Source organism: Shewanella subflava (assembly GCF_025971955.1).
In the GTDB taxonomy this organism is placed as follows: domain Bacteria; phylum Pseudomonadota; class Gammaproteobacteria; order Enterobacterales; family Shewanellaceae; genus Shewanella; species Shewanella subflava.
On the sequence record NZ_JAPDMX010000033.1, the window covers coordinates 1 to 57,671 of the forward strand.

At 41.2% G+C, this 57,671-nt stretch carries 45 protein-coding genes and 1 tRNA gene (1 of these 46 running past the window's edge); 23 read left to right on the top strand and 23 right to left on the bottom strand.

Annotation, left to right across the window (positions count from 1 at the left end; all coding sequences use genetic code 11):
- Window positions 1-336 precede the first annotated feature (336 nt).
- The 5 genes from OHT75_RS15800 to OHT75_RS15820 all read right to left on the bottom strand — a co-directional run bounded on the left by OHT75_RS15800 (window position 337) and on the right by OHT75_RS15820 (window position 4,682).
- Window positions 337-1,314 (bottom strand): hypothetical protein, encoded by a 978-nt coding sequence (locus OHT75_RS15800; protein ID WP_264728339.1) that lies wholly within the window; start codon window positions 1,312-1,314, stop codon window positions 337-339.
- A gap of 289 nt (window positions 1,315-1,603) precedes the next feature.
- Window positions 1,604-2,923, bottom strand: a complete 1,320-nt coding sequence (locus OHT75_RS15805) for a tyrosine-type recombinase/integrase (RefSeq protein ID WP_264728341.1) — start codon at window positions 2,921-2,923, stop codon at window positions 1,604-1,606.
- 252 nt (window positions 2,924-3,175) lie between these two features.
- The gene (locus OHT75_RS15810; RefSeq protein WP_167677299.1) at window positions 3,176-3,568 is read right to left on the bottom strand and encodes a type II toxin-antitoxin system death-on-curing family toxin; all 393 of its coding nucleotides are present in this window, start codon (window positions 3,566-3,568) and stop codon (window positions 3,176-3,178) included.
- Window positions 3,568-3,738 (bottom strand): acetyltransferase, encoded by a 171-nt coding sequence (locus OHT75_RS15815; protein ID WP_264728347.1) that lies wholly within the window; start codon window positions 3,736-3,738, stop codon window positions 3,568-3,570. The genes OHT75_RS15810 and OHT75_RS15815 overlap by 1 nt, the downstream gene beginning before the upstream one ends.
- 476 nt (window positions 3,739-4,214) lie before the next feature.
- Window positions 4,215-4,682: a helix-turn-helix domain-containing protein gene (locus OHT75_RS15820; RefSeq protein WP_264728349.1), complete on the bottom strand. Its 468-nt coding sequence runs from the start codon at window positions 4,680-4,682 to the stop codon at window positions 4,215-4,217.
- Between the two features lie 261 nt (window positions 4,683-4,943).
- On the opposite strand from OHT75_RS15820, the gene OHT75_RS15825 reads away from it, so the two are divergent.
- On the top strand, window positions 4,944-5,987 hold the full coding sequence (locus tag OHT75_RS15825) for an IS110-like element ISShfr7 family transposase (RefSeq protein WP_264728351.1): 1,044 nt from the start codon (window positions 4,944-4,946) through the stop codon (window positions 5,985-5,987).
- A gap of 170 nt (window positions 5,988-6,157) precedes the next feature.
- Window positions 6,158-6,283, top strand: coding sequence for a hypothetical protein (locus OHT75_RS15830; RefSeq protein ID WP_264728353.1), 126 nt, complete (start codon window positions 6,158-6,160; stop codon window positions 6,281-6,283).
- A gap of 180 nt (window positions 6,284-6,463) precedes the next feature.
- Here OHT75_RS15830 and OHT75_RS15835 read toward each other — a convergent pair whose 3' ends face one another.
- The 4 genes from OHT75_RS15835 to punC all read right to left on the bottom strand — a co-directional run bounded on the left by OHT75_RS15835 (window position 6,464) and on the right by punC (window position 10,720).
- Window positions 6,464-6,793, bottom strand: a complete 330-nt coding sequence (locus OHT75_RS15835) for a hypothetical protein (protein WP_264728355.1) — start codon at window positions 6,791-6,793, stop codon at window positions 6,464-6,466.
- 980 nt (window positions 6,794-7,773) lie between these two features.
- Window positions 7,774-9,174, bottom strand: a complete 1,401-nt coding sequence (locus OHT75_RS15840) for a tyrosine-type recombinase/integrase (RefSeq protein WP_264728357.1) — start codon at window positions 9,172-9,174, stop codon at window positions 7,774-7,776.
- A gap of 98 nt (window positions 9,175-9,272) precedes the next feature.
- Window positions 9,273-9,362: transfer RNA gene (locus OHT75_RS15845), tRNA-Ser, on the bottom strand.
- An 89-nt stretch (window positions 9,363-9,451) separates the two neighbouring features.
- Window positions 9,452-10,720: a purine nucleoside transporter PunC gene (gene punC, locus OHT75_RS15850; RefSeq protein WP_264728358.1), complete on the bottom strand. Its 1,269-nt coding sequence runs from the start codon at window positions 10,718-10,720 to the stop codon at window positions 9,452-9,454.
- A gap of 113 nt (window positions 10,721-10,833) precedes the next feature.
- On the opposite strand from punC, the gene punR reads away from it, so the two are divergent.
- The 6 genes from punR to OHT75_RS15880 all read left to right on the top strand — a co-directional run bounded on the left by punR (window position 10,834) and on the right by OHT75_RS15880 (window position 14,159).
- Window positions 10,834-11,736, top strand: a complete 903-nt coding sequence (gene punR, locus OHT75_RS15855) for a DNA-binding transcriptional activator PunR (RefSeq protein ID WP_264728360.1) — start codon at window positions 10,834-10,836, stop codon at window positions 11,734-11,736.
- A gap of 305 nt (window positions 11,737-12,041) precedes the next feature.
- The gene (locus OHT75_RS15860; protein WP_188839627.1) at window positions 12,042-12,701 is read left to right on the top strand and encodes a Bax inhibitor-1 family protein; all 660 of its coding nucleotides are present in this window, start codon (window positions 12,042-12,044) and stop codon (window positions 12,699-12,701) included.
- 58 nt (window positions 12,702-12,759) lie between these two features.
- The gene (tusD, locus tag OHT75_RS15865; RefSeq protein WP_264728363.1) at window positions 12,760-13,149 is read left to right on the top strand and encodes a sulfurtransferase complex subunit TusD; all 390 of its coding nucleotides are present in this window, start codon (window positions 12,760-12,762) and stop codon (window positions 13,147-13,149) included.
- A 13-nt stretch (window positions 13,150-13,162) separates the two neighbouring features.
- Window positions 13,163-13,519 carry a sulfurtransferase complex subunit TusC gene (gene tusC / locus OHT75_RS15870; protein ID WP_264728365.1) on the top strand — a complete coding sequence of 119 codons (357 nt, stop codon included), beginning with the start codon at window positions 13,163-13,165 and terminating at the stop codon, window positions 13,517-13,519.
- Window positions 13,516-13,812 carry a sulfurtransferase complex subunit TusB gene (gene tusB, locus OHT75_RS15875; RefSeq protein ID WP_264728367.1) on the top strand — a complete coding sequence of 99 codons (297 nt, stop codon included), beginning with the start codon at window positions 13,516-13,518 and terminating at the stop codon, window positions 13,810-13,812. Before tusC ends, tusB begins: the two co-directional genes overlap by 4 nt.
- A gap of 17 nt (window positions 13,813-13,829) precedes the next feature.
- Entirely contained in the window at window positions 13,830-14,159 is a 330-nt protein-coding gene (locus tag OHT75_RS15880; protein ID WP_406682051.1) for a TusE/DsrC/DsvC family sulfur relay protein, read from the top strand.
- Between the two features lie 454 nt (window positions 14,160-14,613).
- Here OHT75_RS15880 and serS read toward each other — a convergent pair whose 3' ends face one another.
- The 6 genes from serS to lrp all read right to left on the bottom strand — a co-directional run bounded on the left by serS (window position 14,614) and on the right by lrp (window position 21,715).
- Window positions 14,614-15,900: a serine--tRNA ligase gene (gene serS, locus OHT75_RS15885; RefSeq protein ID WP_264728371.1), complete on the bottom strand. Its 1,287-nt coding sequence runs from the start codon at window positions 15,898-15,900 to the stop codon at window positions 14,614-14,616.
- An 18-nt stretch (window positions 15,901-15,918) separates the two neighbouring features.
- Complete coding sequence (gene crcB / locus OHT75_RS15890) at window positions 15,919-16,293, bottom strand: fluoride efflux transporter CrcB (RefSeq protein ID WP_264728373.1); 375 nt, start codon at window positions 16,291-16,293, stop codon at window positions 15,919-15,921.
- Window positions 16,286-17,617, bottom strand: a complete 1,332-nt coding sequence (locus OHT75_RS15895; protein WP_264728375.1) for a replication-associated recombination protein A — start codon at window positions 17,615-17,617, stop codon at window positions 16,286-16,288. Before OHT75_RS15895 ends, crcB begins: the two co-directional genes overlap by 8 nt.
- Before the next feature lie 3 nt (window positions 17,618-17,620).
- Window positions 17,621-18,262, bottom strand: a complete 642-nt coding sequence (gene lolA / locus OHT75_RS15900) for an outer membrane lipoprotein chaperone LolA (RefSeq protein ID WP_264728378.1) — start codon at window positions 18,260-18,262, stop codon at window positions 17,621-17,623.
- Between the two features lie 8 nt (window positions 18,263-18,270).
- Complete coding sequence (locus OHT75_RS15905) at window positions 18,271-20,964, bottom strand: DNA translocase FtsK (RefSeq protein ID WP_319803642.1); 2,694 nt, start codon at window positions 20,962-20,964, stop codon at window positions 18,271-18,273.
- A 247-nt stretch (window positions 20,965-21,211) separates the two neighbouring features.
- Window positions 21,212-21,715 (bottom strand): leucine-responsive transcriptional regulator Lrp, encoded by a 504-nt coding sequence (gene lrp / locus OHT75_RS15910; protein WP_261299224.1) that lies wholly within the window; start codon window positions 21,713-21,715, stop codon window positions 21,212-21,214.
- Window positions 21,716-21,897: 182 nt separating this feature from the next.
- Here lrp and ald point away from each other — a divergent pair, with 182 nt between their 5' ends.
- Window positions 21,898-23,013 (top strand): alanine dehydrogenase, encoded by a 1,116-nt coding sequence (gene ald / locus OHT75_RS15915; RefSeq protein ID WP_264728382.1) that lies wholly within the window; start codon window positions 21,898-21,900, stop codon window positions 23,011-23,013.
- A gap of 200 nt (window positions 23,014-23,213) precedes the next feature.
- Here ald and OHT75_RS15920 read toward each other — a convergent pair whose 3' ends face one another.
- The 4 genes from OHT75_RS15920 to OHT75_RS15935 all read right to left on the bottom strand — a co-directional run bounded on the left by OHT75_RS15920 (window position 23,214) and on the right by OHT75_RS15935 (window position 30,061).
- Entirely contained in the window at window positions 23,214-25,451 is a 2,238-nt protein-coding gene (locus OHT75_RS15920) for a sensor domain-containing phosphodiesterase (RefSeq protein ID WP_264728384.1), read from the bottom strand.
- A 143-nt stretch (window positions 25,452-25,594) separates the two neighbouring features.
- Window positions 25,595-26,809 carry an RsmB/NOP family class I SAM-dependent RNA methyltransferase gene (locus OHT75_RS15925; RefSeq protein WP_264728386.1) on the bottom strand — a complete coding sequence of 405 codons (1,215 nt, stop codon included), beginning with the start codon at window positions 26,807-26,809 and terminating at the stop codon, window positions 25,595-25,597.
- A 285-nt stretch (window positions 26,810-27,094) separates the two neighbouring features.
- Window positions 27,095-28,360, bottom strand: coding sequence for a sugar MFS transporter (locus OHT75_RS15930; protein WP_406682042.1), 1,266 nt, complete (start codon window positions 28,358-28,360; stop codon window positions 27,095-27,097).
- 78 nt (window positions 28,361-28,438) lie between these two features.
- Window positions 28,439-30,061, bottom strand: coding sequence for an alpha-glucosidase family protein (locus tag OHT75_RS15935; RefSeq protein ID WP_264728388.1), 1,623 nt, complete (start codon window positions 30,059-30,061; stop codon window positions 28,439-28,441).
- Between the two features lie 499 nt (window positions 30,062-30,560).
- On the opposite strand from OHT75_RS15935, the gene OHT75_RS15940 reads away from it, so the two are divergent.
- From OHT75_RS15940 to OHT75_RS15985, 10 genes are all read left to right on the top strand, one after another.
- A complete protein-coding gene (locus OHT75_RS15940) occupies window positions 30,561-33,287 on the top strand; it encodes a TonB-dependent receptor (RefSeq protein ID WP_264728390.1) in 2,727 nt (908 codons plus the stop codon).
- Window positions 33,288-33,358: 71 nt separating this feature from the next.
- Window positions 33,359-34,858, top strand: coding sequence for a tryptophan halogenase family protein (locus OHT75_RS15945; protein WP_264728393.1), 1,500 nt, complete (start codon window positions 33,359-33,361; stop codon window positions 34,856-34,858).
- Between the two features lie 71 nt (window positions 34,859-34,929).
- Entirely contained in the window at window positions 34,930-36,831 is a 1,902-nt protein-coding gene (locus OHT75_RS15950) for a glycoside hydrolase family 13 protein (RefSeq protein ID WP_264728395.1), read from the top strand.
- 16 nt (window positions 36,832-36,847) lie between these two features.
- Window positions 36,848-38,824 (top strand): alpha-amylase family protein, encoded by a 1,977-nt coding sequence (locus OHT75_RS15955; RefSeq protein WP_454877255.1) that lies wholly within the window; start codon window positions 36,848-36,850, stop codon window positions 38,822-38,824.
- A gap of 366 nt (window positions 38,825-39,190) precedes the next feature.
- Window positions 39,191-39,784, top strand: a complete 594-nt coding sequence (gene trmY, locus OHT75_RS15960) for a tRNA (pseudouridine(54)-N(1))-methyltransferase TrmY (protein WP_264728399.1) — start codon at window positions 39,191-39,193, stop codon at window positions 39,782-39,784.
- Between the two features lie 193 nt (window positions 39,785-39,977).
- Window positions 39,978-41,774: a protein adenylyltransferase SelO gene (locus tag OHT75_RS15965; RefSeq protein ID WP_264728401.1), complete on the top strand. Its 1,797-nt coding sequence runs from the start codon at window positions 39,978-39,980 to the stop codon at window positions 41,772-41,774.
- 238 nt (window positions 41,775-42,012) lie between these two features.
- Complete coding sequence (locus tag OHT75_RS15970) at window positions 42,013-44,070, top strand: glycoside hydrolase family 97 protein (protein ID WP_264729048.1); 2,058 nt, start codon at window positions 42,013-42,015, stop codon at window positions 44,068-44,070.
- Window positions 44,071-44,448: 378 nt separating this feature from the next.
- A complete protein-coding gene (locus OHT75_RS15975; RefSeq protein WP_264728403.1) occupies window positions 44,449-46,008 on the top strand; it encodes an MFS transporter in 1,560 nt (519 codons plus the stop codon).
- Between the two features lie 55 nt (window positions 46,009-46,063).
- Window positions 46,064-48,523 (top strand): glycoside hydrolase family 15 protein, encoded by a 2,460-nt coding sequence (locus OHT75_RS15980; RefSeq protein ID WP_264728405.1) that lies wholly within the window; start codon window positions 46,064-46,066, stop codon window positions 48,521-48,523.
- A 218-nt stretch (window positions 48,524-48,741) separates the two neighbouring features.
- Window positions 48,742-49,125 (top strand): DUF805 domain-containing protein, encoded by a 384-nt coding sequence (locus OHT75_RS15985; protein WP_264728407.1) that lies wholly within the window; start codon window positions 48,742-48,744, stop codon window positions 49,123-49,125.
- Between the two features lie 317 nt (window positions 49,126-49,442).
- Here OHT75_RS15985 and OHT75_RS15990 read toward each other — a convergent pair whose 3' ends face one another.
- The 4 genes from OHT75_RS15990 to OHT75_RS16005 all read right to left on the bottom strand — a co-directional run bounded on the left by OHT75_RS15990 (window position 49,443) and on the right by OHT75_RS16005 (window position 53,206).
- On the bottom strand, window positions 49,443-50,381 hold the full coding sequence (locus OHT75_RS15990; protein WP_264728409.1) for a DUF808 domain-containing protein: 939 nt from the start codon (window positions 50,379-50,381) through the stop codon (window positions 49,443-49,445).
- Window positions 50,382-50,407: 26 nt separating this feature from the next.
- Window positions 50,408-51,331, bottom strand: coding sequence for a transporter (locus OHT75_RS15995; protein ID WP_264728411.1), 924 nt, complete (start codon window positions 51,329-51,331; stop codon window positions 50,408-50,410).
- A gap of 85 nt (window positions 51,332-51,416) precedes the next feature.
- Window positions 51,417-52,448: a LacI family DNA-binding transcriptional regulator gene (locus tag OHT75_RS16000; RefSeq protein WP_264728412.1), complete on the bottom strand. Its 1,032-nt coding sequence runs from the start codon at window positions 52,446-52,448 to the stop codon at window positions 51,417-51,419.
- Window positions 52,449-52,492: 44 nt separating this feature from the next.
- The gene (locus tag OHT75_RS16005; protein ID WP_264728414.1) at window positions 52,493-53,206 is read right to left on the bottom strand and encodes a DUF3334 family protein; all 714 of its coding nucleotides are present in this window, start codon (window positions 53,204-53,206) and stop codon (window positions 52,493-52,495) included.
- 273 nt (window positions 53,207-53,479) lie between these two features.
- Between OHT75_RS16005 and OHT75_RS16010 the strand changes: the two genes are divergently transcribed.
- The 4 genes from OHT75_RS16010 to crr all read left to right on the top strand — a co-directional run.
- Window positions 53,480-55,084 (top strand): methyl-accepting chemotaxis protein, encoded by a 1,605-nt coding sequence (locus OHT75_RS16010; protein WP_264728416.1) that lies wholly within the window; start codon window positions 53,480-53,482, stop codon window positions 55,082-55,084.
- Window positions 55,085-55,180: 96 nt separating this feature from the next.
- On the top strand, window positions 55,181-55,438 hold the full coding sequence (locus OHT75_RS16015; protein WP_264728418.1) for an HPr family phosphocarrier protein: 258 nt from the start codon (window positions 55,181-55,183) through the stop codon (window positions 55,436-55,438).
- 9 nt (window positions 55,439-55,447) lie between these two features.
- A complete protein-coding gene (gene ptsP / locus OHT75_RS16020; protein WP_264728420.1) occupies window positions 55,448-57,184 on the top strand; it encodes a phosphoenolpyruvate--protein phosphotransferase in 1,737 nt (578 codons plus the stop codon).
- Window positions 57,185-57,309: 125 nt separating this feature from the next.
- Window positions 57,310-57,671: the 5' portion of a PTS glucose transporter subunit IIA gene (crr, locus tag OHT75_RS16025; protein ID WP_264728422.1), read on the top strand. 154 nt of this gene lie beyond the right edge of the window; 362 of the gene's 516 nt are visible here — the first part of the coding sequence; its start codon is at window positions 57,310-57,312; its stop codon lies beyond the right edge, outside the window.

The following is a 57,671-nucleotide window of genomic DNA, read 5'->3' on the forward strand; positions in this document are numbered from 1 at the left end:
ATGCCAACCAGCACCGAATATCGACAGCTTGTTACCCTGGAATTTTAAACGATAGGTGTAGTTGCCCAGACGCTTACAACTAATGAGCAGAAAATACTGCTGGTTAAAGGTTGTACTAGGCTTACTTTGACCCCAAATGCTCTTAATGCAAACGCAGTTTTGGACAGAAGTTCCTTAGAGTTAATGTTAAAAACGCTCTAGTTCATATCACGATAAGTATGGCTAAAATAGGAAAGTGGACTTCCCACACTTTACTAGACACCTAAATAGTTACGATGAGCCTCATTGTACTTATGTCTGAAGTTAAAAAGTCTAGAGTTTGGCTGGAAGTTTTGATTATATGCCTGTTTTGTCACTGATTGAAACTTGATAATCAAGACCATAATTGATCTTTGAGTAAGCTTTATTAGTGACCTTATTTTTTAAATAATGGTAGGGCTTAAACCAAGAAATATCTACGGATACCTCATTATCATTTACAATTATTCGGTGAAGAATCTGAGTTTTATCTACAACGGGTATACTTACAAGTAAGTCATCTCGTGATTTTTGTAAATTATTGAAGTAAGCCTCTGACTCAGAAACTATTTGTTCCGTTTTCAAAATTGAGTCTAAGTAAAGTGTAGTGATGACTTCTAGAGTAGAGTTAATAGCAAAAGTTAAGTCTATTTCGTCATTGAAGTTTTCCTGAAACTTTTTGACTCTTTGTGCACTTTTTGGACCTTTGAAATAAGTATTCACCAACAAGCTATCTCTTTTGAACGATGCTGACATGTTGTAATTAAGCATACTCATGCCCTTATTCCACTCTGCATTAGCTTTAATAATTTCGATAGGTAAACCTGCATGTTGAAGATAGTTTCGTATTTCAGTTGCCAACAATAGAAAGCTCGGTTCTTGAGCCATAATTTTATCTTTAAACTTTTTAGCTTCACTTCTTAAGTTTTCATTTGAAGTTACCTCAACACACAGACACCTTTGGTCACGCTCATGGTGGTAACTATCACTATATAACTTTGCCAAATTAAAAAACGAAGTTGAGGCCGCGTTCAACTTCACTCGATATTGTGATGCATACAAAGAGCCTTCTTCTAGCCCTCTCCCTGATGAAAAGTCTCTGACTGATATGGAAAAAAAACTATCAAAGTAACTGTAATATGATTCTAATAGTGTCGCGTAGTTCTCAACATTTTTAAGAGCCCTAGTTAACCTTTGACGATGTGTGTGATATTCAGACTCGACAATCGGAAAATCGTAACAGGTTTTAACCCATGGTTTACCACTGATGACTTTAGTTACCTCAATTTTTGCCATTTTAACATCCACTTAGCATCGTTTTTAGTCATTATCGTACCTTTTTATATTAGCCATTAACAGAGAAAATCTATCTATATTCAAAGCTAATTTTAGTGATAAGACTCAATTAAAACGAGTACCCAGACAGGTTTTCTCAATACTGAGATTTTTCCTAATACGAAATGGGATTAAACAATCGAAATATTAACCACAGAGCTAAGTTTATTGCTTTAGTTTGCTAAAATGTTTTGGGGCAAAACCGTGTTAGTTTTGCCCTGTTAAGTTCATACATTTAATCACCCGATCATCAAATATCATATTCAATTTTTTCTAGATATTTCAGTAATGCTTTAGCCTGAACATCTTTGCCATAGCGGCCGTAGGTGATGTTTGGGTTACTGTGCCCTACCAATTGCGCGACAATATGCTCACTGACATCTAATTTCTTCATTTCATCAATAAATGTGTGTCTAAAACCGTATGAAGTCGGCCGTTGATTAGACTTCATCCCTATTTGGCTTTGCAGTTTAGCTAACTGTTTACAATAGGTTTTTGACCAATCTTCATTGCCCCCGACTGGCTTATAATCAAATAACTGGGGTTGGCATTGTCGTTGTGTGACAAATTCAATAAAGCCTTGCGCTATCAGTTTGGGATGAATGGGCGTAGTCCGTTTAGCGTTAAGGTTTTTAAGGCGCTGATTATCACCACTATCATCAATGTTAATGCAATAAATGCCGTCCATTAGCTTAATATTACTAGGTCTAAGCTGACACGCCTCTGATGGCCTTAAACCGCCATAAAGCATCAATCGCGTTACCCACTTAAAATCGGGTGTTGAAGCGTTAAATTCAGCTGAGTGTAACAGCCTTTTTAATTCGCTCGTATCCCAACGGTCTCTTTCTTGGTTGGCTTTCACTTTGGGCTTTTGCCCTACTGTCACGTTTTCAAAAGGGTTTTGATTGCAATAGTTCATTAACTGACACCATTTAAAAAACTGAAAGACGGCTGCTAGGTATTCTTTATTGCTTTTGTAGCTTCTGCCTTGCGTGAGTAATTCATCACGATACTTCATCGCATCGGCAGAAGTAATGTCGTTAGTGCAAATTGCTTGGGTATTTTTTGATGACCGGTTAGCTATTATTGGCAATAGCTCAATGAAGTGGCGGGTTCGCTGTGCGAGTTGTTTAATCGACAGTGGCCTAATGCCTGATTTCTGTTTTGAAGCAACAAATTCTGATAATGCATCATCAAGGGTAACAACGGGCATTACTTGGGCTATAGCCGTGGTTTCTCGGTGTTCATACAGCTTTGTTTCTCTAATGGGGATTTTATGCCCCTTCGCTTGCGCAGTGCTGGCTGAATTGTTGTTATCAAACTCAGCACGTATCTCGTTTATCACTTCATCTACGTAACGAATAAAGTCATTGATACGGGTTTTATGGTCTATTGAATTAATGATTCTTTTCAGTGTGCCTGCAACATCAATATTGCGAATAACCGCTTCTGCTCTGTCGCAAGTCAACAAAGAAACTTTAATATCAAAAGGAAAGCCTTTATCGCGTAACGATTTGGCTAAACAGATTCGTGTGAAATACACGTTATTGGGGGCTCGATAAAGGTACATTGTCTGAGTCAATCCTCTTGGAAAGCCTCTCTAACGCCAAAAACAAAAAAAGCCGTTGATAATCAACGGCTTCTTTCGTATTTAATATGGCGGAGGGATAGGGATTTGAACCCAAGAAATTCGCCATAATTAAAATTTAAAATACATTAAAATCAATAACTAATCGAAAAATCACGTTTCAGGTAGTGAACATTCGTAGTCTATATATGACATTTAAGTCCTTATCGGTTAGGTTGTCAATTGAAAACATAATTACTGATTTTCTTGGTTGTATTGTGCATACAATATATCAGCGAAATCTGTTTCATTTATAACACCAAGCACTAAATCTCTTACAGCATCAGCTAACAGTGTGTTATCACTCGTCAATTCAAAATCATTCAACGACAAATACTCAAGCGCAACAATCAAGCCAGTACGTTTATTTGCATCAGGCAAAGAATGAGCAATAGCGATACTTGCCGTATATTTGGCAGCTATTTCAAACACATCATCTAAACCATCGTACACGATTGCATTATCTATACGGCCTAATGCCCCTTGTAATTTTGAGACATCGATTTGCCCTTTCATCCCAGGTTCGGTTTCTAAAATGAATGTATTGATTTCGATTACACGCTCAAATGGAAAGCAGATAATTTCCATTACATATCAGCCAATTTCTCGAAAGTCTTTCGATGCGTTCTTAAAGCAAGCTTCGTTTCTGACTTTACTATTTGTTGACCATAAATCCCAGATAAATCAAGTTCTTTAGTTGCAGTGATTTTAGGTCGCACAACGGCATTAACACCATAAGCTTCAACTTTTTTATTCATCTAGAACTCCATTATTGTGAAAATGTTAATTATAGTACCAAACTCATTGCACCATACAGTGTTAAGTATAAACAAAGGCAAACTAATTAAAAAATCACAATGCAATCAACAAAGTCGTTTACACCCTAAATGAGCCTGAAACTAACTGTGCAAAAAGCACCTCTGACTTGAATAGTGCCATCTTAGGGTTAACCGATAAATGTCTCGGCTTTGGCATCCTGCATCGCCCTACCTCCTAAATCCATTTAGTCGTAGTGCCCCTGATATTTCAAAGGAATGAAAAGTGTCAGGCATCGATAAGATCGCACTAAGAGAGCCTCTATATGTGTTTGCATGCTGTTATTTTTAAAAAGCACGACGATTTAACAGCTAAATGACAGACGAAGTAGATGAATTTGTTGATTGATTTTAATTTGACTGACAAAGCAGTCAAATAAGTTAAGCTCGCCTATTGACTGGCGGGAGGCTCATATGTGTTAGCTGCTTTGGGCCGACTCAGGATCATACCAAATACCATATTTGTCACCTTGCCATTTCAGCCAATGGTATAAATAAGCTGTAGCAAGCATGAGCAGACCACCGACAAGAGCAGCTTCACTTATGAAGCCTAAACAACAAAAAGCAAAGCCACTAATATGCCCAATAACTTCAATTCGAGATGCTGACTCTCTACTAGGTCTAGTTTGTAAGAAATTAAAAACAAACCAGCATTTCAATACAAAAGGCAATTTTTGCCAATTATCCGATTTTTTATCTATCATAAATTTCTCCTGATTCAAGGTTGAAATATCAACATTAAGTGCAGCAGCAAGACATTTAAGAGATTCTGAGCTAGCATTATGTCCGCTTTCAATGCGCTGGATTGTTCTAACATTTAATCCAGACATTTGAGCTAATTGCTCTTGCGAAAGATGACGGCTAATACGTAGTTCTTTTAGGATCATTAAATTTACCTCTGCACTTAAGAATCACAAGTATTCATTGATTTCCTTAGTGTCGGTTACGAATTTAACCCGACATTTCCCCGACAGTGCGGGAATAATTGTATTCGTAGCAGCAACGCACACCTAAACGGCGAGCAACTTGTTGAGAGTCCTGCGGCCGCAGGCCGCGTTGTTTAGGCGCTTGATACTCATTGAGCCCCCTCCCTAGCAAGCCGCATCAACGGTATGCTTAAGGTGACCAAACCAACAGGAGAAAGCTCAATGAGATTTTATAATAACTCACATCCATACTACTGTGGTATCGATTTACATGCACGTTTACTTTACGTCTGTATTATTGATTCTAAAGGGGAAGTTGTTGCTCACAAAAAGATTGGTGCCAACAAAGATGACTTACTGCTCATTCTGGAACCTTATATCGGTAATGTGATTGTCGGGGTTGAGTGTATGCATTGTTGGTATTGGGTGTCAGACTGGTGTGCTGAACTGGGTATCGATTTTGTGTTAGGTCATGCGCTTTACATGAAGGCTATTCACGGTGGTAAAACCAAAAATGATAAAGTCGATTCCTTTAAAATTGCCACACTATTGCGTGGTGGTAACTTTCCAATAGCTTATGACTATCCAAGTGAAATGCGTGCAGCTCGTGATCTACTGCGCCGAAGAATGAAGATTGTCCGTCACGGGGCCATGCTCAAAGGTCATGTAGTTAACACCAACAGCCAATACAATTTACCTGCCACTGAACTTAACCTTAAAAACATCTCTGCAAGACAAAAACTGCGCGAGCAATATCAAGATCCTATCGTGCAACGTAATATTGATTTAGACATGGCGCTACTTGATTGCTATGCCAAAGAACTCGCTCAAGTTGAATGGTTCATTGAAAAACAAGCCAAAAATCATAACCCCGTGTATCTAGAACTACTTAAAACAGTACCTGGCATCGGTAAGATTTTATCGCTGACTATCCTCTATGAAATTGGTGATATCAGTCGATTTGAGTCAGTGCAAAAGTTTGCTTCATACTCTCGATTAGTCAAATGCAAAGCTGAGTCTGCGGGTAAAACCTATGGTACTAATGGTAATAAAATCAGTAATGCTCATTTAAAGTGGGCATTCTCTGAAGCTGCTGTGCTTTACCTGCGAGGCAATGATAAAGCCCGTAACTATCTTAATAGATTACAAAAAAGAATGAGTAAGGCTAAAGCGTTATCTGCACTGGCACATAAGCTTGGCCGCTGTGTTTATTTCATGTTGAAGAACAAAACGGTGTTTGATGAACAACGATTCTTAAAAGGATAAGTCGCGCAATAAGGTGAGCTGAACGTCTAACTAGATACTCTTTGAAAAAGAGAAGCGAGCATGACCGTGAATGATGTGCCTAATGAAGCAACGACTTCTCACCATCATTACTATGCCAAATGCTATTTAAGCTACATCGCCTTGATTAGACACCTTATTGGCGCGCATTAATGAATACAATCAACAAAGTCGTTTACACCCTAAATGAGCCTGAAACTAACTGTGCAAAAAGCACCTCTGACTTGAATAGTGCCATCTTAGGGTTAACCGATACCCCTGATATTTCAAAGGATTGAAAAGCGTCAGGCAGCGATAAGATCGCACTAAGAGAGCCTCTATATGTGTTTGCTGTAAACGACGATTTGACAGCTAAATGACAGACGAAGTAGATGAATTTGTTGATTGATTTTTATTTGACTGCCAAAGCAGTCAAATTAGTTAAGCTCGCCTATTGACTGGAGGAAGGCTAATATGTGTTATGTTCTTTTATCCAATATTCTTAAATACAAGTTTATGAAAGCAAATAAAATGACCCCAAAAATAAACGGTAAAACAAAAATAAATAAATCTTTTGAAATACCAAATGATTTAATACTCCAAAAAAATCCAGATATTATTATGACACCGCCAAAATAGTCGTACAGTTTAAGTCCGCCACCTGATTTGAAGCTTGAAAGTCTGAATGGAACACAAATCCCTGCCGAAAAGTAAGTAACAAAACCAGCAGAGTAAAAAGCACTATAAAGCCCACTTTCATAAAGTGCGAGACAAAAAACAGCAAAAACACCAATAAAAAATTTTAACATTTGTCTCCAACTTTAAACATGCGCCAGGCTTACAAAGAACATAACAGCTTATTGAAGGGCTTGCGCAGTAAAGTCAGTCCCTTAACTTATTGATTAATAACATCCTACATTTGCTATCTTATTGATGTAAAGCAATTAATTGTATCAAGCAGACAAAAACAAACCGAGGTTGCGCGTAAAGTAAGATATGCCTTGACGGCAATAAAAATTAAAGCAAATAAAATCAGATGATTATGATTTATCTATTTTTAATACGATGCAACTAAAGCACGATTTTCAATCCATTTTTATCATAAATTGATGAAACACCATTATAACTGTACATAAAAACAGTGCAGTCCATATAAAAGTGGTGATGCTGCTTTTGTATTTAACGCTTTTGATTTTTAACATGCGAAGCATGTGGCTGTTGGGTTCAAAGGGGTACTCCCCTTGCCCGTAGCACCTATCACATCTCTTGGGGAACCCAAAAGTGGGATAGGTGCGTACCCGGTTACTATGTCATCCCACTTTTTAAGTGGGCTAATCTTGAAAGCATTTTATTGTTGTTATCAATATTCAAATAACGCCCTGTCAGTGTGATAAATCTGCCAGTTAGAGCCTAAAAACAGCGCCTGTACGCGCTTAATTGCATTTTTATGGCCATCAAAAAGCCGAGAATTAAATACAGCAATTTTTGTATATTTTTTACTCTCATAGAGTGCGAAACATTTAATTTATCAAAATGCCTCGCTCTCTGGTGTAGTGAAATGTTTACCGTTGTTCGTACCTGTCTGATGCCTTAACCCCGATAAAGGCCATTTACAGTCTCATTTTGCGCTAATGTCGTTAATTTTGTGTCGGATAGGTATTTTTGAGCCATTTTTAGTGATTATTTTTGCCCGTAGAGATGGCAAAATTCTCTGAAAAATCACCGTCAGTTCGATTTTTTTGCGTTATTTGAGCAAATTTACGGCTTTCAATACGCTCAGATTTTGCGATTAATGGGTTAATTTTAAGCGCTCTGGCGAAATATTTAGCTCAAATTGAATACTATCTATGACTGGTTTGAGCGTTTTAACATCAAACTTTTTGCCGTAACGTCCGTAAGTGATGTTTTGATAAGCATGACCGACAATTTGTGCCACTAATGATTCTTCTATTTGCCGTTGTTTAAGCTCATCAATAAAAGTGTGCCTAAATGAGTAAGCTGTTGGGCGCTTGCCTGCTGTGAAGTTAAGTTGGTCGAGTAATTTGCCAAATTCACGGCAAAAGGCATGTGACCAATTGCCGTCATGACTGGGTTGATAATGAAATAACGGTTTTGATTTTGATGTCCGGTCAGCGCGTTTTTTTACAAAATCCATAAACCCAAGTTCAATCAGTTGCTGGTGTATAGGTACTTTGCGTTTTGATTGCTCTGTTTTGAGCTGTTGGCCTGCACTGGCATTAGTGATGTTCATTAAGGCGATACCGTCTTTGACTTCAATATCATGAATATGCAGCTGACAGGCCTCTGCTGGGCGTAAGCCGCCATACATCATGAGTAGCGTTATCCATTTAAAGTCATGGCTTTTGTCGATAAAGGCGGTTGAGTTTAAAACCTGCTTAATCTGGCTCGGTTGCCAGCGCAAACGCGCTAAATCGTGTCCAGCCTGATTAGCAGGTTTAGTGAGCTTGACTTCATCAAACGGGTTTTCAGTGGTATAGCGCATTAACTTGCACCATTTAAAAAATTGCGACACCGCAGCTAAATAATCTTTGTTACTTTTATGGCTTCTACCCTCCTCTAATAAACAGTCTTTGTATTCCATTGCTTCAGCACTTGTTATCGCGCAGACATCATCTAAATGGGTGCGTTCAATAAAGTGACCTATACGTTGATTAAGCTGCTTGACCGTTAAGGCTGAGACAGACTGCTTTTGTTTGGAAGCGATAAATTTAGATAATGCGTTACACAAATTTACATTAATCATTGATTTTAAATTGCTTTTATTCTCTATTTTATTTAACGATACCCGATTATCGTTATAGGGATAATTGTCATATGTCGCTGTATTATGTGCTACTTGCGTTGGTCGAGTCGGTATCAATTGCGTGACTTCCCGCACTGGCTTGGCGTTATCATCAAGCGTATCTGTTACCCCAACAAAGCTCGCTCGAGCATCATTAATCAACGCATTAACCTGAGTTTTAAACTCATCAGGCTGTGATTGTGGGGTTAAGTTACTGATTAATGGTCGTAAGATACCCGCTATCACTAGGTTTCGGCCTATCGCGATAGAGCGTTGTTTGGTAAGCAATGATACTTTGATGTCAGCAGAAAAGCCTTTATCACGTAGATAAACAGGCAACACCATGCGGGTGTAATAGGTACAATTTGTGGCGCGAAATAAGTACATATGTCTCAGTCATCCGTTTTTGGCCTGAGAATATGATTTTTCAAATGCTAGAAAGCAAAAAAGCCATTGATTATCAATGGCTTTTTCACTTTAAAATATGGCGGAGGGATAGGGATTTGAACCCTAGAACGGGGTAAACCGTTGCCGGTTTTCAAGACCGGTGCATTCGACCACTCTGCCATCCCTCCGAACGCGGCGAATAATATGACAACCTATTGATGCTGTAAAGCCCTAATTTAAAATAATTACCTAGATGATTATTTTAAAACCAAAATGATTAGTCTTTAGTCTTTTTTATCGCAATACGAGCAGGATCTGGCATGATAAAAGAACCTTGCACGCTATTCCATGAGGTATGGCGGCTTGTGTAATATGCGCCAAATACTATCAGTGAACAAATTAAGATACCTAAACCAATTGCTTGCTCACCTGCGTTTGCAAATGCAGCAACAATGCTTGACGCACCAAATGCGACACTGATTTGTATAAAGTTCTGTAATCCAGCGGCTTTAGCGGCATCATCTTTAAATGTTTGTAATGCATTATTCACAACAATTGGGTAAATCGCGCCATTAGCTGCTGCCATAAAAGCAAATACAATCAACAGTGGGTAGATAGTTGTCATCTCAAAAACGATGGTCAAGATGGAAATAAGCATTGTTGTCGTAAAGAAAAGACCTAACTGTACTTTTAGTGCTGTATGACTGCCTAGTTTTTTAATCAGTATTTTTCCACTATAACCGCCAACAATGAACATTATCGTTTGCGGAATAAAACTTAAACCAATTGCGGTGGCATCAAAACCAAACTTATCCATTACCGCAGGCCATAGAGTTAAGTAGGAAAAAAATGCACCTGAACACGCGGCAAATATCATCACATTACCCACGTAAAATGGATTTGCTAACATTTGTTTAAATGTCATGGCCTTATTTTTTTCAGCCTTGATGGATTCAGCACTTGGTTTGTCCGCTTTAACAAAAAACTGAGTCATAAGAATTAACATCACACCCAATAAAGCTAAGCAAACAAAAATACTTTGCCATCCCCAATAAGACAAAAAGAATGCTCCGATCAGTGGTGCTATTGCGGGTGATAGCGCCACAAGCGGCATAATGTTTGATAATACCTGCTGTGATTCTTCAGCATCATATTTTTCAATAACCAAAGCTTGCCAGATAACACTTGCACTGCATACACCAATTGCTTGGATAAAACGGCCAATATTCATCATCACAATATTATCGCTAACAATAATCAAACCAGTTGCGATAACAAATAGCATTAACCCTAAAAGTAATGAATTTCGCTTGCCCCATTTTTCAACTAACTTGCCATAGAGCAGTTGACCAAATGCTAAACCTGCTAAGAATGTCGTGAGCGACATTGCCACTTCAGCTGTTGAAGCTCCAAATGAGCCTTCAATTGATTTAAAAGCAGGCAAATACATATCTGTGGCGATAAAACACAGCATGCTTAAAATAGTTAAATAAAGAAAAAATCCTGCTTTCTCTATCATTCCGTGGGATTTTTGTTGTTTACTCATATCTAATACTCAAATGATTTTTCATTAGACATAGTTTAAATATTAGAAATTACTCTGTGAAACGTTTATATTTGAACGTAGCTATCAAAAAATATCACAGCAAGGGTATTGCTATGCTTTCAGAACAAACACTCCATATGATCGATATCGTTGCTAGATTAGGCAGTTTTACCGCCGCTGCAAATGAGCTACATAAAGTGCCTTCTGCGGTGAGTTATGCCGTGAAGCAAGTCGAGACTGATATTGGTGTAGTGTTATTTGAGCGACACCATCGCTCGGTTACCTTAACTGAGCCTGGTAAACACTTTTTACAGCATGCAAGAGAACTGCTCAGACAAATGGATGAGCTTAAACGTGAAACTCAACGCGTTGCCAATGGCTGGCAACCCACCTTGTCTATCGCGCTTGATAACATTGTGCGTGCAGATAAAATTAGCTCATTGATTGCTGACTTTTATCGACACTTTGATGATGTCGAATTAATCATTCAAATTGAAGTGTTTAATGGTGTTTGGGAGTCATTGGCTAGCGGACGAAGTATGGTAGCCATTGGCGCAACCACAGCGATACCCGTTGGTGGTGTATATCAGTATCGTGATATGAAGGATATTGAATGGGCTTTTTTAGTCAGTAAAAACCATCCGCTTGCCGATATCGATAGACCGTTAATTGATGATGAACTTCGTCAATATCCAGCAATTTGTCTTGAAGACACTTCTAGAGAAATTCCTAAACGCACAACTTGGTTGTTAGATAATCAGCGCCGTTTAGTTGTACCCGACTGGATCCGAGCAATTAACTGTTTTCGTTCGGGTTTAGGAATAGGCTATATGCCAATCCACCTTGCACAGCCTTTCATTGCTAGTGGGATGTTAGTTCAAAAGACATTGCAAAACCCTAAACCATCAAGTCCATGTTGTTTGGCTTGGGATCAAGGTCGTATGTCCCCTGCACTTCAATGGGTGCTGGATTATTTGGGTGATACTGAAAAGCTACATCGTGAGTGGTTAGCTTAATCTAAGCTAATCACTTGAATATGAATAAAATAGCCCCATATTTAAATGTAATGTCGCAATTGAATTGTTACAATGGAATTTGTGCAAAACGTTAATAATTAATATTCAATTAAGCTAGCTTGTTGACAATGAAGCCATTGCTAAATTAACACGGATTAATGGTCAATTAGCTTTATTATAATGATGACAGCAACAATTTATAATAAGCTGGGCATTCATTAACGAATTTACGGTCAGGCGGTTCACATTACAAATCTGCCTGATTCAAATGCTAGAAAACGTATTTATATGTCTTGGAGACGATTATGAATCAACACACTTTGTCGAGCCAACATGCTACGACGATGGAAACAAACAAACTCATCAAAAACACTTATATGCTACTTTCGATGACATTAGCATTTGCCGCGGTGATGGCAGGTGTTGCAATGGCTTTGAATATCGGTCCCTTTATGTCTATCGGTCTGTCTTTAGGCAGTATTGTAGTGATGATGGTCACCTTGAAAAAAGCTGACAACGCTTCTGGCCTAGCTTGGATTTTTGCTTTCACGGGTATGCAAGGTGCATCACTGGGTTATATCTTAAATCACTATGTTGGCTTAGCTAATGGCCCTGAATTGATCATGCAAGCCTTTGGTTTAACATCGATTATTTTTGTGTCGTTATCGGCTTATGCGATTACTACCAAAAAAGACTTCAGCTTTATGGGTGGTTTTCTATTTGCGGGTTTACTTGTTGTAATTGGCGCATCGCTGATCAACATGTTTGTTGGCAATGGTGTGGCTTTCATGGCCATTCAAGCCGCTGTTGCCATGTTAATGGTCGGTTTGATCCTGTTTGATACAAGTCGTATCGTGAATGGCGGCGAAACAAACTACATACGTGCCACCATTTCTTTATTCCTTAACTTTATCAATTTATTCATGGCCCTACTTCACTTATTAGGCATGGGTAACGACGATTAATCGTCATTACTGATAAATTAAGATAAAATGGCCCTAGTTTAGGGTCATTTTTTTTATAATGAATAAATTCATCGTCCAAGTTAACGGTCCCGCTTATGGGTCAACAGCCAGTTTCAGAGCACTGAAGTTTTGCCAAGCGGCTACCTCTGCTGGTCATCAGGTCATCAAAGTCTTTTTTTACCAAGATGGCGTGCAAAACAGCAACTCGTTGCATTGTCCTGCCTCGGATGAAATTAATCTGCACCAACTATGGGTAGATTTTTCTCAATCACAACAGGTGCCTCTTATCAATTGCGTATCTGCAGCACTAAGGCGCGGAGTGTTATCTGAACAAGATGCAATAGAAAATAGTAAATCGCAATGGAACAGTGCGAGCGAATTTACCATGGGCGGCCTTGGTGAGTTAGTCAGTGGCATTGAGCATGCCGACCGTCTAGTGTGTTTTTAAGGACAAAGATGAAATGAAAAAAGTGTGTATTGTATTTCGACATTCTCCTTATGGCACAACCCATACCCGTGAAGGGATAGATTTTGCGTTATTAAGTGCCAGCTTTGAGCAGCAAGTATCGCTAGTATTTTGTGATGAAGCCGTATTGCATTTATTACCCAACCAACAGGCAGAATTAGCGGGTAGTAAGGATTATGTCGCGGTTTTTAAAGCCTTTGACTTGTATGAAATTGAAACGGTATTAGCCTGTAAAGCATCACTTGATGCGCTTGGGATCGATCAAAATGAGCTAGCTATTAATGCACAAATAGTAGAGGCTGCAACCATTAGTGCGGCACTGGCAGATGCTGATGAGGTATTGGTATTTTGATTTTACATCACATTCAAACATCCCCTAGCCATGACAACGCAATGCGATTGTGTTTAAGGTATATCCGCTCTGGCGACAGCATTATTCTGACTGCTGATGCAGTTAACGTTTTACTCTATCAAGAGTGGTTAAACCTGCTGACCGCTGTACCTGTTTATGTGTTAAAAGATGAAATAGAAGCGCGTGGATTAGCGGGTAAATTAGCCGATATTTCCAACATGAAAATTAATGTGATTGATGTTGATGAGTTCGTCAATCAAACGCTGCATCATAGCAAGGTGATTACATGGTAAGTCCCGTTTTTGAATTTATGTTTGAGTTTAACGGCCAAATTATCGAAACCGATAAACAGGGTTATTTAAAAAACGTCGAGGATTGGCAACAAGAGATGGCGCCATTATTAGCCGCGACAGAAAACATTGAATTGACTGATGCCCATTGGGAAGTGATCCACTTTGTCCGCCATTTCTATTTAGAATACAAAACCAGTCCAGCGATTAGAGTATTAGTAAAGGCGATTGGGCAAAGTTTAGGACCTGATAAAGGCAACTCAAAGTACCTTTACACCCTATTCCCCGTTGGCCCCGCAAAGCAAGCCACAAAGATTGCAGGCCTTCCAAAACCGGCAAAATGTCTTTAAATATGGATGTTAAACCTGAACTCTAGTTTATAAATCTATCTTCAGCGGCTATTTGCAGCGCTGACGGTCTTGGATTCACTTGCAATAGACCTGCTATTGCACGTTTATGAAACGCTGTTAGCAAGACAAAACGCTGTTTGGTAAGCGTTTATTATCCCAGTCTGAAGTTATTTAAATCAGACATGTTTACATGAAAAAAACATAAAGCCCCGAAGCATGATGCTTCGGGGCTTTTTTGTATGTTACTGGTAAATTAGGGTAACGTATTTTCAAGTAATATATACAAGGCCTGGCTCAGTTGAGCTAATACCACAAAACCAAAAAAATACATCACAACAGTATATACCACGCTGTTATTTTTAGGCTTTCGCGACATGAATTGACGTTCTCAACAAAAAATATCTAATGCGCTATTTTTAATGAAAAACTCTTTCCTAGTCAATAACTTTCGGCTTTATCCGATAACTTCTAAACCACCCATATAAGGGCGTAATACTGTAGGTACTGTAATTGTACCATCTGCATTCTGATAGTTTTCAAGTACAGCCACCAGTGTACGACCAACGGCTAATCCCGAACCGTTTAATGTGTGTAATAAAGCAGGTTTATTATCCACTTTATTACGGTATCTCGCCTGCATACGACGTGCTTGGAAGTCCTTCATGTTTGAACAAGAAGAAATTTCGCGGTAAGTATTTTGTGCAGGTAACCACACTTCGATATCAAATGTCTTACTTGCGCCAAAGCCCATGTCACCGGTACACAACACCACCGTCCGGTAAGGAAGTTCAAGCGCTTCTAAAATACTTTCAGCATGCTTAGTTAACTCATCTAATGCCGCCATTGAATGGTCTGGGTGCACAATCTGTACTAATTCAACTTTATCAAATTGGTGCTGACGAATTAAGCCACGAGTATCACGGCCGTATGAGCCAGCTTCACTTCTAAAACACGCTGTTAAAGCCGTCATTTTAATCGGTAACTCTGCTTCATCAACAATAGAATCGCGAACCAAGTTAGTCAGCGGCACTTCAGCTGTTGGGATCAAAGACAAGCTTTGCGCTTCTTCAGTCGCTGGTTTAGTGTGAAATAAATCTTCACCAAACTTAGGTAATTGCCCTGTGCCTAACAAGCTGTCTTCATTGACTAATAACGGTACGTAAGCTTCGGTATAACCATGTTTCGTGGTATGGGTATCAAGCATGAACTGGCCAAGGGCACGATTTAAACGCGCAATTTGACCTTTCATGACAATAAAACGTGAACCGGTAATTTTTACCGCATTTTTAAAGTCTAAGCCCTGGAGTGCTTCGCCTAAATCAAGGTGATCTTTCACTTCGAAATCAAACGATTTCGGCGTTCCCCAACGCCTTACCTCTACGTTATCGTTTTCATCAGCACCGTGCGGCACTGCATCGTCAGGTAAATTGGGTAAGCTCATTGCAATCAAGTTTAGTTCTTGCAATAACGCCGTTAATTCGGTCTTTTTAGCATCTAACTGGGCACCTAAATCACCGACTTGAGCCATGATCGAACTTGTATCTTCACCACGCGCTTTAGCTTGACCAATGGACTTAGAAATTGCATTGCGAGAAGCCTGAAGCTCTTCGGTTTCTACCTGTAGCGATTTGCGCTTGTCTTCTAATGCCGAGATGTGCTCTACATCTAAGCTAAAGCCGCGGGCTGCTAAACGTTTAGCAGTGTCTTCAAGTTCGTTACGCAAAAATTTTGGATCTAGCATGTTGTCAGTTCTTTTTAGTTAAACGCGAGAAAAAATTAGCTGCTGACCTAAATACACCATGAATAAACACAGGGTAACGTTCAACAACACATTAAGCATACTTTTAAACCATAACCCCTCTTGCATCAGCAATAAGGTTTCATTAGAAAAAGTAGAAAAGGTAGTTAATGCTCCAAGTAAGCCTACAGCAACGAATGACTTAACTTCAGGGCTTAAATGGCTAAGTTGCCCTAAGGCATAAACTATCCCCATTAAAAACGATCCTAATACGTTGACCAACAGTGTACCAAAAGGGAAACTGCTTCCAAATACTTGGATCATAAAAATTGACATAAGATAGCGTAAAACAGCGCCAATCGATCCACCCAAGGCCACAAACAGAATATTAGTCATAACGTTTTAGCTCACTTTGTTGATCACGCAGGGCTAAATTGGTCAATTTGTCTTGAATGCGCTTTTCAAAACCACGATTGGTTGGTTGATAAAAATGGGCATTTTGAAGTGATTCAGGGAAATAATTCTCACCGGCAGCAAATGCATCAGGTTCGTCATGGGCATAACGATATTCCTGACCATAGCCAATATCTTTCATCAATTGCGTGGGAGCATTACGTAAATGATTGGGTACAGGCTCGTGCCCTGTTTGCTTAGCCAGCTCTCGAGCTTGTTTAAACGCCGTATACACGGCATTACTTTTTGGCGCACTGGCAAGATAAAGCACTGCTTGTGCTATGGCGCGCTCGCCTTCGGCTGGCCCTAAACGATGAAAACAATCCCACGCATTGAGTGCCACGGTCATTGCCATAGGATCCGCATTGCCGATATCTTCGGAGGCTATGGCTAATAAACGCCTAGCCACATAAAGCGGATCGCCGCCGCCTTCTAAAATTCGACAAAACCAATAAAGGGCTGCATCGGGGGCAGAGCCACGTACCGATTTATGCACCGCGGAGATTAAATCGTAAAATTGATCACCATTTTTGTCATAACCCGCCACTTGATGGCCAGCTACTTGGGTTAACATTTCAAGGGTAAATTTGCCATTATCGGCAACTAAATCACCCATTAGCTCAATTAAGTTTAAGGCTTTGCGAGCATCACCATCACAAATTTTTGCTAATGAATTAGCCACCTCATTGGGTAACATCAGTTGTCTTTTACCCAACCCTCGTTCTATATCCGTTAATGCTTGTTGAGCGATTTGAATGATTTCGTCATTGGTTAAACGATTGATTAGATAAACCCTGGCCCTTGATAAAAGTGCATTATTGATTTCAAATGAGGGGTTTTCAGTTGTTGCACCGACAAAAATCACCGTGCCATCTTCAATGAAAGGTAAAAAGGCATCTTGCTGGCTTTTATTAAAGCGATGAACTTCATCAACAAACAATAAGGTTCTTTGACCACGACTTTGCGCAATTGCTTTTGCCTGTTCAATGGCGGCGCGAATATCTTTAACACCTGAAGTCACGGCAGAGATGCGTTCTACATGAGCATTGGCATAATGCGCGACTAATTCAGCTAAGGTGGTTTTGCCTGTACCTGGCGGCCCCCACAACAACATGGAGTGGGCACGATTTGCCTCTAATGCTTGACGTAAGGGTTGGCCTGCACCGAGTAAATGCATTTGACCAATATATTCACTGATATTGCGCGGCCGCATTTTCGCCGCTAACGGGCGAAAATCGGGGGCGAAATTAAAATCTAGGTTGGCCACAAATTATTGGATCTGCTTTAAACGTTGATCATCAATATCAACATTTTCAGGCAGTGCAAAGTGAAACAAAGATTGCTCGGATGGCGTGACACTGCGCTGTTCAAGTAAGGTAAATTGGCTTAAATTGCCTTGCTCATCGGTCAAGTCAAAAGCGGATAACTGATTCTTATTGAAACACACAGTCACCGCAATCACGCTGCCTGTAGCCTCTTTGGGGATAATATCAAAGCAAGCCGATTTTTTTGCCGATTGCTTAACATTGTACTGCGACCAAGTGGCTTCATCGCGATGAACTAATAAGGCGATTGGAGATGCATCAACGGCTTGAGAGACATCCATTACCGTGACTTCTTCTGCAAACGGGTTATATACCCATAAACTTGAACCATCAGCCACTATCAAAGACTCATCTGGTTCGGTCAAATGCCAATAAAATTTATTCGGATATGACAAGGCAAAAATACCGCTGCCGGTTTGAATCGGCTTGTTGTTCACATCGGTGACTTTTTGTTGAAACTTTGCATACAAATTATCGATATTTGTCAGCTTGCCACGTAATGCCTCAGCATCATTGGCGCTTGCAATACTACTGCTCAACAAACTGGCAGCGGCAATGGTAATAATGGCTATTTGCTTTAATCGCATAACTTTTCCTAATTTCTTGGTGGCGGTGGCGCCAATACTTCACGATTGCCATTATGGCCTTGGGAGCTAACAATACCTTGTGCTTCCATTGACTCAATTATTCTTGCAGCTCGGTTATAACCAATTTTGAATTTTCTTTGTACGCTAGATATCGAGCCTCTACGCGTTTCGGTCACAAATGCGACCGCTTCATCATAAAGTGCATCAAGTTCATCATCTGAGTCTGCTGACTCACCAGGTAACAACACTTGCTCGCCATCTGACACACCATTCAAAATTTCTTGTACATATTGAGGTTTACCGCGTGCACACCAATCTGCTACCACTTTATGTACTTCATGATCATCAATAAAGGCGCCATGAACACGGTTAGGTACGCTAGTTCCTGGGGGTAAATACAACATGTCCCCCATACCGAGTAAAGTTTCAGCGCCTTGTTGATCTAAAATCGTGCGCGAATCAATCCGTGATGACACCTGAAATGCAATTCGGGTTGGAATGTTAGCTTTAATCAAACCGGTAATGACATCAACCGATGGGCGCTGTGTGGCTAAAATCAAATGGATACCTGCCGCGCGCGCTTTTTGGGCAATACGGGCAATTAACTCTTCCACTTTTTTACCCACAATCATGATCATATCGGCAAATTCATCAACGACCACCACAATGGCAGGTAACTTATCTAATGGTGGCGCTTCATCAAGCATACTTTCAGATTGTTTCCAAAGCGGATCAGGGATGTACTCTCCTCTTGCGGCCGCTTCTTTAATCTTGATGTTATAACCTTTTAAGTTACGCACACCTAAAGCTGACATTAATTTATAACGACGCTCCATTTCGCCCACACACCAACGCAGTGCATTGGCGGCTTCTTTCATGTCGGTGACAACTTCACACAATAAATGGGGAATACCTTCATAGACTGACAATTCGAGCATCTTAGGGTCAATCATAATAAATCGAACGTCATCTGGACCAGATTTATACAATAAACTGGTGATCATCACGTTAACGCCAACAGATTTACCTGAGCCCGTAGTACCGGCCACTAATAAATGGGGCATTTTGCCAAGATCAACAATGACAGGATCGCCAGAGATATCTTGGCCTAATACCATAGACAATTTCGACTTACTTTCTCTGAAAGCATCACTATCGAGCACATCGCGCATAAAGACGGTTTCACGGAATTTATTAGGTAACTCTAAACCGACGTAAGCTTTACCAGGGATAACTTCAACAACGCGAACATTTTCCGACAACAAAGAACGGGCTAAATCTTTTGATAAATTAGTGATTTTTGAGGCTTTAACACCCGGAGCAAGCTCTAATTCAAAACGGGTCACAACTGGACCTGGATAGACACCCACGACATTGGCGATGATATTGAAATCAGCTAATTTCATTTCAACTAAACGCGCGACTTGCTCAAGCTCTTCCTCGCTAATTGGATTTTTCTTTCTATCAGGTATGTCAAGTAAGCTCAAGTCTGGTAATGGTGCCATGGCCGCTCTTGGCTTTTCAGGTGCCTGACCGTCAATCATCACAATGCCATCAACAATTTTGGCTTCTTTTTTAGGTTGTTGCTGTGCAACTAATGCCCCTGTCGAATGTACTTGTTCGAATTCTGGTTCATCGATAAGGTCAGGGTTATCATCAAGATCATCAATTGCTGAAAAGCTGGGTATATTGTCTTCATCTTCTTCGGACCACGAGTCAAACGATGGCTCTAAATCTTTAATATCCTGCTGGAACATTTTAGGCTCAAGAGCATCGTCATGGTCATAATCAGCTTCAATTTCTACTTCTGGTTCAACGGGCGCTTCTTTCACCTTGCGGCTAAATATACTGCGCTTTTTTTCAGCCTTAGTGACTGGCATAGAAAAGGGTTTGATTGTTGGCTTATCTACATTATTTTGAATGCCATTATCTTCATTAATTTCCTCAAGCGGATTGATCTTAATGTTGCTATGAATGTCGTCTTCAGCAATAAGCGGTTGAGATAATTCATCGTCAAAACCACTGTCACGGCGTTGTTTAAATTTATCTACAACGGACATAAATCCGCGCGTGTCTTCTGTTTCACGATCACGTTTAAATGATTGTGGTAAGTTCCATATTTTTTTCGCGGACCAAATCACACCATGGCCAATTAACTCGATAATCGTCAGCCAACTAATGCCTGTCGCTAAAGTGAAACCAGCACCAATAAAACACAGTAAAAGCAATACGGTTCCAAGTACGTTAAAGTACGGCAACATAGCTTGGCTGATGACATCTCCGGCTACACCACCGGCAGAAAATACATATACATCATCCACATTCATGCTGACTAAAGCCGCTAAGGCTAATACCATTAGCATGAAACCAATAATACGTAAGCCAACTGAAAAATAATCAATTTCTAATAACTTGTGCGCACGATTAAAGAAAAACCAACCTGTGGTGGCAATAATAAGCGGGATACAGTAGGCAATAAAACCAAAGAAATACAACAAAACATCTGCTGTCCAAGCGCCAACAGCACCAGTCCAATTGTGAATTTCGCCTTGAAAATGCGATTGACTCCAGCCAGGGTCATTCGGGCTGAAGCTAGATAATGCTAATAATATGTATGTTGCGACCATACAACAAAAAATTAAGCCGCCTTCAAGTAGTCGCTGTAGACCACTGAGCGTTTTTAAACTATTTCCCTGAGTCAACGGTATCATCCATACATGAAATTAAAGACAGTAATTAAATAGAATATCACAGAATTAATCTGTGTTTTCAGTGATTATGCACTGTGAAAGCCATAAGCTCAATCGAATGTGAAGAGGATTTCATCGCTTAAATCGCGAATAAGAGAGGCTGGATAAATAATAAGCAGAAATAGCATGTAATAGCCTATTTCTGCTTATGCGGGCTGACAGGTTAACTGCTGCGATTTACAGCTAACCCTAACAAAAGTTACAACTCAGCAATTAAATTAAGTGCAACTTTATTGGTTTGCTTAACTTCTTCCATTACAACGTATGTACGAGTATCAGAAACTGAAGGCAACTTTAATAGGGTTTCCCCCAACAAACGACGATAAGCTGACATATCGGATACACGGGTTTTTAATAAGTAATCGAAATCACCCGACACTAAATGACACTCTTGAATATCATCGAGTAACTGAACAGCACGATTAAAACGATCAAAAATATCAGGGGTATCACGGTTTAACGTGATCTCCACAAATACTAATAATGATGCGCCTAAATAATGCGGATTAACTAATGCCGTATACCCGTTAATAAAACCTTGTTTTTCAAGACGTTTAACCCTTTCAAGACAAGGGGTTGGACTAAGACCAACACGCTTAGATAGCTCAACATTTGAAATCCTTCCATCCATCTGTAATTCATTCAAAATGTTTCTATCAATTCGGTCTAAATCTTTAATTGAATAGTTCTTATTATTTGCCATATTTTTAACTCTATTGTACCACTTTAACAACATTATTATCTTTTTATTATCAAACTTCAGCAGCATAAACTGCTGGACCGGTACTATACTAGAGCCTCCTGAAATAAGCACGTTCAGGGTAAATAATTAATAATAAAATTACTCGTCTCCCCTACGAGTACTATTCAAATCGAGGCTCAAAAATGATTATTGGTGTTCCAACAGAAATCAAAAACCACGAATATCGTGTTGGTATGGTTCCTTCAAGTGTTCGCGAATTGACTATTAAAGGTCATGAAGTCTTTGTTCAATCTGATGCTGGTGTTGGTATTGGTTTTACTGATCAAGACTATATTGATGCCGGCGCGGCAATATTAGCAACCGCGGCAGAAATCTTCGCCAAAGCTGAAATGATTGTAAAAGTAAAAGAGCCACAAGCCGTTGAGCGTGCGATGTTGCGTCACGACCAAATTTTATTTACCTATTTACACTTAGCACCAGATTTACCACAAACTGAAGATCTTGTTAAAAGTGGAGCTGTTTGTATCGCTTATGAAACAGTCACAGATGACCGTGGTGGATTACCACTGCTAGCTCCAATGTCAGAAGTTGCTGGTCGCATGTCTATTCAAGCTGGTGCACGCGCTTTAGAAAAATCATTAGGTGGCCGTGGCATGTTATTGGGTGGCGTTCCTGGTGTTGAGCCTGCTAAAGTTGTGATTATTGGCGGCGGTATGGTGGGTACTAATGCTGCTCAAATGGCGGTTGGTATGGGTGCTGACGTTGTTGTGTTAGACCGTAGCATTGATGCTTTACGCCGTTTAAATGTGCAGTTTGGTTCAGCAGTTAAAGCGATTTATTCAACTGCCGACGCGATTGAACGTCATGTATTAGAAGCTGACCTAGTGATCGGCGGTGTATTGGTTCCTGGCGCTGCTGCACCAAAACTTGTCACCAAAGACATGATTAAGCGCATGAAACCAGGCAGTGCTATTGTGGATGTTGCTATTGACCAAGGCGGTTGTGTTGAAACATCACATGCGACCACACACCAAGATCCAACTTACATTGTAGATGATGTTGTTCATTACTGTGTTGCGAACATGCCTGGTGCTGTTGCTCGTACTTCAACATTTGCACTTAACAATGCAACCCTGCCTTATATTATCCGTTTAGCAAACCTTGGCTATAAAGAAGCATTATTAAGCGACAAGCACTTATTGAACGGCTTGAATGTTATGCACGGTAAAATTGTATGTAAAGAAGTGGCTGAAGCCCTTTCATTGACATTCACTGAACCTAAAAGCTTACTTGTATAATCAAATTTTGTAAGCAACTGAATTTTAAAAAATACCGCTAATTTAGCGGTATTTTTTTTCTAATAATAAGGCAGTGATTAACACAAACAAGAAACAGCACATTGTTCTGTATCTTACGCGCAAGACCAAATAAAGCGCTGTTTAAACAAAAAACACAAAGCTGAATGATTTTTACAGAAAATATACTATTAATCATAATCTTATAACAACTTCAAAAAATCTGACTTGCTCATGGGTTTATAATAAAAATACCCTTGTACCGCCTGAATTTGTTGTTGTTTTACAAAATCCAATTGACTTTGGGTTTCGACCCCTTCGGCAATAACGGTCAAATCTAACGCACGGCTCATACTGACAATCGCTTCAACTAATGCTTTATGTCTGGGATCGGTTTCTAGTTGATGAATAAACGATTTATCGATTTTTATTTGATCAACAGGAAAACTCACTAAATAGGATAATGATGAATATCCCGTCCCAAAATCATCAATTGAAATACGGATGCCTCTTTGTCGTAATAATGACAACAGTTCACAAACCGCTTTCTGTTGTTTCATCATTAAGGATTCGGTAATTTCTAAGGTGATCATTTCATAAGGAAATACGTCAATATTAAGCTGTTCTACAACCTGATCAAAAAACTGTAAAAAACGAGTTTGAAGTTCTAACGACCAAAACTCCAATGTGGACACGTTAACCGATATAGGCACATGTAATCCTAGTTTTTTTAACTCAATCGCCATCATAACAGCTTGGGTCTTCACCCATTCGCCAATTTCAACAATGACACCTGAATGTTCTGCTATGGGAATGAATTCGACAGGAGATATATATTGCCCTTTGTGACACCAACGCAATAAGGCTTCCGCTTTGACAATTTTGCCGTTCAACGGGTTGACGATTGGTTGATAGAATAATTCTAACTCATTTTGGCTGATGGCTTTTTTTAAATGCAGATGCAATTGCGCAGTTCGTTCTGCTTGCAATTGTATTTCCTGATTGAAGAATTGATAACAGTTTCGACCACAAGCTTTGGCGTTATACATAGCCTGGCTGGCACAGTTAAGTATCAACTCAGCCGTTGTTGCATCGCTTGGGAAAGTTGCAAAACCACTGCTAATCGCCACGGACATGGTTTGATTAGACACAGACATTTCTTTGCCGATGGTGGCTTTAATTGTTTCAGCAAAGTCGGACAATTTATCTGTGCTTTGATATCCCGGCAGGACAATCGCAAACTCATCTGCAGCAATACGCGCAGGCAAGCTATTATCGGGTAAAACCTCTAATAACCTCTTCGCCACCGTTTGTAGCACTTGATCGCCATTATCCGAACCTAATGTGTCATTTATTTGCTTAAAGTGATCTAAATCTAAAATCATCATACTGAATGGTTCAATTTCACCATCCAAACGTTGAGACTCACTTATTAAGCTGTCCATTTTTTTAAACAGATATTTACGATTTGCAAGACCCGTGAGTTGATCGTAATGGTTTTGGAAATCAATTAATTTCTCGGTCGTTTTACGGGCTGTGATGTCGGTTATCATCCATGCATAACAATTTTGCTGTGTTAAAGAATCACGGATAACGGTGACAACCAACTCGATATCACTAATATCATTAATATTTTTTCGCGCTTTAAGCTCACCTTGCCATGAATGCCCCCGACCAATTGCATTGAACAGTTCTGTCACTAACTCAGAGTTTGAGGGTTTAAGGTAAGTGCGCACGTTAAAATAGTTATTGTTAACGTCATAGAGTGTGGTCGATTGGGCAAAACTGGGATTACAGGTCAAGACTGCATTTTGTTCATTGGTGATAACTAACGCAATCGGTAAGCTTTCAAAAATTTTGCTACTCAAGCGCTGTAAGTGCAAGCCTCGACTACGTTCAATCGCCAAACTGGCTAACCTTGCCGCTTCTTGAATTAAGTTTAAATCTTGAGCCGTGGGCGATTTAATGGTGTCGTAGTACATCGCAAAGGTGCCTAGCACATTGCGCATACTATCAAATATTGGCTCTGACCAACATGCTCTGAGGCCCGCTTTGAGAGGGAGTGATTTGTAATCCGCCCAATTAGGGTGATTTTCAATATCTTCAACAATGACGCGTTGTTGAAGATAAGCCGCCGTGCCGCATGAGCCAACATTTGGACCAATCACCACGCCATTGATTGCTTCGTTATAATCACTTGGTAAATTGGGTGCTGCGCCGGATAATAATCTTGTGCCATCATCACTCAATAACAGTACTGAGGCACGGGTACCTATTTTTTGTGCCTCGATCAACAATACCAAACTGTGGAGCATTTCACCTAATGGCAGCCCTTCAAGCACCATGTTCAATATGGCACTGTAACGTTCAAGGCTAGATTTGTGCTCATCCGTATGCACAACTCCTGAAACCGCTTTGATCTCTATTTGACCTGAATCCATACTGCTCCGCATTAACTGATGATAAGAAAAAGCTCGATATAAAAATCACCTACTTCAGATTATGCGTAATAGCAGATTTTATCAAACAATAGTTACAGTAAACAAACAACCCATTAACAGATGTTAATCGCTAATAGTCTAAGTTACTCGGCATTTCTGATCATTTTTGCCAGATAAAAACCATCAAAACCTTGTTCTGAAACTAAAATAGTTTCGTCCTCAATTAAGCTAAAATGAGGGTTATCACGTAAAAAGCGATCAACTTGATTACGATTTTCATCCGGCATAATTGAACAAGTCGCGTAAATGAGCATGCCGCCCACTTTGACCATTCGGCTATAGCTATCAATAATCTGTTTTTGTAAATCAATCAGCACCGGCAGGCGCTCTGCTGTATCACGCCATTTGGAATCAGGGTTACGCTTTAATACCCCTAAGCCTGAACATGGTACATCTAGCAAAACACGATCAGCAGTCAACTTTAAGCGTTTAATCGTTTTTGAACTAGCAATAATACGCGTTTCAACGTTATGTGCCCCTGCTCTTTTGGCACGGGTTTTCAGATTATCCAGTTTCCACTGTTCGATATCCATCGCCAATAATCGCCCTTTACCTTGCATCTGAGCTGCAATATGTAAAGTTTTCCCCCCCGCGCCGGCACAAGCATCTACTACTCGCATTCCGGGTTTAGCATCAACTGCTGCCGCCACTAATTGCGAACCAGCGTCTTGCTGCTCAAATAACCCTTTTTGAAAGCTATCTGTTCTGAATAATGCAGAATCGGATGTCACTTCAAGGGCACTGTCGACGGTGGCGACGATTTGGGTATCTACCCCCTCTTTAGCAAGACTTGTCATCAGCTTTTCACGGTTTGTTTTTAATTCATTAACACGAATGAAACGACGAGGAGCTTGCGTTAATGCCGCCCGTTCAGCTGGCCATTTATCACCTAGCTGCGCTTGACCTAGCGTGTCTAGCCATTCTGGGCACCCATCCCACAGTGTAGGAATTAATTTAGCCGCTTCAATTTTTTCATTCAGTTGCTTTTGATCAACTTGTAATGAATATTGCATTTTAGGCAACGCAAGCCCATGGAATAAATGCCAGCCATTGAGTAACTTTGACCCTAAACGGTCAAACTCATGCTGCTCAATATCAACGATAAAACAATACAGATTTAAGCGTCGAAGAATATCTCCTGCAACAAACGTGATTCTAGCTTGTTCTGAAGGCTCAAGTTTTAAACCCGAGAAGTTATGCGAATAAGCCCGGTCCAAAGGTTTTCCTTGGCTTAACACCATAGTTAACACATTTAACACTAGCTCAGAAGAACTACCAGATAGAGGAAAAGTCAGCATAACACTCTCAATTTAGAAACAAGATTAAAAACAATGTATGGACAAATACTGTCATTATCAGCGCCATGAATAGTTTGCTCACGCGTTTGTTGAAGCATCATAAGTTTAGCAACCAACAAGCCTAGGCTTACTATAAACACAAGCATTGGTTAAACGAATCTTTCAATAATGGGTATAAATGGCCTATTGGCGCCGATCATAGGTATTAACCGCAATGATAGCAATAAAAAAGCGACCAACTAAGGTCGCTTTAACAAAGCTAAATCGTTAACCAGGCACTTTACGCTACATCTTAGCGCCTTTAGCGCCGTAGAAAAGGATGAAGGCATAACAGATCACCGGCAAAATAAACGCTGGCTGTAAACCCATGTTGTCCGCCATCACACCCTGTAATAAAGGTACTATCGCGCCGCCAACAATAGCCAAACATAAAATGCCTGAACCTTGTGAAGTATGCGGGCCTAAATCACGTAACGCTAAGCTGAAAATGGTTGGGAACATAATCGAGTTAAATAACCCGACAGCCAAAATAGCCCACATGGCCACTACACCTTGGGTGTTCATGGCGACTAATACAAGTAGCGCCGCCATTAGGGCGTTAAACGCTAATACAGTACCAGCTGGAATTTTTTGCATCACCGCAGAACCGATAAATCTTCCCACCATCGCCCCGCCCCAGTAATAGGCAATATAATTAGCGGCATCGGCTTCTTTAAGTCCTGCGATGCTTTCTTCACCCAAAAAGCTCACTAAAAAGCTACCAATAGACACTTCAGCGCCCACATAAACAAAAATACCCACAGCCCCTAACACAAGGTGCATTGACTGCATGGCACTGGTTTTTCCATTATGAGTTATTTTTCCTGACTGCGCTGGTTCAGTATGTTCAACAATTTTGGGCAATGAAAGTTTTGAAAAAATCACCGCTAATACCGCCAACATTCCAGACAACAGTAAATACGGTAACTTAACAACATCCGCCTCAGCTTGTGCATGCGACAAATCCGCTGTGGCACCCGATGCAACAGATAAAATCAGTACCGCACCAAAAAATGGCGCTACCGTGGTGCCTAGCGCGTTAAAAGCCTGGGTTAAATTAAGACGACTGGATGCCGTTTCTACACTGCCAAGAGCGTTAACATAAGGGTTGGCCGCAACTTGTAAAATGGTGATTCCCGAAGCAAGTACAAATAGTGCGCCTAAAAATAATCCATAAACAGCAAAATCGGCGGCGGGATAAAATAAAGCGCAGCCCAAACTTGCGATAGATAACCCAGTAACAATTCCCTTTTGATACCCTAGCTTTTTAACTAAATTGCCTGCTGGAAGCGACACTAAAAAATACGCCCCAAAGAAGCAAAACTGGATCAACATCGCCTCAGTGTAACTCAGCGAGAAAACCGATTTTAAGTGTGGTATTAAAATGTCGTTTAAACAGGTGATAAATCCCCACATAAAAAACAACGAGGTAAGCGAAACCAAAGCAAAACGGTAATTGTCGTTTCCACTGGAGGATACGGCAGATGCGTTAGAGGGGGCTGAAAGCGCCATAAATATATTCCTTTATTCATTATTGTTATTGAACCGCTGATAAACAAACGCCGATAAAATGCAATCGGCGTGTGTACTTTATTTTATATTAGCAAAATAACATCCAAATGGCGGCAACTCGATAGTGTTACCAACCAGTTTACCCGCTAATAAACCATGTTCATTTAACTCTGCACTCAATTGATATTCATCACAATTGAATGAGGTATTTTGATCGGAAAAATTAAATAAAACTAACATTTTTTGTTCAGCTAACTGGCGCTCAAACGCGAGAATGGCATCATTCGCATCAACAAAGTGAATATCGCCGCTGATCAGTATCGGTTGTTGTTTTCTCCATGCTAAAAACCGTCGATAACTATTCAGTGTTGACTCTGGCATCGACTCTTGAACATCGACTGCTTTTTCAGCATGCGCAAGTGGGATCGGTAACCATGGCGCGACCTTCGAAAAACCCGCTTGAACAGCATCTTTAAACCAAGGCATTGGGGTTCGACAGCCATCACGACCTTTGAACATCGGCCAAAAAGCGATGCCAAATGGGTCTTGCAGTTGTTCAAATTCAATTGGAGCTTCTGTTAAGCCTAATTCTTCGCCTTGATAACTGCAGACACTACCGCGTAATGAAAACAACATGCCGTTTAGCATTTTCACTAAATCAGGATTCGACTCACCTTTGCCCCAACGTGTAGCCACGCGCTGCACATCATGGTTGCCAATGGCCCAACACGGCCAACCGTCGCCAATACTGGCTTCTAATTCTTCAACGGTTTGGCGAATATAGGCGGCACTAAAATCATCTGTTAACAGTTCAAAGCTATAAGCCATGTGTAAGCGCTCGTCGCCTTGGGTATATTCGGCCATGGTGGCAAGCGAATCTTCAGATGACACTTCGCCTAAAGTGACAGCCCCAGGGTAGCGATCAATTAATGCACGTAATTCTTCAATAAATCCAACGGTTTGATGGCGAGTATTATTGTAGTAATGGTACTGATAAGCATACGGATTATCTTCGCTAAAACCTCGGCCTTGACGTTGATCTTTGGGTTTAGCGGGATTGTCGCGTAATTGCTCATCATGATAACAAAAGGTAATGGCATCTAACCTAAATCCATCAACCCCTTTTTTCAGCCAAAACTCCACGTTGTCCAATACCGCTTGGCGAAGATCATCACAATGAAAATTAAGATCGGGTTGGCTTTTGAGGAAGTTGTGCAAATAATATTGCTGACGACGTGGTTCCCACTCCCATGCGCACCCACCAAAAATGGCGAGCCAGTTATTCGGAGCACTACCATCCTCTTTAGGATCGGCCCACACATACCAGTCAGCTTTAGGGTTAGTTCGATTTTGGCGGCTTTGCTCAAACCAAGCATGTTGATCTGAGGTATGACTCAGTACTTGATCAATGATGATCTTAATATTTAAGTTGTGGGCTTTGGTGATCAGCTCATCAAAATCAGCCATGGTGCCAAACATAGGATCGATATCTCGATAATCACTGATGTCGTAACCAAAATCTTTCATTGGTGATGTAAAGAATGGTGAAATCCAAATCGCATCCACATTTAGACTTGAAATGTAGTCGAGCTTTGCAATGATCCCTTGTAAGTCACCTACTCCATCATCGTTCGAATCCATCAAACTGCGTGGATAAACTTGGTAAATGATACCGCCGCGCCACCAGGTTACTTGACCCATTACATTCCCTCTAAATGATGCTCAACACTGGCAAGTTACACCCAAACTGTTAAACACATGTTGCGACGCTTTAACGCGCCATCGTTATTTTGTTGTTCAACGAGGATACGTGAATTTAGAAATCAGGTTCAATACACCTGCATACGTATGCATTAAAATAGTTATTAATTTCACTCGGCGAAATTTGATAGATAATCAATATATACATAAACTTAAACAAACAAATTGATATCAAAAGCCAGTTAACAAAATGTAAAAAAACAGTCAATATTAATGCGCATACCTTTTGAATACGTATGCATAATATTGTCGGCAAAACAATCCTAGGAGTAGTATCGTCACTGTTGTGCAACAATTTGGTCATAACTTCAGCGCTTATGCAGTCAATTAAGACGGCTGATACAAAAACACAATAAAGACTGTAACCAAAATCATAAGGATTGCTAACGACTTGATCTGGACATATCAAGGTTAAGCATTCAATAAAGGGGAAAGATGAATGTTGCTTTTTAAACCGAGCCTACTCACATTAGCGTTAGCTGCTGCAGGTGCTAGTATAAGTGCCTATGCTGCTGACGATGCTACAAACACCGCCACTGCTGATGAAAATATCGAAGTGGTTAAAGTCACTGGTATTCGCCGCAGTTTACAAGAATCACAATCACTAAAGATGTCTTCATCTTCTATTGTTGAAGCGATTTCTGCTGAAGATATTGGTAAATTACCTGATGTATCAATTGCCGAGTCACTCGCCCGTTTACCAGGTGTATCGGCACAGCGTCTTGATGGTCGTGCCAACGTCATCTCAATTCGCGGTATGGGCCCAGATTTCACCACTGCAACACTAAATGGTCGCGAGCAAGCCTCGGTTAACGATAACCGTGGTGTAGAGTTTGACCAATACCCTTCTGAATTATTAAATCGTGTTGTGGTATATAAAACACCTGATGCTACCGTAATGGCACAAGCCATTGGCGGTACAGTTGACATGCAAACCATTAGCCCACTTGCCCATGGTGAGCAAACGTTTGCCGTAGGTCTTCGTGGTGAAATGAACGATCTAGGCTCACTGAACAGTGGTTCAGATGACAAAGGTTACCGTGGCAGTGTTTCTTATATTGATCAATTTGCTGACGACACCGTGGGTATTGCCTTAGGTTATGCTCGTATGCAATCGCCTAACCAAGAAGAACGTTGGCAAGCATGGGGCTACCCTGAAAATGCAGCTGGCGACAGTGTATTAGGTGGCGCTAAGCCATTCGTCCGCTCAAGTGAACTTGAACGTGATGGCTACTTAGGTGTTTTAGAATATGCTCCGAATGATGTTTTCCATTCAGTGGTTGATGTGTATTACTCAAAGTTTACCGATGATCAACGCTTACGTGGTATTGAAATCCCCTCTGCATGGGGTGCTAACGGTGGCGTTGAAGCGATAAAATCGGAAGCAGGCTTAGTGACCGAGGGCGTGATCCGTGGTGCGGAAGTCGTAGTCCGTAACGATGTTAACAAGCGTGATGCAGAATCATTATCTGTAGGTTGGAATAACAAATTCCAAATCAATAATAACTGGGCTGTCGAGGCCGATGTCGGTTATTCAAAAGCAAAACGTACCGACATTGGTATGGAAAGCTACAGCGGCACAGGTCGTGGCACGGGTGTGGGTGCAGTTGACGACTTAGGTTTTGTTAACAACGGCAATGGCGGATATACATTTAGCCACGGTTTAAACTACGCCGACCCAAATGTTATCAAACTTGGCGATCCATTAGGATGGGGCAGCCCATTAGGGGCTAACACCCAAGATGGATTTATCAACAAGCCAGAAATTGAAGATGAATTAAAGTCATTCCGTTTAAGTGCTGAATATGTATTAGATAGCAGTGCTTTACGTAGCGTTGAATTTGGCGTCAACTATACTGAACGTGATAAGTCTAAATTAGACAAAGGCTACTTCTTAACGCTCAAAGGTTATGATGGTACTAACCCTAATTACACCATGGCAGTGCCAGAACAATACCTACTTTCGCCAACATCGCTTGATTTCTTTGGTATGGGTAATGTGCTTAGCTATGACTCGTTAGCTTTCTATAATGACGGTAATTACACTGAAACAGACGTGGCCGATGTTGATGCCAGCCGTGCAGTTAACTCTTGGGATGTCAGTGAAGAAGTGACCACTGCGTTTGTCATGGCTAACATCGATACTGATGTTTACGATATTCCTTTAACTGGTAATGTTGGTATTCAAGCTGTGATGACTGATCAGAGTTCAAATGGAACAGCATCAACTTTAGAAGGTGGCGAATTAGTCACTAATGCTAACTATGACAGCGCATCTTATACAGAATGGTTACCCAGTGTTAACTTAGGTTTTGCTGTTGCTGATAGTCAAATGATCCGCGTTTCTGCTGCACGTACCTTAACGCGTTCGCGCATGGATCAAATGAACTCTAACATTGGTTACAATTATGAAGAAAATCCTACAACGGGCGTCAATTGGACGGGTAATGCGGGTAATACTCAGCTTCGTCCTTGGTTAGCACGTCAGTACGATATCAGTTATGAAAACTACTTCAGTGACCAAGGTTATTTTGCAGTAGCATTATTCTATAAAGATTTAGAAAACTACACTTACAAGCAAACATCATTTATTGATTTCACTGACATAGTGCCACCACAAAACCCAACCGATAATCCAATTGGTAGTTTTGAACAATGGCAAAATGGTGATGGTGGTTATGTTCAAGGTGTTGAAGCGTCATTATCCGTCGATTTTGGTATGTTTGCTAATGCACTTGAAGGCTTTGGTACCATACTTAGCGGTTCTTACAATGATAGTGAAGTAAAAGAAACCCCTGATAGCGAAGCAACAACGTTACCTGGCCTTTCTGAAAAAACCTTTAACGCCACCGTTTACTATGAAAACTCAGGTTTTGAAGCGCGCGTCAGTTCTCGCTACCGTAGTGACTTTTTGGGCGAAGTCACCGCTATCAGCTTAACGCGTCAAAATGTTAATGTTAAAGCTGAAACGGTTGTAGATGCACAAGTGGGTTATGACTTTAGTGAAAGTGGTATTGATGCCTTATATGGTTTATCAATATTATTCCAAGTTAACAACTTAACCAACGAGCCATTTACGTCATACACAGGTGATGATCAGCGTTTAGTACGTGATTATCAAAACTATGGCCGTAACTATATGTTAGGCGCGAACTACAAGTTCTAATCTAACGGCGACAAAAAAGCCTCTGTAACCCGTTACAGGGGCTTTTTTAGCTTATATCAGTGATGAATAATATGAATAAAAACAAAGTTAAAGACATTGTCATTGTAGGTGGAGGCACATCAGGCTGGATGACCGCGGCCATGCTCGTGCGTCTTTTTAAAAGTCAATTAAACATCACCTTAGTTGAATCTGAAGTTATCGGCACAATCGGTGTCGGTGAAGCAACCATCCCCCCGCTGCAAATATTCAATAGCGTATTAGGGATTAAAGAATCCGATTTTATTAAACAAACCCAAGCAACCTACAAGCTGGGTATTGAATTTGCAAATTGGGGTAAGCAACAACAAGCTTATATGCATGCCTTTGGCAATATTGGCAAAGACATTGGCTTTACTCAGTTTCATCATTACTGGTTAAAGTCCAAGCCATTGCAAGCTAGCGATTTTTGGCAATACTCACTAAATTATCAAGCGGCGAAACACAATAAATTTGAGGCAATCGATACCCTAGCGGGCTCACCGCTGGCAGGGATCACCCATGCTTATCACTTTGATGCAGGACTTTATGCCAATTTATTAAGGCATTACAGTGAAAACTTATCCGTAAAGCGAATTGAAGGCCTGATCACTTCAACTCAATTGAGCAACAATGGCCATATAGAATCAATTACATTAGCTGATAACCAATGCATTAAAGGTGACTTGTTTATTGATTGTTCAGGGTTTTCAGCCTTACTTATCGAAAAGCAATTACAAGTTGGTTATGAGAACTGGCAGCATTGGCTGCCCTGCGATAGTGCTTATGCAGTGCAATGCGAACGCGTGGACGACATCATCCCTTACACACGCTCGATAGCCCATGATGCAGGCTGGCAGTGGCGCATACCTTTACAAAATCGCACCGGAAATGGCTTAGTCTATTGCAGTAAATTTATCTCGGACGACGACGCAAAAGCCCTATTACTAGATAATTTAGATGCTAAACCATTAACTGAACCACGCAAAATACAGTTCACTACGGGGCGTCGTAAGCTGCAATGGCATAAAAACTGTGTCGCGATTGGATTATCAAGTGGATTTTTAGAACCACTAGAGTCCACCAGCTTGCATCTTGTACAGTCAGCTATCATTCGCCTGACTAAATTATTTCCCCATCAAGGGATCCAACAAGCCAATGTTGATGAGTACAACCGTCAATCGGCATTAGAGTTCGAACAAATTCGCGATTTTATTATATTGCATTATCACGCAAACCAACGCAGCAACACTTCAGGTAACCAAGCAGATTTATGGCAACAATGCCGTGAAATGCCGATCCCTGAATCATTAAAAAATAAGATAGCGTTATTTGAAGCAACCGGCACAGTCATGCGCCATCAAGATGAGTTGTTTACTGAGGCGGCCTGGGTTCAAGTGATGTTAGGACAAGGCATTATGCCTAGGGATTACAACCCGCTTGCTAACAGCATTCAACCGCAGGATCTCAGCGAATTTTTAACTAACGTGAAAACCATTATAAAACGAGCGGTTGATAACATGCCCGATCATGAACAATTTATTCAACGGCTTTAATACCCTTTTTGCCGTTAATCTGTTGTTACTCAAAACAAAACGCTCCCTTTAATATTAAACAAGGTCAAACAATGAACTTTTTATCACCTAAGCTGGGTTTCAGTCTGATTGCAGGTTTATTATTATCTTCCCCCTGTTTCGCCCAAATTAATGCCATTAAAGTAGAGCCTGAATCTTGGTGGGCGGGCATGCATAACAGCCAATTACAATTGCTTGTTTATGGCGAAAATATCAGTCAATTTGAAGTAAAATTACTTCACTCCACAGGCATTAAACTTGTCAAAGTGGATGCAAGTCAAAGCCAGCATCACCTTTTTATCGATTTAGATTTAACCCATGCCAAGCCACAAACGCTGACCTTGGGTCTTTATGATAAAGATGAATTAGTACAAGAAATTGAATATCCTATTTTAGCTCGCCAGAAAAATGCGCAACATCGTCAAGGTTTTAATAATAAAGATGTGATTTACCTGATCACGCCAGACCGTTTTGTTAATGGGGATCCCGACAATGATAGTCATCCGGATATGCTTGAAAAGGCAAACCGTAACGATAAAGATGGCCGACATGGCGGTGATATCTTGGGGATTAGAAAAGCGCTGCCCTACTTAAAAGATTTAGGGGTGACTCAGCTATGGATTAACCCATTGCTTGAAAATAATCAACGGCAGTATTCCTATCATGGTTACTCCACTACCAATTTTTATAAAATTGATCCTCGCTTTGGCAGTAATGCGGAGTACAAAGCTTTGGTTGAAGAAGCTCGTCACTTTGGTATTGGCATCATAAAGGATGTCATCGTCAATCACATGGGATCGGGGCACCACTGGATGGCAGGTGATAACAGTCTTGGATTTCCGACATCCACTTGGATTAATGGCCAATCAAACTGGTTACAGGATCATAAAAACATCGCTTACACCAGTCATCGACGCACGACAGTACAAGACCCTTATGCCGTAGCCAGTGATACTGCTGAATTTGAAAATGGCTGGTTTACCGACACCATGCCAGATCTCAACCAACGCGACCCACATTTAGCCACATATTTAATTCAAAATAGTATTTGGTGGGTTGAATATGCCGGACTCAGCGGCATTCGTGAAGACACCTACTCCTATGCCGATAAAGCCTTTTTAGCAAAATGGTCACAAGCGATTATGGCCGAATATCCACAATTTAATATTGTCGGCGAGGAATGGTCAGCCAACCCTATCACCGTTAGCTATTGGCAAGCGGGAAAAATCAATAAAGACGGTTATCAATCTTATTCGCCCAGCATGATGGATTTTCCTTTATATGAAAAAATCATTTCAAGCCTAAATGAAAAAGAAGACTGGGGCAGTGGTTTAATCAATCTGTATGAAATGTTAGCCAATGATGTGGTGTATGCCAGTCCGACTCAATTGGTACTATTTGAAGGCAATCATGACACTAATCGCTTATTTAGTTTATTAAATGAAGATATTGCCCTATACAAAATGGCCATGGCCTATGTATTAACCAGTAATCGCATCCCGCAAATTTTCTACGGTAGCGAAGTATTGATGACAAGTCCCACTAAAGACAGAAATGACGGTGCAGTCAGAGCTGATTTTCCTGGTGGATGGCAAGGCGATACTGTCAATGTGTTTGATAAACACAATTTGTCCACTGAGCAATTAGACGCATTGAACTTTACTCGAACGCTACTGCAATATCGTCAACAATCGGCGGCAATCACGTCGGGCGAATTAAAACACTTCGCACCTAAAAATGGGGTGTATGTGCAATTTAGGCAAGCTGAAAATGAACTCTTAATGATCATTTATAACAAAAATGATCAACCTATTGAGTTAGATTTACAGCGGTTTAATCAAATCATTCACCACGCTAATCAAGCAAAAGATATCCTGACCTCAAACATTTATGAGTTGGATTCGCCGCTTAAATTGACGCAAAAAGGTGTCACTATTTTGTCTCTCTCTCGATAAAGCAAAAGGTTATATGATGAAAAATGTGAAACAGAACCCAAGAGCTTTATCAATAGCCGTTAGCGCCTTACTGACATTGTCGGCTTGCTCAGAATTAATCTCGGTGAGCACTGAACATAACAAAACCGTGTCAATGGAACAGAGGTCAACTCAACTAGCGCCACTCTCACAAGATCTAAATAATACAGCAAACACAGATCTACCCCACAAAGCAGTGGTTTATCAAGTATTTACCCGCCTCTATGGCAACACCAATACCCGTAACAAGCCCTGGGGCACCATTGCCGAAAACGGCGTCGGTAAATTGAGTGATTTTACTGATATAGCCTTACAAGACATCAAATCATTAGGCACCACCCATATTTGGTATACCGGCATACCTCATCATGCATTGATTAATGATTACAGCAACATTGGCATCAGTAATGACGACCCAGATGTAGTCAAAGGAAGAGCCGGCTCACCTTATGCGGTGAAAGATTACTATAACGTTAATCCCGATTTGGCTGATGATCCGGCCAATCGCTTAGCTGAATTTGAAGCGTTAGTCGCGCGTACTCACCAGCATGGCATGAAAGTGATCATTGATATTGTGCCTAACCACGTTGCACGTAATTATCAGACCTTATCAACAGTCGATGGCGCTAAAAACTTTGGTGCCCAAGATGATAAAACGCAAATTTATGCCAAAGATAATAATTTTTACTATGTGGTTGGTGAAGACTTTCAAGTCCCTGATGCAACCGATGGCTACCAAGCGTTAAACGGTGAAGCCAATCCACTGAGTGATGGGTTATTTTTAGAGTCCCCGGCAAAATGGACCGGTAATGGCTCTCGGTTAGCCAAACCCGATGCTAATGACTGGTATGAAACGGTAAAAATTAATTATGGCGTCAAACCTGATGGCAGCCATGACTTCCCTGCTCTGCCACATAATTTTGATACTCAGCCTGTGGAGGCTCATTACGCTTTTTGGCAGGCACAACCAGCAAACACCATTCCTGACTCATGGAAAAAATTTGCCCACATCACCCAATTCTGGCTAGCAAAAGGGGTTGATGGCTTTCGTTATGATATGGCAGAGATGGTGCCGGTTGCATTTTGGAGTTATTTAAATAGCAACATCAAACACATTAATCCGCAGGCGTTTTTATTGGCTGAGGTATACAACCCCGATTTATATCGAGCCTATATTCACCAAGGTAAAATGGACTATCTGTATGACAAAGTCGATTTGTACGACACCTTAAAAGCCATTATTCAAGATAAAGCCAGTACCGCGCAAATTGCCACCGTTCAGGCAAAAGTGGCTGACATTGAAGCGCACATGCTGCATTTCTTAGAAAACCATGATGAGCAACGTATCCACACTAAAGACTTTGCGGGCACTGCCGAGGCCGCATTGCCGGCCATGGTAGTATCGACAACCTTGAGCCGTTCACCCACATTATTGTATTTTGGCCAAGATGTGGGTGAAGCAGCCACTGACAATGCCGGTTTTGGCCAAGCAACGCGTACCAGTATTTTTGATTATATAGGGGTACCCGCTCATCAACGCTGGATGAATAACGGTAAATTTGATGGTGGACAGTCAACTGTGCAAGAAAAAGCATTACGCCAATACTATCAAAACTTGCTCAATTTAAGTCATACGGCTCAAGCACTCAAGGGGGAGTATCAAGAGTTAGACAGTCACCAACGTGAAATAAATGTTGCCGGCTATAACGATAAAGTGTTTGCATTTGCCCGTTATACTCCAGCGCAAAAACTGATTATTGTGAGTAATTTCAGCTCACAGAACAGCAGTCAATTTTCACTTAATATCCCTAAAGACTTGATCAAAATTTGGACTATTGAAGCTGATGCCAAGCTAACAAATTTACTCGATGAAACAACACCATCTACTGATTTACTGCTGCAGCAAGATGGCAGCGCAACAATCAATATCGCATTACAGCCGCTTGAGTCGGTTATCTTAGCCGTGTCTCAATAACCGCTCCTACCCTCTTGAGTCATTGTTATTACTCAAGAGGGTAAATTGCATGGTCCAGCTCACGACCCAATATGATAACGAGCCAATTAGACCCTAAACCAATAAATCAATCCAGGCACAAGTTACAATACGTGCCTGTTTCACTTCTTGTCGATTGACGCTTTATACCATAACAGCATTTACATCACTCTGAATCATGCCCAGTATTAGCGTTACAACGTTAATGAAAGCTGAGATAATAGAACACACGCATTCGTTGATTGATTATCTTTCAGTGGCAAACATTTACCGCATTTTCTAACGAGTCTTAAATCAACGGTTGTTGAGCTTAATTAGATTGCGATTTCTTTTTCAACAGGATTTTTCATGCGCGCTTTTGTTTTACGAGCCAGAGCGGCTCCCGTCGACAGTAAACTTTTTCTTGCCGGAATTGGTCAAGAAGCACACACAGAAATTCTTGCCCATGTGCTAATGAACACTATTTTTGTGGCGCAATCCTATCGTGATGATGTGGTTGTTTATTTAGTGCTTGAAAGCACTAACGACTTTTCACGAACTATTTGCTTTACATCAAATGAATTACGCAATATCGGCGGATTTCATGAACAAAACCTCACCGCGAAGATTGCCAAAGCCCTTGATGCATCAAAAGGTATGACCAAAGAGCAATCTCGTGATGTTGAACCCGGCATAAACGTACGAACGGTAAGCTTTGAAAAGTTAGTCCAAGAGTTAGCTGAAGATTATCAATTATATATGTTAGAGAAAAAAGGCACGCCAGTAAGAGAAGTTGAGTTTGCTCACAATGCCTGTTTTTTGCTAACCGATCATATTCCTATGCCTAAAAAGAGCTTTAATAGCTTAAAACGTCTTGGTACCCAACATATTAATTTAGGCCCTAAAATGTTATTTGCTTCGCAATGTATTGTACTTATTCATAACGAATTAGACATGAGATAGCGCATACTACTTTTTGCCTGATGATATCCAAATAGTCAGACAAAGCGCTGGTCATAGGACACGTGAACTTATCGACTATAATTAAGCAATAGTTTTTTAGGTCAACACGTTAAATTTTCCATAATGATTGCAGCATCAACCATTGACTAAACCCTCGGTTTAAAGACATTCGACTCTACTACTTAGGCTCTCTATGATACATAAACGGTCCCAAGACATTGCCCCAAACAGCGACACAGTTAATTCTGTCAATGATCTTGCTAAGCTCGCTAACTATTCATTCATGGATACGTTAAATTGCGATCCTGATGCAACCCCAGATGGTATTGACTATGCGCCGCGCCAAGTATTGAGTGGTCACTATGTGACAGTTAAACCTACACCTATCGAAAACCCAGAGTACGTAGTGCATAGCACCCGCTTATTTGGCGATTTGGGTTTTACCGACAGCTTGGCGCAGTCAGCCGACTTTATCAATATGTTTTCCGGCGACATGTCGAATGTGCCAGCACCCATGAGTCAACTCGGTTGGGCATGTGGCTATGCGCTGTCCATCTTTGGCACTGAATACGTTCAGCAATGTCCATTCAAAACCGGTAATGGTTATGGAGATGGCCGAGCAATGTCGATATTTGAAGGCGTGTTCAAGGGGAAACGCTGGGAAATGCAGCTTAAAGGAGGCGGGCGAACGCCTTATTGTCGCGGGGCAGATGGTCGCGCGGTGTTGCGTTCAAGTGTCCGAGAATTCCTCGCGCAGGAGCACATGCACGCACTGGGTGTACCAACGTCACGTTCGCTGAGTTTGTATGTGTCAAAAACCGAAACTGTGTTGCGTCCTTGGTACTCTGAAGGGTCGCGTTCGCAAGATCCTGACCGAATGATTTCTGAAGCGGTAGCCATTTCAACGCGTGTTGCATCATCCTTTATTCGGGTCGGTCAGCTGGAACTTTTCGGCCGCCGTGCGCGTATACAAGCTCATCCACAAGCAATGGCAGAACTTACCCAACTGGTGTTGCATTTAATCGATCGTGAATACGCTGATGTGATCGACCCGCAACTGAGCCTTAGCGATAAAGTGTTATTATTAGCGCTTGAGTTTCGTAAGCGCTTAACGTCTTTGGTAGCAAACTGGATCCGTGTCGGTTATTGCCAAGGTAACTTTAATAGCGACAACTGTGCCGCAGGTGGTTTTACTCTTGACTACGGCCCTTTTGGTTTTTGCGATGTATTTAGTCCACAATATCAACCTTGGACAGGCGGGGGTCAGCATTTTGCTTTTTTAAATCAAGGTGTGGCGGCAGAGCGTAATTTCTTAATGTTTTGCACTGCGTTAAGTCCATTGATCGCCACTCATCCCGATGAGCTCGACCAACTTCAACGGTTAGTGAATGGCTTTACTACCGAGATGCAAACAAAAATGCAGCAGATGTGGGCTACAAAACTGGGGCTTATTACATTCAATCAGCCGCTATTTCATGAGCTTGAAGCGCTAATGATCAAAACGCCAGTTGATTACACCCTGTTCTTTCGTGAACTCTGTGCGCTACCTGCCAATATTACCCCGCTAAAAAAATGTTTCTATCAACCTCCTTCCAAGGCAATTGAGCAACAGTGGACAGCTTGGTTAACCCAGTGGCATTCGCTACTCGATTGCACTGAAGATGTTGAAACGGTAGATTCGAATACTGTTGCAAGTCATAACCACGCCGAAATTACAAACCATATAAACTCAAGTCCGAGCCGTACCCGTGAGCAAATATCGGTACAGATGAAACAGGTTAACCCCAAATACAGCTTACGTGAGTGGTTATTGGTGCCTGCATACAGCCAAGCCAGTGAGGGCAATTACTCACTTGTTCGAGAGCTTCAGGCTGTGATGACACAACCGTATGCCGAGCAAACGCAGGAAATAGAAGATAAATACTATCAACTGAAAGCACCTGAGTTTTTTGCTATCGGGGGACTGTCGCATTTAAGCTGCTCATCGTAAGGTTAACACCACGAGTGAGCCAGAAATAAGCCTTGAATACGTATGTAGAACTTTGCGAAAAAATCACAAAGCGTCATATATTGCTTGTTGAATATAAAATAATAAACAACAAGGATTTTGTATGGCGCACGCTAATTTATCTGGCTCAATTAAATTACTCTTGGCCACTAAAACCCCCTACTCCAAGCATCTAATGGCCTCAAGTATTACCCCTCGAATCGCAGGCATAGCAAAAGAAATGTGTTTCACGCCAAAGCTTATCAGTGTGTCCTGTGCGCTGGCTCTTTTCAGCTTAGCCATTCCAAACATCACCCAAGCGAAAACGGTCAATGTCGCTTCCCCTGACAAGCACATTTCTATCAGTGTGACAGACGATAATGGCTACCCTGAATATCAAGTTCAATTTAACGGTAAAACCGTGGTTAACCCGAGTAAATTGGGTTTAGTGTTTGCGCAATTGGGTGAGTTTGGCGTTGATTTTAATATTAGCGATATTAAAAGTAACAGCGTCGATCAAACTTGGCAGCTGCCTTGGGGGGAGCGTGAAAATGTGCGCGACCATTACAACCGCATTGTGGCGACTTTCAGTAATGGCAGAATTAATTTTGATATTGAATTTAAAGCCTTTAATGACGGTATAGGATTTCGCTACTCTGTGCCAAAACAAGCTGGATTGGCGAGCACACCCAAACTGGATATTATTGACGAATTAACCGAATTTTCCATACCCGATCCCCAGCAGACTACCGCATGGTGGATCCCTGGGCGCGGTTGGAACCGTTATGAATATTTATACCGTACAACTTCACTCGATAAAATCGACCGTGCGCATACGCCAATGACGTTCAGAACGGCTGATGGTGTACATTTAAGTATTCATGAAGCCGCCCTCACCGACTATGCTGCTATGGTACTTAATCAAGGCCGTGATGGCACATTACACGCCGATCTTACCCCTTGGTCTGACGGTATTCGTGTTAAAACCCAACCTGGTTTCAACACTCCTTGGCGCACCATACAGATTAGTGACAATGCTGTCGGCTTACTCAATTCAGATTTAATTTTAAACCTCAATGAGCCAAACACACTTGGCGACGTATCATGGGTGAAACCAGGTAAATATATCGGTATTTGGTGGGCAATGCATATCAATGAAAAAACATGGGGCAGCGGAGCAAAACACGGTGCCACTACAGCAGAAACTAAGCGCTATATGGACTTTGCAGCCCAATATGGATTTGATGGCGTATTGGTTGAAGGTTGGAATGAAGGCTGGGATGGTAGTTGGTTTCATAACGGTGATGTATTTAGTTTCACTCAGCCTTATGCCGATTTTGATATGCAGGCCATCAGCCAATACGGGTTAACTAAAAATGTGCGTCTAATAGGTCATCATGAAACATCTGGCTCGGTAACGAATTATCGTAAACAAATGTCTGCCGCCTATGATTTATATCAACAACATGGTGTCACCCAAATCAAAACCGGTTATGTGGCTGATGGCGGTGATATCAAACGCGTCGATGATAATGGCATTATTCGCCATGAATGGCACGATGGTCAGTTTATGGTTAATGAATATCTGCATAGCGTGACCGAAGCGGCTAAACGCGGGATCAGCATTAATACCCATGAACCGATCAAAGATACTGGCTTGCGCCGCACTTACCCCAATTGGATCGCCCGTGAAGGTGCCAGAGGTCAAGAATTCAACGCCTGGGGAACCCCGCCCAATAATCCTGAACATACCGCTATTTTACCTTACACTCGTATGTTATCGGGTCCAATGGATTTTACCCCAGGCATATTCAATTTAGCCCCCGAAGGACTCGATGCGGTTAATCGTGTTCAAACCACGCTGATGAAACAATTGGCCTTGTATGTTGTGTTATACAGCCCAATTCAAATGGCCGCTGATTTACCCCGTAACTATGTTGAGCGCTTGGATGCATTTCAATTCATTTTGGACGTGCCAACTGACTGGAGCGAATCAAAAGCGCTGGCAGGTGAAGTGGGTGAATATGTCGTATTTGCACGTAAGTCGCGTCAAAATAACGATTGGTTTTTGGGCGCATTAACCGATGAGCAACCGCGTAGTATCAATATTAGCCTAGATTTCCTCAGCCCTAAAACAAAATACCTAGCTCAAATATACCGTGACGGTGACCAAGCTGATTGGTTAACTCATCCTTATGATTATGTTATTGAGCAAAAAACCGTAACCGCAAATGATAAATTAACCTTATCAATGGCTAGCAGTGGCGGTACAGCAATTAGATTTAAAGCCATTAAATAACAATGTTTTATATTTAAAACTCATTCAACTTTGATACCTAAAAGTGTAACCAAAAAGTATCGTTTAAGTTGTTAAAGATGGATGAATACGTATGTATTCAGTTGTGTAAAACAAGAGCCCGAGGCTACTATAAAACCTGCTAATTTCACTCTCTGCTTGTGGAGATGAAGAAGGCTAGGTCGTTTCTGATACCGAACAGGCCATGGGAAGTATCAGCTTTGGAGTACCTCGATTAACTTTATTGGGTGTTTTTGATTACCGAATAAAGGTATTAGGTGTTTGGCGAATACCCGTCTTAGGGAGATGTGTATTCGCCATTTTTTTATCTAGCGAGTGAGCAAGGGTAAGCAATAGATTTACCCCTTAAAAGGAAGAAGAATGTCGGCAAATAACCAAAACAATCAAACGCTGAACCCCATACCCAATACCCAGCCACAACTTAATTTTTGGCAAATATTTAATATGTGTTTTGGATTCTTAGGGATCCAGTTTGGTTTCGCACTGCAAAATGCCAATGTCAGTCGAATATTTCAAACACTGGGCGCCGATATTGAAGCAATTCCCATTCTATGGATAGCTGCACCGCTAACGGGGTTAATTGTCCAGCCTATTATTGGCTATTTAAGTGATAATACTTGGAACGTGTTAGGTCGTCGTCGTCCCTACTTTCTGATTGGCGCAGTGCTCACCACCCTGTCTTTATTTATCATGCCACACTCACCAACCCTTTGGATTGCTGCGGGTATGTTGTGGATAATGGATGCGTCAATCAATATTGCAATGGAACCTTTTCGTGCCTTTGTAGGAGATAATTTACCCCCAAACCAACGTACCCAAGGCTATGCCATGCAAAGCTTCTTCATTGGAATTGGTGCGGTAATCGCCTCTGCGCTGCCTTACATTCTGACCAATTACTTTGATGTCGCTAACACCGCACCTGCTGGCGAAATCGCAGATTCAGTGCGCTATGCCTTTTATTTTGGTGGTGCGGTTCTGTTCTTGTCAGTGGGTTGGACCGTGATTTCAACCAAAGAATATTCTCCGCAAGAACTGGCACATTTTCACCAACAGGAATCAGCACAACAACAGACTCACTCAGTCAATACCCGTACAACAGGGCAATATCGCAATGGCGCATGGGTATGGATGGCTATCGGCGCAATCTTTACTGCGTCAATCGTCTTTAATGACTTAGATAAACAACTGTACATTTTAAGCTTAGGTATTTTTGCCTTTGGTCCATTACAACTCATCTGTTCAATCAAGCTTGCCAAAAAACAACAACAGCCGCGCAGTGCACTTGGTTTGGTTTTCAATGTAGTCGATGATCTGTTTCACATGCCTAAAGCCATGCGGCAATTAGCTGTGGTGCAATTTTTTGCCTGGTTTGCATTATTTGCTATGTGGATATATACCACAGCAGCAGTAACAGCTCATCACTATGGTACTTCCGATGTGGTCAGTCAGGCATACAATGACGGGGCTGATTGGGTCGGTATGTTATTTGCCTCATATAATGGCTTTGCGGCCATTGCGGCAATCATTATTCCTTTTTTAGCCAAAGCGGTTGGCATTAAGCTTACCCATACTATCAACATGTTTATGGGTGGCATCGGCTTAATCAGTTTCTATTTTATTCAAGACCCTACACAATTATGGATCCCGATGATCGGCGTAGGTTTTGCCTGGGCATCCATCCTATCAGTACCATATGCCATGTTATCAGGGGTGTTACCACCGCAAAAAATGGGTGTGTATATGGGAATATTTAATTTCTTCATTGTGATACCTCAACTATTGGCCGCCAGTATTCTTGGACTGTTATTGAAGTTATTTTTTGATGGCCAGCCGATTTATGCCGTGATGTTAGGCGGTATTTTTATGATGATTTCAGGTATTGCGGTGCTATTTGTTGATCAAAATAAACACACTCAATAACGCGTTATCGAATTACATTTCAATAAAATAAACAATAAAAAATTTGGGGATTGACATGTTAAAGCCACGCTCAGTGATCAAAAAATCAGTATTAACCAGTGCCATTACCATAGGGTTACTTGGGTTATCCGCCTGTTCAGAGCAACCATCGGCTAAAGCGGATCAGATTACACCATCGGCGGCAAGCTCAGTTGCACCTGGCGCTCCAGGCGCTGAACCAGTATGGGCATTTTCAGGTAAAACAGGCATAGGCACCTCGTATGAGCCATACACTGATGGGCAATATCAAGGTACAAAAGCGAACCCAATTAGCAAAGTGTGGTTTTCAGTCGCACAGGGCATTTTAACCGAAACCATGTATGGCCTGATCCACAATGCGCAGTTAAAAGAACTGCAATTTGTGATTGTCGGCAAGGATTTTATTGATACTGAAAAAGATCATACAAACAGTACCATCGAATATTTACACACTGATGCGCAAGGCCGACCATTGTCTTTAGCCTATAAAATCATCAATAAAGATAAAGATGGAAAATACCAAATTGAAAAGCATATTTTTACCGATCCAAACCGTGACAGTTTAATGATGAAAGTGGTATTCACTGCCTTTGAAGATGGGATTACTCCGTACCTTTATGCTAACCCGCATATTGATAATAGTGGTGCTAATGACATCGCTCAGGTTGAAGGCAATGCGCTGTTGGCTCATACCAACGCTAACAATTCATCAGTATTAACCATTCGTTCAGATGTTGACTTTGTTAAAGCCAGCGCAGGCTTTGTAGGTACCTCGGACGGTTTAATTGATTTGGCTGACAATGGCCAATTAGACAATATTTATCAAACCACCGCAGCCGACAATATCCGTGTCGGTAATGTCGCCTTAACCGCGCAATACCCTACCTTAAATAGCAACAGTTATACGGTTAACTTCACCCTTGGATTTGGTGCCAATAAACAAGCCAGTTTAGACAATGCCAATGCCACCTTAGCATTGGGTTATGACGCGGTATTAAGCGCATACCTTGGTGATGAAAAGCATGTGGGCTGGAAAGATTATATTTCCTCACTTGCCCCGCTTACCACCATGGCCAATAACACCACAGATGGCGGCAAATTACTTTACGCCAGTGCGCTAGTGTTAAAAGCTCAGGAAGATAAAACCCATGCAGGGGCCTTAATTGCCTCTTTATCTAACCCTTGGGGTGACACGGTTTCTGCCAAAGTGGGTAGTACAGGCTATAAAGCCGTTTGGCCGCGTGATTTTTACCAATGTGCCATGGCATTTTTAGCCATGGGCGACACCCAGACGCCTAAAGTGGCATTTGAATACCTGAAAAAAGTTCAGGTTACAGAGAATACCCCCGGTTATGAAGGCACGCCAGGATGGTTTTTACAAAAAACCCATGTTGATGGCGAAATTGAATGGGTGGGTGTACAGCTTGATCAAACCGCAATGCCAATCATGTTAGGATGGAAGTTGTGGCAAGCGGGTGTACTATCCGATGCTGAAGCAACTCACTGGTATCAACAAATGCTTAAACCTGCTGCAGACTTTTTAATCACTGGCGGTAAGGTAAAACTGGATTGGAATGATACCCAAATCAATCCTCCTAGTACCCAACAAGAGCGCTGGGAAGAACAAGCAGGTTATTCGCCATCCACCACAGCTGCTGTAATAGCGGGTCTAGTGGCGGCAAGTGAGCTTGCTACCCTCGCGAAAGATAAAAGTAGCTCAGACTACTTGAACGCCGCCCGTAAACTCGAATCTGAATTATCGACGACTATGGTAACTAACACTGGTGCATTTGCGCAAAATAATCAGGGAGAGACTAAGCCGTTTTATCTGCGTATAAGTCCAAATGGTACCCCAAATACCGCGGATAAATTACTCGATAATAATGGTAAAACGGGCATCGACCAGCGCTTAATTTTAGATGCGGGATTTTTAGAGTTGGTACGCTATGGGGTGAAAAATGCCCAAGATCCTATTATTCAAAATAGTGTCATGCTGGTGGATAATACAAACATTGAAGATAACTTAAGAGTAAAATACGAATTTAATGCCAAAGATGGTACTACAATTCCAGGTTATCGACGTTATGGCAACGATGGCTATGGCGAAGATACTGTCACAGGTTTAAGTTATGCTGAAAAAGGCAATACTGAGCAGCAGCGAGGACGCGTATGGCCATTCTTTACCGGTGAGCGCGGTCATTATGAGTTAGCGCTGGCAAAATCAACTGGTAACCTTACGCCAGAAACAAAAAGCCAACTACTCAACACCTATGTACAAGGCATGGAAACTTTTGCCAACCAAGGGTTAATGTTACCCGAACAATCTTGGGATGGCGTTGGCAATGTAACACGTTACCAGTACGCGTTAGGGCAAGGGACAAATTCAGCCACGCCTTTAGCTTGGACTCACGCTGAATATGTTAAATTGGTTCGCTCCATGACGGATGAACAGGTGTGGGACCACTACCCTATTGTTGAGCAGAAGCTCACACCTTAGTATCGATATAAACCATCAACCATACGGTCAAGGTCGCAACCATCTCCCCCACGATGGAATAAACCCCCATTAATACCGCTAAACAGACAAGTTTGGCGGTATTTTTTATCTGTTTAGCTTGTTAATTAACAATGAAATTGATACTACTAGCTGTGCAACTTTGGTATAAAGCCACCAAATATTAGCTTAATAAAATCTCAAAATTAGGATATTAAACAATGGAATGGTATGTAAAAGTATTAAAACAATATTTTGTATTCAGTGGACGAGCGCGCCGTAAAGAATATTGGATGTTTACCTTATTCAACTTTATCGTCAGCTTCGTACTATCACTGATTGATATGGGCATTGGCAGTTTTGATGAAATCACAGGTTTGGGTGCTCTAAGCGGCGTTTATACCCTATTAGTGCTTATTCCAAGTATTGCGGTTGCAGTGAGACGCTTACATGACACTAATCATTCTGGCTGGTGGTTATTCATTGGTTTAATCCCATTACTGGGCGCCTTATTCTTATTAGTGGTATTCTGTTTTGATAGTAAAGAAGATAATGAATATGGTCCAAACCCTAAAATGTTAGCTGATAATGAATTAAACGCGTAATTGACAATCAAAGGTCAGTTGATAAATTATGCAATCGGCTATTTTTCTGTCAGGCAATCACTAATGAACGCCGTTTAGCCCGCTAAATAAGTGAATTTGCGGGCAAAATGACTGGGAAATAGCCCCTATTCGCTGCAAAAACAATCTCTACAGATCAACACGCCCCAGTACATATTATTGAAGTTGAAAAATAACAGATCAAAACTAAAAAGCATATTGTCGCGTTTAAGCGCATCAATATGCTTTTTGTCGGCAACGGTTGAAGTTATCTATCAGCACTCAATCAAACCTTATCAATACCCATCTTTAAGGGGTAACTAACCGCGTAATTTTTGCACTATTGTCATTAGCGCTAATGCTATCGCTCCCGCAACAACCCCGAATAAAGCATTTAATACACTTGGCGTGATTGCCGCTAACACTGCGCCGATATAGTCGAAATAAGAGACCCACCCGCTTGCTTGCTCAAACAACTCGCTTATAACATGCAAGCCGTGGGTGAGAATTCCGCCGCCGACCATAAACATGGCAATAGTACCAACAACGGTTAATGTTTTCATTAAATAAGGGGCGGCGAGAATTAATTTTAACCCCAAATAACGCCCAAAGCGGGTCCATACCCCCTCACCTTGACGCTTATTCAGGTAAAAACCTAGGTCATCTATTTTTACAATCCCGGCGACTAATCCATAAACACCAACGGTCATCACTATGGCAATGACAGACAAGGTGAGAAATTGGTTCATTAAGTCTGATCCCGCAACGACGCCTAAACTAATGGCAATGATCTCAGCTGACAATACAAAATCCGTTCGAATGGCCCCCTTTACCTTTTCTTGTTCATAGGCCCGTAAATCTTGTACATCTTGGGCCAATTTTTGTTCAACCATATTATCATTGAGTGAATTTTCTTGCTGACGATGAGTATAGGAATGGTGTAGTTTTTCGAATCCCTCATAACACAAGAATAAGCCGCCGAACATTAATAGCGGCGTAATGGCCCAGGGAATAAAAGCGCTGATCACTAATGCCGCAGGCACCAATATCAGTTTATTACGAAAAGAGCCTTTGGCAACCGCCCATACTACGGGTAACTCTCGTTCAGCTGCCACGCCCGAAACTTGCTGAGCATTTAATGCTAAATCATCCCCCAATACCCCTGCCGTTTTACGTGCGGCAACTTTACTCATGGCAGCAACATCGTCCAAAATCGTTGCTATATCATCAAGTAATGTCAGTAAACTTGCACCTGCCATAATCTGGTTATTCCTTATTAAACGCGTTATAACGCATACTGCCAAAGTAAGCCAAATGAATCAAAATCGTTACCAATGCGCGTAATCACACCTGTATTCGCGTAAAACTTCAGGCTATGCTGTTGATTTAACGCTAACGAATAAGTGAGGCCAAAACGAGAGTTGTCCTGTTCATCGTTGGCATCCACACCATCTTTACGGGTTTGTCCGCCGATAAAGTAATTTGCGCTCAACGATAGCCACTGCCCTTTGGCCAAACTGTAGATGAGATGACCTTGAAGTGAATATTGTGGCGCTTTCTCTAAATAAATTCCGTTATAAAACTCATCGTTGTCTTGATATAAGCGCACCGTAGTATTTGCGCTGTAATACCAATGACCTACTTTATACGACACACCAAAACCGGGTCTGAACACCCATTGATTTGCACCAATATTGACTAATTTACTCGCATCATAATCCCCTAACGGAGCTGTTACCTGCAAACTCGCTCCCATCACAAAACCTTCTTGGTATTGGGCAAATTCTTGACGAGTTAAAGACGGCGCACCATAAAAATTCCATGTTAATCTGAATGTCGGATCGCTAAAACCACAACGTTCGCCTTCAACATATTCACCCTGAAATATTGCCGAACCGCTTATACAGACTCGACTTGCAGCCATGTCGAATTTTGACGAACTGCCCCCTAAATCAAACGTGGTTGCATAACCTAAAATACCAGCATTGATTTCGACATCAGAATCTTTCAATGGCACTTCAGGCGCTGGCGATAAACCGCCCTGAGAACGGCCATAACCGGCGGCCAAAAAGTGCATATCGATTGGAATATTGGAATAACTGCGAGGCTCTAAATCTTGTGCCAAACCCTGCAAGCTTAACAAGCTGCTCATGAGGCAAAAAGGAAGGATTAACGGTTTAATCAAATGTTGAAATGGTAGCGTTGGCATTGAATCTATCAGTCCTTTAATGATTATTGCAACATAAACACACTGCATCACAGTGTGTTTACTGAGCTAATTTATTACCCTAAAATTAATCAGTGGTGGCACCACATGATTGACGAACAACAAGATTAGTTGGGATCAACATGGGAGAAACCGCTTGGCCACGAATAAGCTTTAATAAACTTTCAACCAATATTTCACCGGCCAGTTGGGTGTTTTGCTTAATGGTAGTCAATGATGGATTAGCGAAACTGGCCACTGGAATATCATCATAACCAATAATGGCAACATCCGTTGGCACGGTTACACCGCGTTTCTTCAACGCCCGTAATGCACCAATGGCGATTAAATCACTGGCCGCAAAGATGGCATCAAACGCTATTCCTTTATCCATCAGTGCATTAGCAGCATCAAATCCTGAGCTTTCAGTGCTTATGGCATCAAACTGCAATTGTTTGTTCGGCTTAATTTGCTGTGATTTTAAGGCTTCACAATGACCAAGATAGCGATCTCTAAATTCAGGGCTATGGCTCGATGCATCACCTAAAAATGCAATTTTTTTTCGACCTTGGGCGAGCATATGTTCAGTAGCAATCACGCCACCTTGATGGTTATCGCAACCGATAGATAAGACGGATTTATTATTGTGTTCGGCACCCCAAATAACAAAGTGAGTGTTTTGTGCCAGTAATTTCTCCAGCTTATGGGCGTAATCCATGTAGTCGCCATAGCCTAATAAAATAATACCATCAGCTTTATTGCTGTCTTCGTAATCAGCATGCCAATCACTTGAAAGCTGTTGAAATGACACTAATAAATCATAACCTTGCTGGGCAGTTGCACGTGTGATTGATCCCAACATAGACAAAAAGAACGGATTAATCATAGAATCATCATTAGTCGGATCTTCACAGATTAATAATGCCAAAGTGTGACTATTCTGAGTCCGCAAATTACTGGCATTCTTATCAACTTTATAGTTCATTTCTTTGGCAATGGCCTGAATGCGCTGCCGAGTTTCTAAATTTACTAAAGGGCTGTTTCTTAACGCGCGTGAAACCGTAGATTGGGAAACGCCTGCGCGATAAGCAATATCAATCGATGTTGCTTTAGATGCCATGTTTATCGCTCTACCTTTGTCAAAATACACATATCAGTTTTCAATTAAAGTCCTAACTCATTCAATAAATGATCCGCTTCAGCCACTGCTACGCCTTTAATACTTTGCTCTTGTTTAGGTTTCGTTTTAGTCACTTTGTTAGCAAGTACATTCTGTTGGCGGTGAGTTTCAATGAGAGAGTCGGGATCGAACTCTTCATCCATTTCAAAATCTTCAGAACGCATAAATTCAGTTTTATCCATCGCAAACTCAAGATAAAAAATATGGTTATTTTCAGTTTTAAATGACACTCGGCGTGCAACGGCATTATCAAGGTTAGTATCAACAGAAATGGTCAACTCTTTGTTGATTGTCAGCATTTTAGGTTGGCTTTGACTAATGGATGTTTGCAGTTCTTTCGAAATTTTGCCGATAAAATCCCCCAAAATCTGATTCATCAGCTCGCCCATGACATTGGCAACATCATCTGAAGTATGTGAAAAAGCCAGTTCAGTTTCTGGCATTCCCATGTTAATCATATAACGGCGGTAGATTTCGATGGCAGCATCAGCTGAAAAGTTGATCACTACTAGGCCTGAAAATCCCCCATCAAAAATAGAAAAGCAGCCTAAGTCCGGTTTTAATCGGGTACGTGAAATAGATTGCACCATGCCTGCGTGAGTCACCTGACTTGCACTGGTGCTGGAAAGTACATGGGAAACTGAATGGCAGAGTTTTAACAAAATATCGTCATTGTTAACGGTTTGATATGCATTCATGTTGGAGATACCTTATTTTTATAATTAGTCTAATCTTGCGGGTAAAATGATAAAAAATCAAAATTAAAACAACTCTTTAGCTTATTAAGTCAGCTAAAAAATTGTGCTATAAATTAACCTATTGATTTAAAGTAAATTTTAATTAGGTAGCCAAAGAGCAGTGTTTGATAATATTTTCTTGGTCGCTTCACAAATCTATGACAATAAGCACTACAAACTTCGCTAACTCTTATATCCTACTCCCCATCTTGAGTTGACAATATGAGAACACAAATGATCGCTTCATTACGCCAGTTAACCATTTTAAAGCGCTTATTCATTATGCTTATCTTAGCGGCTATCGGCACTGTGTGTTTTGGCAGCTTTTCTGTCAAAGAACAATATGACAATTTAATCGATGAAAAACACCATCAACTAGAAAGCAATCTCGCCCTTTTTATCGCAATAGCCAATGAATTAACATCAAATAAAACTGAAGATCCGCAACTTATTGAGCTACTCGATGGTATCAATCAACACAGTCAAAATCCCATTTATTTATTTGACGCTAATAAACAATTACTGTCGCAAACAACTGATCCACTTTTTAGCACCAATATTGCCAATTTAACTGATAGCCACGGTCAATTAAGTTTGAGCCAATTATTTGATCAAGCTAAAACCCGCACCTTCGCCAGTGCCAGTATTGAATTCAATATTCAAGGTCGCTCGCACATCCGCTTATTAGCCAGTATGTATGACCAGCAACGAGACGTTTTCCTTGTATCGAATGCAGACACCGATGATATTAACGCCAACCTCAGCGCAATTACCCTCGATTATTTAATTATCATGCTGTTGATTTCAGTGCCCATTTTTATCTTTTTCTTATTACTGAATAGTTCAATCACTACCCCAATTAATACTGCTATCGCGACCATGCAGGACATTGCTGCGGGTGAAGGAGATTTACGTAAACGTCTAGATGAAAATGGTAAAGATGAAGTCTCTGAATTAGCAAAAGCATTCAATTTATTTGTGATAAAAATTGCCGATGTGGTCGGCGAGCTTAACCCGATTGGAAAGCAACTGAATATTAATGCCACTGAATTATTAACCGCAGTAAGTACCTCTCAACACAGCAGCCAAAACGTCAATCAAGAAACCCAAAGCGTAGCCGCAGCAATTCATCAAATGCTGATGACCACCCAAGACATGGCGCGTAATACTCAGCAAACGGCAGAAAGTGCAAATGAAGTAACAACTCAAGCTCAGCATGGGCAAAAGTTGATGCAATTAACCGTGAGCCAAAGTGAAGCCCTAGGCAATGAATTACGCCATAATGTCCAAGTCAGTGAGACGCTGTCACAATCATCCAATGAAATCAGCTCAATTTTAGACGTCATTAAAGCCATTGCAGATCAAACTAACCTACTTGCACTCAATGCTGCAATTGAAGCCGCAAGAGCAGGAAGTCATGGACGAGGATTTGCGGTTGTGGCTGATGAAGTAAGGGCTCTGGCAAATAGAACCCAAGATTCAACCAACGAGATTAATCAAATCGTCGTAAAAATTCATCAAGGCATTGCCTTATTAAAGCAAAGTAATAGCCAAACTTTACAGCAATCGGATGATTTACAATCAAAGGCTCGCCAATCAAGCGAGGCAATGGCAATCATATTGTCACTGGTTGGCAATATTAATGATATGACCAACCAATTGGCCAGCGCCACAGAACAACAGGCGATGGTCACCGAAGAGGTGAATATGAATATCAATGCAATTTCAAATCTCACCGACCAAGTAGTCAAAGCCAATAAAACCAATGAAAATGAGGCCAATGCGTTACAATCCATTAGCAAGAAAATGGATAATACCCTGCAACAATTTAAGATTTAGCCCACAAAAAAGCGAATCGAATTGCTTGCTTTGATGGCTTGTTACATTAAGGTATAGTAATTCGGTTTTAGCCTTAATCCTTAAAAAGGGTCCATCATGTATCAAAAAACCGTTACCATTACCGCTCAGCACGGTATTCACACTCGACCAGCAGCTTTACTTGTTAAAGAAGCCAAAAGCTTTGATTGTGATGTGATAGTTGAATGTAATGGTAAACAAGCGAGTGCTAAAAGTTTATTTAAACTCCAAACCCTAGGATTATATCAAGGGGTTGAAGTAACGGTGCTAGCACAGGGAGAGCAAGCTCAGCAGGCCGTTGAACGGGTATCTGAACTTCTCATTACCTTAAGCTAAGAGGTTATCATGCAAGTCAATGGCATTGTGGTTTCAACCGGGGTGGCTTTTGGACAAGCACTCAATATTAGTACTCATCCTCAACCCCTTGATCTGCGTTTACTGCCAATTGCCAACATTGCCTCTGAAAAAGACGCCATAAAACAAGCAATCGCACAACTCATTCGCTACCTTCAAGATTGCCAACAACGTGTTTGTCCCTCTTGCGATACCTTTCAATTAATTGATGCCGATATCTTACTGCTTGAAGATGAATCACTGCTCACAGATATGCAACAGCATGTTGAACAATATCGGGTCGGTGCTGCTGTCGCTGTTGAGCGCATTTTTAACGAACAAGCATTGGCCATTGCGGGTATTGACGATCCCTATCTTGCCAATCGCAGTCAGGATATTTTATTACTCGCCAAGCGTTTGATCACCACTTTACAGGGAAAAAGTCAGCACGATTTATCGAATCTCACTGAAAATACCATTTTACTGGCAGATGATCTTACCCCTGCAGACTTTGCCATGTTGCCGCTTAAATTTATTAAAGGCATTGTATTAGAGTCAGGTGGCTTAACCAGTCACACCGCCATTTTAGCGCGTTCAGCGGGTATTCCAACATTATTAAATTGTCCTTGGTCTAGCCAAGACGGTCATATAGACGATGGGGCATCGCTGATCCTCGACGCCATTGAAGGTGTGCTTTATATCCATCCTGATATTGACGTTCAAACATCGCTCAAACATAAGCTTGCCGACCACCTCAAGCATCAGCAAGCCTTACTAGTATATAAAGATAAACCTTGCCTTACCCTCGATGGCCATGCATTAACCTTACGTGCCAATGTAGGTAATTTAAGTGATATTAGTTCACTGATGTTAGTGGGCGCAGAAGGTATTGGCTTATTCAGAACCGAATTTTTATTGATGAATGCCCAAGCATTACCTGATGAGGACCAGCAATATAAACTCTACTGTGATGCGTTACAGGCTCTCAATGGACAAACGTTTACGATTAGAACATTTGATGTTGGCGCAGATAAAGACATTCCCTGCTTAAACCAACATACTGAAGAAAATCCCGCATTGGGCGTAAGAGGTATTCGTTACAGTTTACTTAACCCAGATATGTTTATTGCCCAAATCAAAGCCATACTGCGGGCAGCTTGTCATGGTGACATTCGATTGATGTTCCCTATGGTCAGTCAAATTGAAGAACTGCTTCAGGCGTTTGAATTAATTAAGCAAGCCAAACAACAACTCGCTGAGCAAGGCAAAAAAATAGGCAATGTGGAATATGGCATTGTGGTAGAAACCCCCGCTGCGGTTTTAGCATTAGAGAGTATGCTGCCCTATTTAGATTTCGTCAGTATCGGCAGTAATGACTTAACTCAATACACGCTTGCAGCCGATCGCACTAACCTCAAATTAGCTAACTTATATCCGCCTTTATCGCCTGCGGTACTCACCCTGATTGCCATGACGATTGAAAAATGTCAGCGAGTTAAGGTTAAAGTCTGTCTATGCGGTGAACTCGCTAGCAATGCAAACGTCTTACCCTTATTAATGGGTATGGGTTTGAATGAACTCAGCATTAATCCTGCAAGTTTACTGGCCGTTAAAGCGCGTATTGTTGAGGGGAATTACAGTGCATTTTATCAGCATGCTCAAACGGTTAAGCAACTCATTTCCAATGCAGCGATTGACGAAGCCATAAAAACGTTTAACTTAAACCATAAAAGCCGATTTGATCACTAAACCAGCGAATATATCTGATTAAGCCTATTTAGGATTAAGCGGAGTATTTAGTTAAGGTGAGAATGTGTTATAAGTTGGCAATAGACAACTATAATGAAAACAACAATAACAAGAGGCTTGCTCAAATGGGATTTTTAAGCCGTATTCGACGACTAATTTCAGGCCAACCTGAATTAACCGGCGGGATCGCGATTTATGCGCCGGTTTCTGGGCATATTGTACCAATTGAAAAAGTACCCGATGTGGTATTTGCTGAAAAAATAGTGGGTGATGGTATTGCCATTAATCCTGAAGGTGAATTTATTCTTGCCCCTATTGACGGTACTATAGGAAAAATTTTTGAAACCAATCATGCCTTTAGTATTGAGTCACCACAGGGGTTAGAACTCTTTGTTCACTTTGGTGTTGGTACTGTAGAGCTTCGTGGTAATGGCTTTAAACGTTTGGCCGAAGAAGGACAACAAGTCAAAGCCGGTGAGCCGATTTT

Coding starts and splice junctions, on each gene's coding strand:
- OHT75_RS15835 (WP_264728355.1), bottom strand. CDS start 6,793: ATGTTAAAATTTTTTATTGGTGTTTTTGCTGTTTTTTGTCTCGCACTT.
- OHT75_RS15840 (WP_264728357.1), bottom strand. CDS start 9,174: ATGTACTTATTTCGCGCCACAAATTGTACCTATTACACCCGCATGGTG.
- OHT75_RS15995 (WP_264728411.1), bottom strand. CDS start 51,331: ATGCCAACGCTACCATTTCAACATTTGATTAAACCGTTAATCCTTCCT.
- OHT75_RS15810 (WP_167677299.1), bottom strand. CDS start 3,568: ATGGAAATTATCTGCTTTCCATTTGAGCGTGTAATCGAAATCAATACA.
- OHT75_RS15970 (WP_264729048.1), top strand. CDS start 42,013: ATGTGTTTCACGCCAAAGCTTATCAGTGTGTCCTGTGCGCTGGCTCTT.
- OHT75_RS15820 (WP_264728349.1), bottom strand. CDS start 4,682: ATGATCCTAAAAGAACTACGTATTAGCCGTCATCTTTCGCAAGAGCAA.
- OHT75_RS16000 (WP_264728412.1), bottom strand. CDS start 52,448: ATGGCATCTAAAGCAACATCGATTGATATTGCTTATCGCGCAGGCGTT.
- lolA (WP_264728378.1), bottom strand. CDS start 18,262: ATGCGATTAAAGCAAATAGCCATTATTACCATTGCCGCTGCCAGTTTG.
- OHT75_RS15955 (WP_454877255.1), top strand. CDS start 36,848: ATGAAAAATGTGAAACAGAACCCAAGAGCTTTATCAATAGCCGTTAGC.
- OHT75_RS15800 (WP_264728339.1), bottom strand. CDS start 1,314: ATGGCAAAAATTGAGGTAACTAAAGTCATCAGTGGTAAACCATGGGTT.
- OHT75_RS15935 (WP_264728388.1), bottom strand. CDS start 30,061: ATGGGTCAAGTAACCTGGTGGCGCGGCGGTATCATTTACCAAGTTTAT.
- punR (WP_264728360.1), top strand. CDS start 10,834: ATGCTTTCAGAACAAACACTCCATATGATCGATATCGTTGCTAGATTA.
- OHT75_RS15965 (WP_264728401.1), top strand. CDS start 39,978: ATGATACATAAACGGTCCCAAGACATTGCCCCAAACAGCGACACAGTT.
- OHT75_RS15985 (WP_264728407.1), top strand. CDS start 48,742: ATGGAATGGTATGTAAAAGTATTAAAACAATATTTTGTATTCAGTGGA.
- tusD (WP_264728363.1), top strand. CDS start 12,760: ATGAATAAATTCATCGTCCAAGTTAACGGTCCCGCTTATGGGTCAACA.
- OHT75_RS15980 (WP_264728405.1), top strand. CDS start 46,064: ATGTTAAAGCCACGCTCAGTGATCAAAAAATCAGTATTAACCAGTGCC.
- OHT75_RS16010 (WP_264728416.1), top strand. CDS start 53,480: ATGATCGCTTCATTACGCCAGTTAACCATTTTAAAGCGCTTATTCATT.
- serS (WP_264728371.1), bottom strand. CDS start 15,900: ATGCTAGATCCAAAATTTTTGCGTAACGAACTTGAAGACACTGCTAAA.
- OHT75_RS15990 (WP_264728409.1), bottom strand. CDS start 50,381: ATGGCAGGTGCAAGTTTACTGACATTACTTGATGATATAGCAACGATT.
- tusC (WP_264728365.1), top strand. CDS start 13,163: ATGAAAAAAGTGTGTATTGTATTTCGACATTCTCCTTATGGCACAACC.
- OHT75_RS15860 (WP_188839627.1), top strand. CDS start 12,042: ATGAATCAACACACTTTGTCGAGCCAACATGCTACGACGATGGAAACA.
- OHT75_RS15920 (WP_264728384.1), bottom strand. CDS start 25,451: ATGGATTCAGGTCAAATAGAGATCAAAGCGGTTTCAGGAGTTGTGCAT.
- lrp (WP_261299224.1), bottom strand. CDS start 21,715: ATGGCAAATAATAAGAACTATTCAATTAAAGATTTAGACCGAATTGAT.
- OHT75_RS15830 (WP_264728353.1), top strand. CDS start 6,158: ATGAATACAATCAACAAAGTCGTTTACACCCTAAATGAGCCTGAAACT.
- OHT75_RS15945 (WP_264728393.1), top strand. CDS start 33,359: ATGAATAAAAACAAAGTTAAAGACATTGTCATTGTAGGTGGAGGCACA.
- OHT75_RS16015 (WP_264728418.1), top strand. CDS start 55,181: ATGTATCAAAAAACCGTTACCATTACCGCTCAGCACGGTATTCACACT.
- OHT75_RS15975 (WP_264728403.1), top strand. CDS start 44,449: ATGTCGGCAAATAACCAAAACAATCAAACGCTGAACCCCATACCCAAT.
- OHT75_RS15925 (WP_264728386.1), bottom strand. CDS start 26,809: ATGCTGACTTTTCCTCTATCTGGTAGTTCTTCTGAGCTAGTGTTAAAT.
- punC (WP_264728358.1), bottom strand. CDS start 10,720: ATGAGTAAACAACAAAAATCCCACGGAATGATAGAGAAAGCAGGATTT.
- OHT75_RS15940 (WP_264728390.1), top strand. CDS start 30,561: ATGTTGCTTTTTAAACCGAGCCTACTCACATTAGCGTTAGCTGCTGCA.
- OHT75_RS16005 (WP_264728414.1), bottom strand. CDS start 53,206: ATGAATGCATATCAAACCGTTAACAATGACGATATTTTGTTAAAACTC.
- OHT75_RS15950 (WP_264728395.1), top strand. CDS start 34,930: ATGAACTTTTTATCACCTAAGCTGGGTTTCAGTCTGATTGCAGGTTTA.
- OHT75_RS15825 (WP_264728351.1), top strand. CDS start 4,944: ATGAGATTTTATAATAACTCACATCCATACTACTGTGGTATCGATTTA.
- crcB (WP_264728373.1), bottom strand. CDS start 16,293: ATGACTAATATTCTGTTTGTGGCCTTGGGTGGATCGATTGGCGCTGTT.
- OHT75_RS15815 (WP_264728347.1), bottom strand. CDS start 3,738: ATGAATAAAAAAGTTGAAGCTTATGGTGTTAATGCCGTTGTGCGACCT.
- OHT75_RS15930 (WP_406682042.1), bottom strand. CDS start 28,360: ATGGCGCTTTCAGCCCCCTCTAACGCATCTGCCGTATCCTCCAGTGGA.
- ald (WP_264728382.1), top strand. CDS start 21,898: ATGATTATTGGTGTTCCAACAGAAATCAAAAACCACGAATATCGTGTT.
- ptsP (WP_264728420.1), top strand. CDS start 55,448: ATGCAAGTCAATGGCATTGTGGTTTCAACCGGGGTGGCTTTTGGACAA.
- OHT75_RS15805 (WP_264728341.1), bottom strand. CDS start 2,923: ATGTACCTTTATCGAGCCCCCAATAACGTGTATTTCACACGAATCTGT.
- trmY (WP_264728399.1), top strand. CDS start 39,191: ATGCGCGCTTTTGTTTTACGAGCCAGAGCGGCTCCCGTCGACAGTAAA.
- OHT75_RS15880 (WP_406682051.1), top strand. CDS start 13,830: ATGTTTGAGTTTAACGGCCAAATTATCGAAACCGATAAACAGGGTTAT.